The following is a 57671-nucleotide window of genomic DNA, read 5'->3' on the forward strand; positions in this document are numbered from 1 at the left end:
AATTAGTTTAGGGGTAAAAAAAGAAGATATCCTTATCGAGGGACAATCTCGAAGTACATATCATAATTTGATGTATAGCCGCGATATAATGCAGATAAATGGATTGAAAAATGCTCTAGTTGTTACAAATAGCTGGCATTTACGAAAGGCAGATCATTATGCTCGGAAATTCAAATTAGATTATGCCATGGTCAGTGCTTCAGCACCGAAATCATACTGTTGGATTAAAGTCGTGGTTCTGCATCTAGGAACTAATATAAAAATGTATTACAATTTATTCAAAGGATATTATTAATTATTTATTCAGATATTTATTATTTTCAAAAACGAGTGGCAAACCGTCATTTTCATCTCCTTTGAGATCGTTTCGAGTTAATAAATACGTTTTTAATTCACTTCGGCTATTAAATTTTGTCACCTGATAAGGATAAAAACAACCGTATTTTTCAATAAAATATAAACCGTCATTGCTATCAATTAAAACACCACAGTGGCTAACAAAGCGACGGTTATCTGCGGAAGAGTGAAGCCACAAGGTAATCAATGATGCTTTTTGGTTTTGTTTTACGCTAAAGTCACGATCACTAAATGTTTTTTCAATTTGATTGATATGAGAAATTTCATTATTTTTTATGCCGGTAACAGAAATGCTGTTAAAAGTAGTAATGAATTTTAAACGATCTTCTTGGCTCATTGAATACTGATCAATAGTATCAATTAAATTTAAATTAAACATAATATATGAGTCATCTGCGTGACCGCTATTATTAGTATAAATTAGGTTTTTTATTAAGATAAATGAAGGAATTAGTGAATTAGAATCGTTTTGATCACTTATTTCAACTGGGCTATTATATTTAAAATATTGGTAATCTGGTTGTTCTCTTTCTAAAGTTTCAAAATCACCAATTAAGGGTGTAGCGTGCTGATTAAAGGTATTAACATAGGAAAAGAATTGTTTAATATTCTCTTTGGGGAGGTCAGCTTCATTTAAAATATTAGTAAGTTTATTTTGACTGGCTTGATTACCAAGATTGCTATATAAAATTGGCTTGTCTTTAGAGCATCCTGTTATCATAAGCAGGCATAGTAAAATTATTGATAGTTTTTTACACATAAACAGCCCTCCTTTTATCTAAATTATATAGAGTATTTTTCTTAAAAACAATTATCTATATCTTAATATTCATTAAGTCTGTGATATAATATCCTTATAAAAAGGGGGATAGTATAATGAATGAAACAATCAATAATTTAATTACACGTCGAAGTGTTCGAAGCTTCCAAAAAGAGCAAATTAGCGAAGAACAATTGAATGAAATTTTGACGGCTGGAACATATGCAGCCTCAGGAATGGGACGTCAATCTGCAATTATGGTAGTTATTCAAAATCCTGAGATAATTAAGCGGCTATCAAAATTGAATGCGGCAATAATGGATAGTGAAAACGATCCTTTTTATGGAGCACCAACAGTGGTAGTCGTTTTAGGGGATTCAACGATTGGAACATATTTAGAAGATGGTGCGTTAGTAATGGGGAATCTTTTAAATGCAGCCAATGCAGTTGGCGTAGATTCTTGTTGGATTCATCGTGCCAAAGAAGTTTTTATGAGTACTGAGGGAAAAGAATTGTTAAAGCAGTGGGGCATTGATGAAAAGTATGTAGGAATCGGTAATTGTATTTTAGGTTATGGTAAAGAACCGAAACCAGAAGCTAAACCGCGAAAAGATAATTATATTTATCATGTCTAGGAATCGCAAAGATTCCTTTTTTTAAAAGAGAGTGAATGCAATGAAGTATGTATTAACTCATGCAACTGTTTTTGATGGTTATCATGATTATGTGTTGAAACATGATCTTAATATCTATCTTGATGAATCATCAATAAAAGCTTTTAGTGTCATCAGGCTAGTTTAATTTGCACTTTATTACCAGCGGTGTTACTCGCTAATTTTTCGCTAGAACAGATGTTTGTGGTAAGATGATAGATCATCCAAAAATAAAAAACGTGGGAGAGCAATTAGATACTTTGCTATAAAGATATAAGAGTTAATCGACTCTTTTATTTTATCTTGTAGATGTGGTAGAATAGAAACAAATTGGAGATGATGATGGTGTATATTGTACAAGTATTAGTAGAACATCCAACCCATGCTCTTGACACTACTTTTGATTATTTAGCAAATACTGAAATTGCTAGTGGGGTTAGAGTGACAATTGCGTTTGGATATCAACGAATAATCGGATATGTAACGGGATGTCGTTATAGCAATTCAACAAAAGAGGAATTAGAAGCAGCAGCAGGATTTAAATATCGCTATATTAGTGAAGTTATTGATGAGCGCCCCTTATTAAATCAAGAATTACAAGAGCTGTCTTTGACATTAGCAAAATTAACTTTGTCACCACGAATTAGCTGTCTTCAAGCAATGTTGCCACCTCAATTAAAACCAAGTACAAATAAAAGTGTTGGAATTAAGTATCAAAAAGTAATTAAAGTTATTAATGAAGATGCTACTCTTAAAACTGTTAAACAACAAGAAGCGTATCAATATTTAAAAACACATCCCGACACGCCACTAAAAGCATTTCCTTATAGCCGTGGACTGCTTGACAAGCTAATTGAACAGAGGGTAACGGTAATAATCGAACAGGAATTATATCGTGACCCTTATTTAGATGATCAAAAAGAGGAACATGAGTTTTCTTTAACTGTTGATCAACAAAAAGTAGTCAATGGAATCATGAGCAAAATTGATACTTATCATACTGCTTTAATTCATGGTGTGACTGGTTCTGGAAAAACCGAAGTGTATCTACATTTATCTAAATATGTGATTAGAAATAATAAAACTGTCTTAATGTTAGTACCGGAGATTTCTTTAACACCGATGATGGTCAATGCTTTTAAACACAAATTTGGGAAAGAGGTAGCAATTTTACATTCAAAATTATCTGCTGGTGAGCGTTATGATGAGTATCGGCGAATTTTGAATAGTGAAGTTAAGATTGTTGTTGGTGCTCGAAGTGCGGTATTTGCGCCTTTGGAAAAAATAGGATTGATTATTTTAGATGAAGAACATGATCCTAGTTATAAACAGGAAAGCAAGCCACGGTATCAAACGACTCAGATTGCTCGAATTCGGGGGCAATACCATAACTGTCCCGTTATTCTTGGTAGTGCTACACCGTCACTAGAATCTTATAGTCGAGGACAAAAAGGAATTTATGATCTATACGAGCTACCAAAGCGGATCAATCAGTTTCCCTTACCAAAGATTGAATTGATCGATATGGCTGATGAAATTAGAAATAAAAATTATTCACTTTTTTCAAAAGCGATGAAGGAACAAATTCAAACCTGCCTGGATCATGATGAACAAGTAATTCTTCTATTAAATAAACGTGGTTATGCAACATATGTTCGTTGCCTTGATTGTGGTGAAGTAATTAAATGTCCTCATTGTGATGTAACCTTAACATATCATAAGGCGGATCACAAATTACGTTGTCATTATTGTGAACATCAAATTGAAATGCCGCGTCTTTGTCCACATTGTTCAAGTGAACGATTAAAATTAGTTGGAGCAGGAACACAAAAAGTAGAGGAACAGCTGGAGACTATATTTGATGGTGCAAAAGTGATTCGTTATGACGTTGATACAACTAAACAAAAGGATGGGCATCAAAAATTATTAGATAAGTTTGCTCGCAAAGAGGGTAATATTCTATTAGGAACACAGATGATAGCAAAAGGATTAGATTTTGAAAATGTTACTTTTGTTGGTGTTTTAAATGCTGATATAAGTTTAAATATCCCTGATTTTCGTGCTAATGAGCGAACTTTTCAACTGCTTGAACAGGTTTCAGGACGAAGTGGACGTGGTCAAAAAGAAGGTACAGTAATGATTCAGACATACAATCCTGAGCATTTTGTGTTACAATGTGTCAAGAATCACGACTATCTTCGTTTTTATCAGGAAGAAATGAAAACACGAAAATTAGCAGCTTACCCTCCATATGTTCATTTAGTGAGCATTTTAATACAAGGAAAAGATGAAGAAGTTGTTAATCAAAGTGCGGTGCAAATAAAAGAGTATTTACAAAAACAACTTGATAAAATGGCAATTCTTGGTCCGGCAAATAGTTTGATCTATCGGATGCAGGATATTTATCGTAAACGTATTATGATTAAATTTACAAATAGTAAACAATTATATCCAGTATTAGAAAAGATGAGTGATTTTTATAATAAAAAAGGAAATAAAGTTCATGTGGTTTGTGACTTTAATCCATATAATCAAATATAGGAAGGACTATTTATGGCAAGAACGACTGCATTAGATGTATTAATAAAATACCAAAATGAGCAAAGTTATTTAAATATTACTTTAAATGACTATTTAGAAAAAAGCTTATTATCTAGAAATGATAAAGATTTGGCTACACGAATTGTATATGGAACGATTCAAAATAAGTTATATCTTGAATATCAATTGGCGCCATATATTCAAGGGAAAAAAATTAAAAATCGTGAGAAAATGATTTTATTGATGTCATTGTATCAATTAATTTTCTTAGATAAGGTTCCGGATTATGCTGTAATTGATGAAGCTGTCCGTTTAGCAAAGAAACGTGATAATTTTGCGGGGAAATTTGTTAATGCTATTTTAAGAAATTTTTTACGTAATGGAAAATGTGAGATTGATGAGAAGGATGAATTGAAAAGAATTTCTATTGAAACAAGCCATCCCTTATGGATAGTTAAGATGTTAAGTAAACAGTATGATTTAAATATAGCCAAAAAGATTTGTCAGCATGATAATACACCACCAACCAGAGCAGCGAGGGTCAATATTTTAAAGACTACAAAGGCTCAATTATTAACTGATGAAAATTTTGAAGCAGGGAATCTTTCTCCCGATGGACTCTTGTACAGAGCAGGAAATATTGCTAACACTGATTATTTTAAAAACGGGTTAGTCACTATTCAAGACGAGTCAAGTCAGTTGATTGCTCCGTTGCTGGATCCTCAGCCAACGGATCTCGTTCTTGATATGTGTTGTGCTCCAGGAAGTAAAACTACACATTTAGCAGCTATTATGAATAATCAGGGTAAAATAATTGCATATGATTTATTTGAACATAAAATCAAGCTAGTTGAAGCTAATCTAAAACGCTTAGGTGTTAATAATGTAGAACTGCATGTTGGGGATGCCACTTTGTTGAAAGAAAAATATTCAGAAGAATCATTTGATAAAATTTTGCTTGATGCACCTTGCAGCGGTTTAGGAGTAATGAAACGTAAACCGGAGATTAAATATCATGATTCTGGTGCAATGGATACAATCATTCCTTTACAAGCAAAATTGTTAGACAATGCCTACTATTTATTGAAGAAAAATGGTAAAATGGTCTATAGTACGTGTACAATCAATAAAAAAGAAAATGAACAAATGATAAAACAATTTCTTGATAAATATCCAGATATGAAGATAATTGAAGAAAAGAAGATTTTACCGTATGTTTATGACAGTGATGGATTTTATATGTGTAAATTAGAAAAAGGAAAATAAGATGAAAAATATTTATGATTACTCACTAGAACAACTAACTGAATATTTTGCTTCAATCAAACAAAAGCCATTCCGTGCTAAACAAGTTTTTAGCTGGCTTTACCAGAAAGATGCTCGTAGTTTTGATGATATGTCGGATTTATCAAAAGATCTACGAAATCAATTGAAAGTAGAATTTTCTTTAGATGTTTTAAAAATTAAAGAAAAACAAGTATCAAGAGATGGGACAATTAAATATCTGTTCGAATTATTAGATGGAAGTTTGATTGAATCTGTCTTAATGATTCATGACTATGGTAAGTCACTATGTGTAACTAGCCAAATTGGCTGCAACATGAAATGTACATTTTGTGCTAGTGGTTTATTACGCAAACAACGTGATTTAACACCAGGTGAAATTGTTGCACAAATTATTAAAGTACAACAAGATATTGATCAACGAGTTAGTCATGTAGTCGTAATGGGGACGGGTGAACCATTTGATAATTATGATAATGTGATGGAATTTGTACGGATCATTAACCATCCACATGGTCTAGCTATCGGCGCTCGGCACATCACTATTTCAACTTGTGGATTGATCAAAGGGATCAAGCGATATAGTGAAGAAGGAATTCAAACTAATTTGGCGATTTCGTTACATGCTGCTAATGATGAAATTCGCGATGAATTGATGCCGATCAATAAGGTGCATCCAATGGATGATTTACGTGAAGCTATCAGTGAATATATTGATAAAACAAATCGGCGTGTTACTTTTGAATATATCATGTTAAAAGGTGTTAATGATGATATTGTTTACGCTCGTCAATTGGCACACTATCTACGTGGATTAAATGCATATGTTAATTTAATACCATATAATAGTGTTGATGAGCATGGTTATCAACCTAGTGATAAAGAAACAGTAGAAATATTTAAAAATGAGCTATTAAGATTACATATTAATGTAACTTTAAGAAAAGAACATGGGCGCGATATTGATGGTGCTTGTGGACAATTAAGGGCTAAAAGAAGTGGGGTGAAATAATGAACTATTATGCATTGACTGATATCGGTAAAGTACGAAATAAAAATCAGGATCAGGCTACTGTTATTGCAAATGTAAAAGATCAAGTTATTGCAATTGTCTGTGATGGTATGGGTGGTCATCGTGCTGGTGAAATTGCTTCTCGGGTGGTGATGGATCAATTTGTTAATTGTTTTGACAGTATCCCCCCATTTGATAATGTTGATGAGTTGAAAAAATGGGTAAATGAAACAATTTATGAAGCTGATGCGATTGTAAAAAGAATGGCTAAGCAAAATGTTGAGCATCATGGTATGGGTACGACAATTGTCGTGGCAATTTTAATGGATAATGTGATATATATTTCTCATGTCGGTGATAGCCGTGCTTATGTTTTGAAAAATGATCAATTAATGCAATTGACTAAAGATCATACTTTAGTTAATGCTTTAGTTGATCGTGGAGCAATCAGTGAAGAAGAAGCTGTTAATCATAGCCAAAAAAATGTTTTGACTCAGGCAATTGGTGCAGATACTGAATTAACCCCATCTTTTATCGAATTAGAATTTGCAGATAGTTTATTGTTGCTTTGCAGTGATGGATTATATAATTGCTTAAATGATGAAATAATTAAAGAAATTTTAAAAAAGAATATAAAAGTATCTCAAAAAGTTACTGAATTAATTGATCGAGCTAATGAAAATGGTGGACGTGATAATATCGGAGTAGCTATCATTGATAATCGGGAGGAAAAATAGGATGGCAAAAATAATTGCAGAACGTTATGAATTGTTAGAACTAATTGGTCAAGGCGGAATGGCAGATGTTTATTTAGCTCAAGATATTATCTTAAATCGTACTATTGCGATTAAGATTCTTCGAACTAGCCTTGCTAAAGATCCAATATATGTAACTAGATTTCAACGTGAAGCTAGTGCAGCAGCTGCACTTTCTCATAAAAATATTGTTGAAATATATGATGTTGGTGAGGATGAAGATAAATATTATATTGTCATGGAATATGTGCCGGGTATGACGTTAAAAGAGTTGATTTTAAAGCGTGGTGCTGTTCATGTAGTTGAAGCAATTGATATTATGAAACAAGTAATTAGTGGAATTTCTAAAGCTCATCAGCTAGGGATTATCCATCGTGATTTAAAACCGCAAAATATTTTGGTTACTGATAGTGGAGTGGCTAAAATTGCCGATTTTGGAATTGCTTCAATGCAATCTCTAGCGCAGGTAACCCAGACAGATGTTATTATGGGCTCATTGCATTATTTAGCTCCAGAATTAGCACGTGGTGAAAAAGCGACTGCCCAAAGTGACGTATATGCTTTAGGAATTGTTTTTTATGAGTTGTTACGGGGAGAAGTACCATTTAATGGTGAATCACCAGTTAATATTGCATTAAAGCATATGCAGGAAGATCTACCATCATTGTTGGAGTTTAATCCTTCAATTCCCCAGTCTGTTGAGAATATTGTAATTAAAGCTACTGCTAAAAATCTTAATGATCGTTATAAAAGTGCAACAGAAATGTTGGATGATATAAAGACTTGTATGGAGCGTCAGGATGAAGAAAAATTAGTTTTTTCACATGACCAAGATACTGATCCAACAATTGTTATTGATCCTCGTTCCGCATTTACTAGTGGCAATACTGCACCAATCGTAGATCCAGTTGAAGAAAAAGAAGTGGCAGCCCCTAAAAAAGAAGGTTTTTTCAGTAAATTAGTTAATAAATTTAAAGGTTTAGATACAAAAGCTAAGGTGGGAGTTGGTGTGGTTACTGCTTTAGTTATCGCGGGAATTGCTTTTGCGATTTATCTTGGAGTGAAGCCAGATACTAGTCTAATGCCTGATTTAACAGAAAAAACAGTTGAACAAGCAAAAGAAATTTTAAAAGAATATAATGTTACTATTAGCGATGATATTACTGAAGAACTATCTGATGAATATGAAAAAGGTGAAATCATTGCAACAGACCCTAAAAAAGGAACGACGATCAAAGAAGGTGATGTCGTTAAAGTAACAGTATCGAAAGGCAAATATATTGTTCTTGAAGATTACACTGGAAAAAAAGAAGATGTTGCTAAAAAGGCATTAGAAAAATTGAAATTTGAAGTAGAGATTGAATATGAGATATCTTCTAAAACTAAAGGAACTGTAATTGATCAAAGTATTGAAAAAGGAACTAAAGTAGATCCAACTGAAAAAGATCGTAAAATTATTTTAACAGTATCAAAAGGTGATTATGTAGTTCTTGGTAATTATGTAGGAATGGATCAAAATAAGGCCAAAGAAGCACTGACAAAACTTGGGTTTGATGTTACGATCAAAGAAACTAGTTCAGAACAAGCAGTTGGAACAGTTGTTGAACAGAGTTTAAAAGAAGGGCATAAGGTTGATCCTGATGAAAAAGATCGGACAATTACATTGACTGTTTCTTCGGGAATTAAAATTGAAGTACCAAATGTTAAAGGAATGGATATTGATGCTGCTGCGACCTTACTAACAAATAAAGGTTTTTCAGTTAAACGGGAAACATTGCCAACACCTACAGATCCAAATGAAATTGAAAAGATTACTGTAAATCAAGTAGTCCGTCAAAGTTTAGATGCCTTTACTACGGTAACTAAGAAGAATGAATCTATTACACTTTATTATTATAATTATAAACCTGAAATACCTACAGATGATTAGGAGGTAGAGATGTCACAAGGAAGAATTATTAAAGCATTAGCAGGGTTTTATTATGTCGAAGATGATCATCAAATAATTCAATGTCGTGCTAGGGGGAAATTTCGTAAGGATGAGATTAAGCCCCTGGTTGGTGACTTTGTTGAATATGAAGTCGAAGGTGATAATGATGGCTATGTAATGAATGTATTGCCTCGTCATAATTGTTTAGTTCGACCACCTATTTGTAATGTTGATCAAGCTCTGATTGTTAGTTCTTGTAAGGAACCTGATTTTTCATCAATATTATTAGATAAATTTCTTTTAGTAATTGAGCATTTAGGAATTGAACCAATTATTATTATTTCTAAAATGGATTTAGATGAAGATGAAAGCGTTAAACAATATGTTAAAGATTATCGTCAGGCTGGATATCGGGTATATGAAATAAGCTCAAAAGATAATCATGGGCTTGAGGAATTAAAAACAGTCTTTAAAGATAAAGTATCAGTGATTACTGGACAAAGTGGGGTAGGCAAAAGTAGTTTTTTGAATGCCTTAGATATTAATTTAAAATTGGAAACAAATGAGATATCAAAATCTCTTGGGCGAGGAAAACATACAACTCGTCATGTTGAACTGCTCAAGATGTATGGTGGATATCTTGGAGATACACCTGGTTTTTCTTCATTAGAATTGGAAATGACACCGGAAGAACTAGCTGTAGCCTATCATGATTTTGCTCAATTTAGTCATGAATGCAAGTTTAGAGGATGTTTACACGATAGTGAACCTAATTGTGGGGTAAAAAAAGCCGTTGAAGATGGAAAAATATCTAAAGAACGCTATGAGCATTATTTAATGAATTTACAAGATGTAAAAAAGAAAGAGGAACGGAAGTATGGTTAAAGTAGCACCTTCATTATTATCAGCTAATTTTGCTTATTTGAAAGAAGAGATTAACGCAATCAAAGCGGCAGATTGGATTCATTATGATGTAATGGATGGACATTTTGTTCCAAACATATCATTTGGATATAGTATTTTAAAAGATGTTAGTAAAGTAACGGATATGTATCTTGATGTACATTTAATGATTACTGATCCAGCTAAATATGTGGATAATTTTATTAATAGTAATGCGTCATTAATTGTTTTTCATTATGAAGCAGTTGCTGAAGATAAGATTAATGAATTAATCGCTCATATTAAGGAGCATGATGTGGAGGTCGGGCTATCAATTAAGCCGGATACACCAGTAGAAGTACTAAAACCATTTTTGAATGAGTTAGATGTTGTTTTAGTAATGTCAGTTGAGCCCGGTTTTGGTGGGCAAAAATTTAATTCGGCAGCTGTTGATAAAATTGCACAGCTGGCAACACTCAGAAAAGAAAATAATTATCATTATTTAATTGAAGTAGATGGAGGAATCAATGAATCGACTTCCAAGTTATGTAATGATGCTGGAGTTGACGTTTTAGTGGCCGGCAGCTATGTTTTTGGTAGTGATGATTATACGAAAGCAATAGAGTCACTAAAATGAAGATAGGTATTTGTAGTGCACTGGCTTGTAAACTCGATGACAGTTTAAAATATATTGGTGTTGATCATGGTGTTGAAATATTACTTAAACAGGGGATTAAGCCTGTCTTTGCAATTGGTGATTTTGATTCGATTGAAAACGAGAATGTTTTAAGTGAGTTAGATATAGAAAGATTGCCAACTCGTAAAGATGTGACCGATACACATGCAGCTTTAGAATATGCTTTGGAGAATGGTTATGATGAAGTAGATATTTATGGTGTGACGGGCGGTCGCTTAGATCATTTTCTTAGCGTTATGTGTCTTTTGGAAAAATATGCAGATAAAAAAATTAGAATTATTGATCAGCAAAATGTTATTCAATTATTATTGCCGGGAACACATAAGGTGTATCAAGATGAATATAAGTATTTTTCATTATATGCACTAGATGATGCTTATATTGATATTGATGGTGCTGAGTACCCATTGAATCAGTATTTTTTACAACGACAGGATCCATTATGTGTATCCAATCAAGTAAGTTGTGAAATTGCAACTATCACAAATAGTAAACCAATCCTTCTGGTTAAATCAAAAGATGCTTGATAAATCCATTTTTTGTAATCGCTTTCTTGACAGGGGATAATTGTCATGATATACTCGTGAAGTAAATGGATTGTTACTATTAGATTAGGCAAGACCGATGTACAGATTATTTTCTGTATATCGGTCTTTTATTTTTCTAATCCATTTGACTAAATCTTAGGGAGGAAAAAGATGGCAAGATTTTGGGACAAAGCTTTAAAATCTTCATTAGCAATGTTGGTTGTATTTAGTACACTATTTTTTATGTCACCAAATATAAAAGTAGAAGCTAAAGAAACAAATTATGAAATTTATCCAACACCACATGAAATTACTTATCAAGATAAGGATTATGTTATTCGTTCACAAGTTAATGTGGTATATGAAGATGGAATTGATGCTGCTACTAAAAAGAGAATGACTGAAGTATTAGAGTCAAAAAATAAACAAATTAGCACATCTAAGCAGAAAGTAGACGGAAAAACAAATATTTTAGTTGGTACATATAAATCTGGAGGGTATGTTGATGGCTATGTTAAATCCAACTATAGCGTTGAAGAGAGTCTATTTAGTAAATTTGGGGCGCATTTTGTTGCTTCAAATAATGGTGAAATTGTTATTTTAGGAAAAGATACTGATGGGGCATTTTATGGAATTACCTCATTAAAACATATTTTTAATCAAATGGATGGATCAACAATCCGTAACTTTGTAATTAAAGATTATGCTGATACCGATATTCGTGGTTTTATCGAAGGGTACTATGGGATTCCTTGGTCAAATGAAGATAGAATGTCATTAATGAAATTCGGTGGTGATTTCAAAATGACTTCTTATGTATTTGCACCTAAAGATGATCCATATCATAAAAATTTATGGCGTGAATTATATCCTGAAGAGGAACTCGCAGCCATTAAGGAAATGGTTCAAGTAGGAAATGATTCTAAATGTAGATTTGTATGGACAGCCCATCCATTTATGGGTGGTTTCAATGCATCTAAAGTAGATGAAGAAATTGCTTCATTACTTAAAAAGTTTGATCAATTGTACGATGCTGGGGTACGCCAATTTGGTGTTCTTGGTGATGATGTTGGTAGCCTAGACCGTAGTGTTGTAATTAAAATGATGAATAGTGTATCAGCTTGGGCAAAAGAAAAAGGAGATGTTTATGATTCTGTTTTCTGTCCAGCAGGATATAATCATTCATGGCAAGGGGATTATTCTGAATTAAGTGATTATGATGCTGGATTCCCTGAAGATGTGAAAATTTTCTGGACTGGTGAAGCAGTGTGTCAACCAGTTGAACAAAAAACATTAGATCATTTTAAAAGAAACAGATTACCAGAAGGGGCTGACGAAAGAAGAAGTCCACTGTTCTGGTTGAACTGGCCTGTCAATGATATTAACGGTTCACGTTTAATGATGGGGAAAGGAAGTTTATTACACACTGATATTAATATTGATGATTTAAGTGGGGTAGTAACTAATCCAATGCAAGAAGCTGAAGCTTCTAAAGTGGCTATTTTTGCGGTAGCTGATTATGCATGGAATGTTAAAAGCTTTAATGATGATCAAAGTTGGGCTGATTCATTTAAATATATTGATCAAGAGGCAAGTGAGGAATTACATACATTAGCTAAGCATATGTCTAATCCTCAACCTAATGGTCATGGCTTAGTTTTAGCTGAATCTGAAGAATTACAACCATTAATTAATGAGTTTAAAACTAAGTTAGCTAATGGTGATTCAATTATTGAAAGTGGAAAACAATTAATTGCAGAAATGAATGTGATTATTGATGCTTGTGATGGTTTCCATGCAAATAGTAAAAATGAAAACCTGAAAAAAGAATTATTATCTTTTACCGGTTCTTTAAAAGATTTAACGACAGCAATTAAACATTTTACAGAATCAGCAATTGCAATTGAAGAAAATGATATGGTTACAGCTTTTAATCAATTCTCAAATGCATCATCAGAATTAATTAATAGTCAAAATCATATCCGTAAATTATTAAATGGAACAGCTAAAGTTAGTCCTGGATCAACACATTTGATTCCTTTGGCAAAAGCTTTACAAGATAAACTTTCAGGACCAATTAATGACTATATTGCTAGTGGAGAAACAGAACAACCATTAGAAATTAGTGCTTCATCAAGCTTTACTACTTGGCATTCAGGTAAAATAGCTGATATTGTTGATGGTAATAATGATACTGCAGCATGGCATAATGGATATGAAAAAGCTGGTCAATATTTCCAAGTGGATCTAAGTAAACCAACGACTATTTATGGTGTTCATATTTTAAATGGTGCTAATAATAGTGATAAAAAAGAAGATACTTTTGGTTATGCAAAATTACAATATTCTACTGATGGAACAACTTTTAAAGATTTAAATAAAGAAGTATATGGTGAATATGCATCACAAGTAGATGTTACTAATATTGAAATTGAAGATGTTGTTGCCGTACGTTATGTATGTAGCGAAGTTGGTGGCGGAAACAAATGGCCGGCAATGCGTGAATTTACTGTTGTTACACAACCGGCAGAAGAGGAACAATTTACTAAAGAAGTGATCCGTACTACGGATGGATGGAGTATTTATGGTGGTAGTGATGCTAATCTTATTGATGGTGATTTAACTACTAAAGTACATTATAATGTTAGACAAAAAGGGGAACCTGCAAATACAACTATTCCAGGTGATTATGTAGGGGTTAAATTATCTAAACCAATTACTTTAGGTAAGATTAATATTCTTCAAGGTAACACTGATAGCGATGGTGATTATTTTAAAGATGCTGATTTACAATATTCATTAGATGGTAAAACTTGGACAACAGTTGAAACATATAAAAATACAATTAATATTGTGACTGATTTGTCAGATCAAAATATTACTGCTCAATATGTCCGATTGGTTAATAAGGTTAATCAAAACACTTGGATTGCTATGCGTGAATTTGATGTAGCAGCTAAGGTATATCATAATGGTAAAGTATTTACTAATGTTAGTGAATATAAGAGTTTAACTGCTGATTATTTAGATGAAAGTGCTAAAATCACGCCAGCTAAAGGGATTACTTTAGCTAATGGTGATTATGTAGGTTTAAAACTAGATCGAATTCATGAATTAAAAGATATTGTTAGTGAATTAACAAATGATAGTTTGACCATTCAAGTTTCTAAAAATAGTTATGAGTGGCAAAACGTAAATGCTGGTAATGTAAGTGCTGATGCTCGTTATGTTCGTATTATTAATAATAATGAGGCTGAAGTAACTTTTGATCTTAATAAATTTATTGTAAATACAGTTGAGATTAAAGAGAAATCAATTACAAGTAGTAATTTTTCAATCGATAAACCATTGAATGTATTTGATGGTGATCTTACTACGGCTACTGCTTATCAGGGATCACAAAATGTTGGCAAGTATTTCACATATGATTTAGGTCAAGAAATAACTTTAAATTCATTTAAAGCTATATGTACTGATAGCGAATGGGATTATCCACGTCATGGAAAGTTCTCAGTTTCTACTGATGGTGAAACTTGGACAGAAATCATGCTTTTAGGTAATCAAAATGAAAATAACCCAGGTGAAGCTGAAAATACTGATGAAATTGGTTTTGTTTTACCAAGTCATGAAATTTCATATAATGCAAAAAAAGTAGATGGTTTAAATCTGCAAGCTCGTTATTTAAAATTTGAAATTACTAGAACTAAAGTTGGAGCTGATAAATGGGTTAGATTCCAAGAATTAGAAATAAATAATGGGGAATTTATACCTTCACAAAACAATCCAACCTTCACATCTAGTAGTCAAGAAACAAGAGATGGATTATTTAGTTATATGGTTGATGGGGATATTTCAACAATGTTTATTCCTAAAGATGCTAATGGTTATGTGAACTATAGTTTATCATCTAATAACCAAGTAAACACAATTAAAATTATTCAAAATAGTGCTGTAATTTCTAATGCAGTTGTTAAAGCAAGATTATTTACAAATGCAAGTGCAGAACAATGGGTAACTTTAGGAACATTATCACAAGCAATTAATGAATTTGTTTTACCTGAAAATACAATCTTATTAGATATTAAGGTTGAGTGGGGTGATGTGATTCCTAATATTACAGAATTATCAACATACAAATCTGAGGTCACTACACTTAATGTTGATGCGCTTAAAGCTTTAATTGATAACAAGGAAGATTTATCTTCATGGACAGCTGCAGCAGCTGCAACATATGGAGATGCTTATAATGCAGGTAAGCAAGTACTTGAAAGTGAGTATGCTTCACAAACAACTGTTGATAATGCCGTTAGAGCAATTAACAAGGCAATTGAAAATAAAGTATTAAAAGGTGATTTAAGTAAATTGGAAATAATTATCGCTAATGCACATACTGATCAAAATAATTACACTGCGCCTTCATGGTTAGCATATAGTAAAGCTATTGAGGCAATTAATAAGTCAATTGCTAATGGTGATAATACTTCAGTTGCAGATGTTGATAAATTAATTGCTAATTATGATCTAGCAAATACTAATTTAGTATTTAATCCTTCAAATCAAGAAGAAGCAATTATTACAATTGAAGGAGAAAATGATTTTGTAGCTTCGGTTACAAATCCAGAAAAACTTTACACAATCAACTCATGGAAAATGTATCTAGAAGCTAAGGCAAAAGTTGAACAGTTGATTATAGATAATCAAAGCACTCCTGTACACCCTGATGAATTTGCGAAAGCTATTAGTGAATTAGCTGCTGCTAAAGAAAAATTAGTAGTTGTTGGTGATCTAAAAGATATTTTAGATACAGCTAATAAAGTTAATCAAGAATTATATACAACTAGCAGTTACAAAGGATTAGCTGATGCAATTGCTGAAGCAACTGCAAGATTAGAAAATGGAACTGCTGAAGAAATTGATGCTAGTATCAAAGCACTTGATAATGCACTTAAAGCTCTTGTAGTTCGTGCTAAAGCTGATGAAGTAAAAGAATATATTAACAGTATTACATTAGTGGATTTAAGCAAATACACTGAAAGTTCTGCTAAAATATATCAAGAGGCATATAATGTTTTAAAAGCTATGCTTGATAACTTAAGTGATATTTCTGCTAAAGAATTTATTGAGGCTAAAAACAATTTTGAAACAGCGGTTGCTAAATTAGAAGAAAAAGCAACAGTAGCCCCAATACCAACACCGACTCCAAACGAACTTCCTGCTAGTGATTCTGCGAAAACAGGTGATGATGTAAATATTTTTGCCTATGTAACAGGATTAGGCGTTGTTGCTATTGTTGGTATATACTGGCTGTTAAGAAAAAAAGAGGAATAATTTAATAGATGTTAAAAAGCGAAATTTAAATTTCGCTTTTTATACTGTAAATAAAAAAACGAGCCTAATTTTTGAAATGAGGCCCCTTATTTGGTTATCCAAATAAGGGGCTTCATTTAATTTAGACTCAATCATTTATAAGTAAAAATGGTTTTACCAGTTTCAACAGATGAAGCAGTAGTAAATGTTTTAATAGGGTGAGATTCATAGTTGCAAACAATAATAGGGGTAATAACCTTATTATTTAGGACTTTTAATAAATTATCGCTTAGTGTAACAATATCTGCTCCTAAAGAAACATAGTCACCGGCTTTTACATGATACTGAAAATTATTAGCATCTGGCTTTGCTCTATTGATACCAATATGTACTAGTAAATGAAGACCATTAGGAAGGGTCATAACAAATGCGTGTTTAGTATTAGCAATAACACTAATTATTCCCTCACATGGTGCAACAAGTTTATTATCGGTAATTTCAATTGCAAGACCATCACCGACCATTTTGTTAGCAAATGCTTTGTCGGGGATATTTTCCAGACGAATAACTTTGCCACAGGCAGGAGCACATACTGTATTTTTTTTATTTTTTAATAGTCTAGTAAAAAAATTCATTCATTATCTCCTTTTAAATATAGAAAAAGGCATTAGTGATATCAAAAAATAATCACTAATGCCTAATTTAATAGTAACATCGTTATATTTATAATATCGACTAAATAATTATATGTCAAGAATATCTTTAAATATTCTTATATTATACCAATTATTTTATAAAATGATAATATGTAGTTATGATTTAATGTATATAGCCACAGATATATCTATTGACATGATTTGATAATAAAAGGTATAATTTCTTACATAGTGCGAACTTAGTTCGTTGTATTTTTTTTAACACAAAGTAAGCGCTTTAGTGATACAATAGGTTTGGATATATTATTCTGCACGAAAAATAGTACATTTTCGTTCGGACAAAAAAAACACATTAATTTACTAATAATCAATGTGTTTAGAAACATAAATATATTGAATGGAAAGGTACAGTTAAATCCTATATTGATTGGGGGGATGGGAATGATGAAATACATGCAAAGATTGGGAAAATCATTGATGTTGCCTGTATCAGTGATGCCAATTGCTGCATTATTAAAGGGAATTGGTTATTGGATCGACCCAACAGGATGGGGAAGTAATAATGCTATTGCTGCTTTTTTGATTGAATCTGGGGGAGCGATTATTGATAATTTACCAATTTTATTTGCTGTAGGAATTGCTATTGGAATGTCTCAGGAACGAGAGTTAACGGTAGCTCTAAGTGCGGTTGTTTCTTATATGATTGTTTCTAGGCTGCTTTCACCACCGGCTGTAGCATTGATAAAAGGAATTCCCGAAGCAGAAGTTTCTGCTGCTTTTGAAAATTCTGCAAATGCATTTGTTGGAATAATTTCAGGTCTTGTAGTGGCATATAATTATAAAAAGTTTTCGAAAGTAAAGTTACCTGATGCGTTATCTTTTTTTGGTGGAAAGCGTTTTGTCCCAATAATATCGACTGCTTCAATGCTAGTTATTTCTTTATTATTACTAATTGTTTGGCCGTTTTTTTATGAATGTTTTGTATCATTTGGAGAAATGATTTCGAAATTAGGACCAGTTGGAGCTGGATTATATGGATTTTTTAATCGATTATTAATTCCTACTGGATTACATCATGCACTCAATTCTGTCTTTTGGTTTGATGTGGCAGGAATTAATGATATTGGCAAATTTTGGGGAACAGTGTCTGGAGGCATTAAAGGAGTAACTGGTATGTATCAGGCTGGTTTTTTTCCAGTAATGATGTTTGGATTACCAGCAGCTGCAATCGCTATTTACCAAAGTGCTAGACCTGAACGAAAAAAACAAGTTGGAACGATTTTATTGTCTGCTGCTTTTGCTTCATTTGTTACTGGGGTTACAGAACCATTGGAGTTCTCTTTTATGTTTGTTGCACCAGTATTATATTTTATTCATGCTCTATTAACAGGAATAATGCTATTTGTGGCTGCGGTATTTAAATGGCTTGCGGGCTTTGGCTTTTCGGCAGGATTGATTGATTATATTTTGAGTATTAAAGCCCCGTTCTCTAACGATATATTTATGCTGATTCCACTTGGATTGATTTGTGCTTTTATATATTATTGCATTTTTAGATTTATGATAGTTCGTTATAATTTAATGACACCTGGTCGGGAGACTGATGAAGATATAATTGAAATTGAGGAAGAGGAATACAATATTACATTAGAAAATCAAGACTATGATGAGATTGCAATTGTTTTGATAGAAGCTTTGGGGGGGCGAAATAATGTGCAGTTTGCAGATAGCTGTATTACACGATTACGTGTGGAATTAGGTAATCCTGATTTAGTTGATGAACAAGCTATATTAGCTACTGGAGCAACAGGAATTATAAAAATTGGAAAAAATAATTTACAAATTATCATAGGCACCGAAGTACAATTTATTGTCGATGCCATGAATGACATATTAATGTAAATGGATGGAGGCAATAACATTGAAGATACTCAAGGTTTTTAATAATAATAGTGTTGCAGCAATATCAGATGAGTTAGGTGATATAATTTTAACTGGTTCGGGGATCGGTTTTCAAAAGAGAATTGGTGATGAAGTTGACGAAAGCAGGATTGAAAAGACATATTTTTTTAAAGATGATCAGCAGAAACGATTTGAGCAATCGATTGAAACAGTACCTGCTATATATTTTGAAATAACTAATAAAATTGTTAATCAAGCTAATAAGGAATTAGATACAGATTTTAGTGGTGAAATATTTTTAGCGATAAGTGATCATATTTCATTTGCAGTAAAAAGAAAAAAGGAAGAGATTTATCTTCCTAATGTTGTTTTGAGTGAAACAAAAGTATTATATAAAAAAGAATATAAAGTTGGTTTATGGGCACTTGATTATATAGAAGAAAAAACGGGGATACGGTTAGATGACGACGAAGCAGGTTATATTGCTTTACATTTAGTAAACTTTTCACTCGATAATAAGGCAAATAATGCAACGAAAATTGTTACTTTGACAAAAGAAGTACTAAATGTGATTAAATTATCAATGAAAGTTGACTTAGAGGAGGATTCTCTAGGTTATGCGCGAATTTCAACTCATTTAAAGTATTTAGCGGAAAGAATTTTTAGGGATGAAATTGATGAATTGCAAGATACTACAGCGGATATCCGGGAAATGTTGAAAGAAGATTTACGATTGTCTCTGTGTATTAATCGGATTGTTAAATTAATTCGTGATCGTTATGATTATGAATTATCACCAGACGAGCAAACTTATTTATGTATACATATAAAAAAGAACGCAAAATTATAATGGAAGCGCTTGACGTTTACTAAATATTTTGCTAATATTTACTTGTAAATACGGATTGTTACTCTAAGCAGGCAAGACCAAATATGTATTATGTTTTTTAGCATAATTATATTTGGTCTTTATTTTTGTTTAAAATCTGTATTGATTTATTTATATAATGTATAACTAATATTGATAATTTTTGGGAATGGGACTCGATATTAACTATACGGGAAAGGAAAAGGAGATAATGAGAAAAATTAAAAAAAATACTCATAAACTGATGTCTATGTTTTTGGCAGTACTAATGGTTTTCGGTTGTTTTAGTGCATGGCCAACACAAGTTAGTGCTGCTGAGTCAGATTATGAAATTTATCCTAAACCACATTTGATGGAATATCAAAGTGGTGATTACGTTATTCATCAAAATATTAATATTGTATATGAAGATGGTATTGATGAATATACTAAAGCTAGAATGAATGAGGTATTGGCAATCAAGAAGATAAATGCTACTATCTCAAATGAAATTAAAGAAGATCAAACTAATATCTTAGTAGGTATTAAAGGATCAGATGGATACGTTGATAAACATGTATCTAAAAATTACACATTAAAAACAAGTGGATTATATGATAAATTAGATTCATATTTATTAGCCTCAGATAATGGGACAATTACTGTATTAGGTAAAGATACTGATGCTGCATTTTATGGAATCACTAGTTTATATCATATCTTTAACCAGATGGATAGTTATTCAATCCGTAACTTTGTAATGGAAGATTACGCTGATGTAGCTAGTCGAGGATTCATTGAAGGATATTATGGAAACCCTTGGTCAACAGAAGATCGCTCTGAATTGATGAAATGGGGAGGATATTATAAATTAAATTCATATTTTTATGCTCCAAAAGATGACCCTAAACATAATTCTAAATGGCGTGAATTATACAGTGATGAAGAAATTGAAACAAAAATAAAACCGTTAGCACAAGCTGGTAATGAATCAAAATGTCGTTTTGTTTTTGCATTGCATCCGTATATGAATAATGCAATTAGATATAACAGTGAAGAAAATTATCAAGCTGATTTAAAAGTAATGCAGGCTAAATTTGCTCAAGTAATTGAAGCAGGTGTTCGTCAAATTGCAATTCTTGCTGATGATGCTGGAAATGTTGGTGGAGATAACTACATTAAAACTTTGAAAGATATGACTGCATGGATCAAGGAAATGCAAAAAACATATCCAGATTTAAAATTAACATTACCATTTTGTACTCAAGAATATATGGGTAATGGCCAAGGTTACTATACGAATTTCCCAGAAAACGTTCAAATTGTTATGACTGGTGGACGTGTTTGGGGTGAAGTTTCAAATAATTTTACAACAACTTTTACTAATAATGTAGGTCGTGGACCATATATGTGGATCAATTGGCCTTGTACTGATAATTCTAAAAAGCACTTGATTATGGGTGGATATAGTACATTCTTACATCCGGGGGTTGATCCAAATAAGATCCAAGGTATTGTTCTAAATCCAATGCAACAATCTGAACCAAGTAAAGTGGCAATTTTTGGAAATGCATGTTATTCATGGAATATTTGGGAAACTAGTGAAGAAGCAGATGAAATTTGGGAAGATTCATTTAAATATGTTGATCATAATAGCGCAGAAGTAACAGCTGCTTCGGATGCCTTAAAAGAACTATCAAAACATATGATAAATCAAAATATGGATAGTCGTGTAACGCCATTACAAGAGTCAGTAGAATTAAAAGATCGTTTGAATCAATTTAAAACTGCTTTAAATAGTGGTAATACAATCAGTGATGATTTATTTACCGATTTAATTAACGAGTTCACAAAATTACAAACAGCTGCAAAAACTTATCGTAATGAAGCAGGTGACACTCGTATAAAAGATCAAATAATTTATTGGTTAGATTGCTGGGATGATACTACTGAGGCAGCGATTGCTTTAATTAATGGTGTCAAAGCAGTGCAAGATGGTGCTGAAAATGACCAAATTTGGGACTTGTATGCTCAAGGTCAAGCTGCTTTTGAAAGATCAAAAACACATAATTTCCATTATGTTGATCATGATGAATATGCGGAAGTAGGGGTACAACATATTGTACCGTTTATAAAAACAATGGAACAATACTTATCTGATGTTGCATCATCAATTATTGATCCATCAAAACAGGTAACAAAATTTATTACAAATCGTGATGATACACCTACTGGAGCTATTTCAAATGTTTTTGATAATAAAGCCAATACGGAAATTGTTTATAAAAATCCAAATTCTATAAATGAAGGTACATATGTTGGTGTTAGTTACACAAAAGCTATTGATGTAGATAAAGTGATATTTAGATTAGGTACAAATAGTAATTCTAAAGATACTTTTGCAAAATCTAAAGTGCAATTTACTAATGATGGCAAAGAATGGAAAGATTTGGATGGAACTATTTATAATCTACCAAATGAAGTTGTTTTAGAAGATTTAGAATTACAAAATGTAAAAGGAATTAGAATGATTGCCACAGAAGCGAAATCTAATACTTGGTTAGGAATTCGTGATATTGTTGTAAATCCAACAGATGAACCTATTGTAGATAATGATATGGGAACATTATCTATAGATAAATTGTCATTACAAGGCGGTACTCTTGCAAAAGTAACAGATGGAGATAACTCTACATTTGCTCACTTTGCTGAAGATCCGTATAAAGGTGGCACAATTAAAGATTATATACCTATTGATGCCTCATTGATTTTAACATTCAAAAATCCTAAAAAATTAGGAACAATTAATTTTGTTCAAGATAGTAAAACTGATAAAATTACAAAATATGCGCTTGAATATACAATTGATGGTAAAAATTGGCAAGAAATTGCAAAATATGATGGTCAAGCAGCAGTTAATGAGGATGTTTCAGCATTAAACTTAACGGTTAAAGCAGTTAGAATTAGAAATTTAGAATTAAATTTACAAAATGATAGTGCTGGTTTTTGGTGGAAAGTTTATGATTTTAGTGTAAGCAATCCTGCAGCTATAGAAAAGACATTTATGTATACTGATACATGGGAAGTCTACAAAGGAACAGAGTCAAATCTAACGGATGGAGATAACACTACAGCTTTAGATTTTAATACTAAGCCTGGTGATACTAGCCGCGTTGGTGATTTTATTGGTTGGGATTTTGGAAAAACAATTCAGATAGGAAAAGTTCATGCTGTTATTGGTGGAGATCGTAATGCGGGTGACAAGTGGCTTAAATACAGTTTACAATACTCTACTGATGGTCAAGATTGGACAACATATAAATCATATGAAGGTGTTACTAACGGCAAAGATGTTATTGATGAGAATTTACGTGGAGTAGAGGCAAGATATGTTCGTTTAGTAAATAATGAACAGAAAAATTCTTGGGTAATTTTCTCAGAATTTGATGTTGCTCAATTTGATCCTATTAAAGATTATGATGATACAAATGTATACACAAATACAGAATATAGATTGATAACAGAAAGTAAAGAAGATTTAACTAAATTGATGTATGATGAGGTAATCACATTAACTCAAGGTCAATATATTGGTGTTGATTTATTAAGAATTAAAGATATTAGTGAAATTGTTGTTGATATGAATAAAGATAATTTGACTATAGAAACATCTAAAAATGCACTTGAGTGGACTACTGTAAAAACTAAAACTAGTGAATTACCTGATGCTCGTTATGTAAGAATAATTAATAATACTGATTCTGCCATTACTTTTGATCTTAATAGATTTGAAGTACATTCAAATGAATTATACGCTCCTTCATTATATGAAACAACAATGGGAATTAATAGTTCATGGGGAGTAGCAGAAGATAGTCGTAATAATGGTGCGGCTTTTGATGGTAATATTGATACAACAACAGAATTTGCAGATCTGCCACAAAAAGGACAATACATTATTTATGATTTAGGACAAGAAAGAAATATTTCTAAAATTCAAATGTTCTGCCAAGATTCTGCAGTAAATTATATTCGGGATGCTGATATTCTTATTTCTAATGATTTAGAAAATTGGACAAAGGTTATAACAATTGGTGATGGAGTAGAAAATAAAAATGATGCCTCTGTTACTTGTATAAATTCTGATGCAGGTTATAAAGCATCAAGTACTTATCCTAATAAGGTATTGGTTGAAGGGACTGCTGATAATGTTAAGGCTCGTTATTTAAAAATTTTAATGACAGCAACAAATAATAATCGTGCAGTTTTATTCAATGAAATTGTAATTAATGATGGTGAGTATGTTCCGGTATCAAATGATCCTACTTTTGAATCAAATGCAGTGGAAGTACAAGGATTTGTACCACAAAATATGTTTGACGGTGATTTAACTACAGCATATAAACCAAATACTACTGATGCAGGGTATATTACATATACACTTTCTGATAATTTAGATGTTAAGAAAATAAATATCGTTCAAAAAGGGACAGTAAGTAATGCTAAGGTAATGGCTTTAGTAATGGTTGGTGAAGAAAAACAGTGGGTACAAGTAGGCACTTTAAGCAAATCACTAAATGAGATATATTTACCATTTGATATGACTTATGAATTGAAGATTGTATGGGAAGCAAATAATATCCCAACAATTTCTGAAATTGTAAGATTAAATGATGATGAATTTTTACCAGAATTAGAAGCATTACAAAAATATGTTAACTCATTAAATGTTGATGAAAATAATTATACTGCGTCTTCTTATGCTAAGTATGTTAGCAAATTGAATCAGGCAAATGAAGTTTTATCAACTGCTTCAGGAGATAAGAAATTAATAATCAAAGCATATAGTGAATTACAAATTGCTTATACTAATTTAGTTACTCGTGGTAATGTCCAATTAATTAAAGATGAATTAAATAAAATTGGTGCATTAGTTGCTGATGATTATACTGATTCAACATGGGAGGCATTACAAGATAAAGTTAATGAGGCTAATACTTTATTAGCTAAAGGTGAAGAAGAATTGAGCGTTAAAGAAGTTGCTGATATGGTCAACATATTACAAGTAGCTAAATCAAACTTAATTACAAAAGTTTCAGTGAGTAAAGAAGTATTACAAAATTATATAGATACAAATGAGTTGGATAATTTAGATACTAGTAAATATCTAACATCTACTGCAACACCATTTGTAGATGCATTAAAGGTGGCACATGACCTAATTGCCAGTGATGATGCGACAGTTAAACAATTGGAAGATGCTTTAACAGCATTACAAGAAACACGTGCGGCATTGGTTTTAAAAGCAACTGCTGATGAAATTAATGCTATAAATGGATTAATTGATAGTTATAAAGAAAATAATTATACTGCTTCTACATGGAAAGAATTTGTTAAAGTACTAACAGAAGTTAAAGATGCTTTAAATGATGAAAACAGCAGTGAAGATATAGCTGAATTAACAAAAACTTTGAAAGCTGCTGCTGAAAAACTTGTAGAACGAGGAGATTTAACAGATCTTAATATTTTATTAGAAACTGCTGAAGCACTTGATGCTAATAGATATACTGAAGAATCTTATAATAAATTATTGGATATTATTAAAACTATCAAAGTAGAGTTAAAAGATAGTTCAGAAATGCTACAAACTGATGTAGATAAACTACAGGCTAAGTTGCAAGCAGCAATTGATGCATTAGAAATAAAACCATCAGTTACCCCTAATGAAGATGGTATAATTAATGGAAACACTGCATCAGATACAACAACTAGTTCAAAAACTGGTGACGATGTAGTTATTGGATCATTCTTAGTATTAGGAATGTTAAGTATTGCTGGATTATGGCTATACCGTAAAAAAGAAAATTGTTAATAGCGATATATTTCTCTCTCTCTTTTAGAAGAAGGCTGAATAAAAATTCAGCTTTTTTTCTATTTAGGTGAGTATATATATTGACAAAAAATTAAAATATGATATATTAATATCAGTAATCATTACTGTTAATTATAGGTGATGATGAAATAAATAATATAAAAAGGAGATAATTATAATGGCTAAATTTGTATGTTCTGTATGTGGATATGTTTATGAAGGAGATGCAGCTCCAGAACAATGTCCAGTATGTAAAGTTGGGGCTGACAAGTTCGTTGAACAAACAGGTGAAATGACTTGGGCAGCAGAACACGTTGTAGGTGTTGCTAAAGACGTAGATGAAGAGATCAAAAAAGAATTAAGAGCAAACTTTGAAGGAGAATGCTCAGAAGTAGGAATGTATTTAGCAATGGCAAGAGTTGCACATCGTGAAGGATATCCAGAAATTGGATTATATTGGGAAAAAGCAGCTTATGAAGAAGCTGAACATGCAGCAAAATTTGCAGAATTATTAGGAGAAGTAGTAACTGATTCAACAAAAAAGAACCTAGAGATGCGTGTTGAAGCTGAAAATGGAGCAACTATGGGTAAAACAGAATTAGCTAAGAAAGCTAAAGCATTAAACTTAGATGCAATTCATGATACAGTGCATGAAATGGCACGTGATGAAGCACGTCATGGAAAAGCGTTTGAAGGATTGTTAAACAGATATTTTGGTAAATAATAATTGGATATTAGATTAAACTAGGGTGACAAACCCTAGTTTTTTACATCTAGACAGAAGTAGATTTAAAAATAAATATTTTAATTTTTTAGCACTTTAACCTTGACAGTGCTAAAAAGAGATGTATAATATAATTAGCACTTAGGGATATAGAGTGCTAAAGGAGTGATAGACATGAATATTGAAAAATGGACTGCCAAGATGCAAGAAGCAATTCAAAAAGCAATAACAATGGCTAGTGAAATGGGTCATCAAGTAGTTGATGTAGAGCATTTTCTATTAGCTTTGCTGGAAGACAATGCAGGTATATTATATCGAGTCTTAAGTAAGGCAAATGTCAATATTGCCGATCTACAAAATAAATTGAACGTAAGGTTGCAAGGTAAGCCGATTGTAAGTAATGTGGATATAAATAGTATTCGAATCTCATATGATTTGAATCAACTGCTTAGTTTAGCGGATAAGCAAATGCATAATTTTAAAGATGAATATCTAAGTGTAGAACATTTAATTATGGCATTATTTGAATTAAATAGTAGCTGGTTAAAAGAAATATTAAATGGTTATAATTTAAATAAGAAAAACGTAAAGAAAATTATTGATGAAATGCGAGGTGGAAATATGGTCGATAATCAAAATCCTGAAAACCAATACGAAGTATTGGAAAAATATGGACGTGATTTAACAAAAGATGTTGCCGATGGAAAACTTGATCCAGTTATTGGGCGAGATGAAGAAATTCGTCGTGTGATTCAGATCTTATCACGAAAAACAAAAAATAACCCAATTTTAATTGGTGAACCTGGTGTGGGTAAAACAGCAATAGTTGAAGGATTAGCTTGGCGTATCTTTAAAAATGACGTGCCAGTTTCTCTGCAAAATAAAACACTATATGAATTAGATCTAGGAGCACTAGTTGCAGGAGCTAAATATCGTGGTGAATTTGAAGAAAGATTGAAAGCCGTTTTAAATGAAATTAAGAAGGCTGAAGGAGATATTATCTTATTTATCGATGAAATCCACCAATTAGTTGGTGCTGGTAAAACTGATGGGGCAATGGATGCTGCAAACTTATTAAAGCCAATGTTGGCTCGTGGTGAGTTGCATTGTATTGGAGCAACAACATTAGATGAATATCGGATGTATATTGAAAAAGATGCTGCCCTTGAAAGACGTTTCCAAAAAGTTCAAGTTGATGAACCAGATCAAGATGATACAATTGCCATTCTTCGTGGTTTGAAAGATTCATTTGAATCACATCATGGAGTACAAATTACTGATAGTGCAATTATTGGTGCTGTTAATATGTCACAACGATATATAACTGACCGTTTCTTACCTGATAAAGCAATTGATCTAATCGATGAAGCTTGTGCTTCTATTCGTATGGAAATAGATTCATTACCAGAAGAGTTAGATGTTATAACACGTGAGAAAAATCGATTAGAAATGGAACGAATTTCAATTGAAAAAGAAGACAAAAATGAAGATAATGAAAAACGTTTAAATGAGATTAAAAGTCGGATTGCTTCTTTAGACGAACAAGTAAAAGGTTTAACTGACAAATGGCAAGAAGAAAAGAAATCATTGGATCATATTAAAGAATTAAAAGACCAAAAAGTAAGATTAGAAGCTTTAACGGATAAATATCAGACAGAGGGTAATTTGGAAGAAGCATCAAGAATCAAATATCAAACATTACCACAAATCGAAAAAGAAATTAAAGAATTTGAAGCTTCTAAAAAAGAAGATGACTTATTACAAGAAAAGGTCACTGTAGATACAGTTAGCGAAGTAATTGCTCGCTGGACAGGAATTCCAATGAATAAATTAATGGAATCTGAACGTGAAAAATTATTAAAGTTAGATACTGCGTTAAAGGTACGGGTAATCGGTCAAGATGAAGCAATTGAAAAAGTTAGTGATGCAATTTTAAGATCAAGAGCAGGAATCAATGATGAAAATCGTCCAATTGGAAGTTTCCTATTCTTAGGTCCAACTGGAGTTGGTAAAACAGAAGTAGCTAAGTCATTAGCTGAGCAATTATTTGATACAGAGCGAAATATAGTTAGAATTGATATGTCAGAATACATGGAAAAATTCAGTGTTTCTCGTTTAGTCGGAGCGCCACCAGGATATGTTGGATATGAAGAAGGTGGACAATTAACAGAAGCTGTGCGTCGTCATCCTTATAGTATTGTTTTATTGGATGAAATTGAAAAAGCACATCCCGAAGTATTTAATATCTTGTTGCAAGTGTTAGATGATGGTCGAATTACTGACTCTAAAGGAAATCTAGTCAGCTTTAAAAATACGATTATCATTATGACTTCAAATATCGGTTCAAATTACTTATTAGAAGGTAATAATAGTGATACAAGAGCAGCGGTTGATAATGAATTGAAAGCACATTTCAAACCAGAATTCTTAAATCGTATTGATGAGATTGTTTATTTTAACTCATTAGATCAAGCGGTTGTTAATAAAATTATTGATAAATTTATTAAACAACTATCTGATCGTTTAAGTGATAAAAAGATCACTATTACAGTAAGTGATAGAGCTAAAGCTGTAATTAGTGAACAAGGTTATGATGTAACATTTGGTGCACGACCACTAAAACGTTTTATTCAGTCACGAATCGAAACATTGGTTGCTCGTGAAATGATTAAAGGTGATATTAAAAATGGAAGTCATGTATTAGTTGACTTTGATGATGATTTTAAATTAGCGATTCAATAAGTTAAAGGTGTTCTTTGAACACCTTTAACTATTTTTTTGTATGCATTTTTGTGATATAGTTAACAATAAAGAGGGATGGTGGATTATGGAAAGATTTCAAAGAGTTGTAATGAAATTTATTTCGCCCCAGGGAAACTTGTTTCGTTATTCGTTAAGTTTTTGTGTTTTGTTAGCTTTATTGCCGGCACTGATTATTTTTTTAAAGGTTTTTCAAACGGATATTTTAAGTGCGCCTAATTTAATTAATTTACTATATGATTATGTTCCTGAAACAATTTTAGCACCTTTTGTTGAGTATGTAATGTCACAAGAATATACAACATTTGTATCATTGATTATTTCAATGGGATTTTCTATTTATTTAGCGAGTAATGCCTTTTATTCTTTTATGTTGATTTCAATGACTGATGAAGGTTTTGATACTTATGCGATTTTAGTGCGAATTAAAGCTATCGTAGTTTTTGTTTTGTTAGTAATTGGTTTAGTAGGATTAACATTATTTAATTATTTAGTACCAATTAACAGCACAATTGTTATGTTGGCTGGTTTATTTATTGTATTTTACTGTTTTTATCGATATTTATCATTTGAAAAAAAACCATTATCATATGGCTTGATTGGAGCTGCTTTTACTAGTGCATGCATTGTTTTAATTGGAGTATTCTTTTTCTATATTGTCAATCATTATACACGATATAATGCTTTGTATGGGCCGCTTGCCAGCTTAGTAATCATGCTGATTTCAATTTATTTAATTTCTAGTGTAATATATTTTGGTTATTGTTTAAATCATGAGTATGGTAAGTCTTTTTCTAAAAGAACTTACAAACATCAAAAGTTTTATGATTATGGAAATAATTTTTTGGATAAAATCGTAGAAAAATTTGGAAAATTAATTTGAAATTTTACTGAAATTGGATTATATTTTTATTAATGGTTTCACTAAAAATATTGATAATATTCATTTCCGTGTTATATTTATACCATAGAAGGATTGTTGCTTTGAGGAGGTAAGACCAGATATATTTTTGTGTTTTTAGGCAAAATTATATTTGGTTTTTTTATTGGGAGGGAGTGATAAGAGAGCTGTGATATCATTAGATGGCAAAGGGTAACTCCACACTCAGACAGTTAAATTATTATCTAAAGTAACGAATGAAACAGTAGGTCATCATTTATGACGGAAAAGAATGCAATGATAAAAATTTCTGCTAAAGAAACAGAAATAACTGGTAAAAATGCCAAACCACAAATAATTCCAGAGTTACGTGAATAGGTAGCGAGTGACTATCGAGTTTTAACAAGTTGTGAAATTGTAATAGGGGACAATAATAATTTAAAAAAGGTGATATTTGTAGTGAACTGAATAAGTTGTGGTCCAACTTATTCAGTTCACTACATTTTGCTTATGGAAATCAACTTTTTAATTTACTAAATTAATACTGATAAAAATAGAAGAAAAAAGTAAAAAAAGTGATGTCGTTTATTGCTTTTCTCTGTCGATAATTCGTGTTAGAATGTTAGCGGAGGTCTATTATGCAACGATATTTTATAAATGAAGATTTAACAAGTAAACAACAACTAATTTTACCGGATGATGATTTGCATCATGTTAAAAAGGTAATGCGAAATATAAATGGTGATGAAATTATCTGTATAGATAATGCTGGACAAGTATATTATGGCGTAATTGAAGATATTGAGATAGGTTTAGTTAAAATTGATAAGCGGCTTGAAGAAAATAATGAATTAGATGTCGAGATAACTTTAGTTTATGCTCTACCCAAAGGGGATAAATTTGAATTAGTATTACAAAAAGCTACAGAACTTGGTGTCAAGCGTATTGTTCCAATTCAAACAAAGCGTTGTGTAGTAAAGATGGATGAGCAAAAGTTTGCTAAAAAAATCACTCGTTATCGAAAAATATTAAAAGAGGCTGCAGAACAGTCATGGCGTAATTTTATTCCAGAAATTACTAATGTAATCAAACTAGAACAGCTTGATCAATATTTAGGTGATCATAATCTAGTAGCTTTTGAAGAACTTGCTAAACAAGGTGAACATATGGTGCTAAAACAAACATTAGACCAATTATCTTCAGGTGATAAAATTACTATTGTAGTTGGAAGTGAAGGCGGCTTTGAACTTGATGAAATTGAGATGATGAATAAATTAGGAATTAAAGCTTGTTCACTAGGAAAAAGAATTTTGAGAAGTGAAACAGCTCCATTATATTTTTTAAGTGTAATTGGTTATGCTAGGGAGATTGGATAATGAGTATATTGGATTTATTAAATAAATATCGTTATGAAATAAAATTAAATAAGACAGGATTATATAATTTTGTGACTGGTGGTAATAAAGAGCTGGCAGGAGAAGGCTTTAATTATAAACTAAAGACACCGGAAGATTTATTTACATATGAAGTTATTTTAAATGGAATTAGGACAAAAATAGCGATTGATGAGTGTTATAATAAATTTATGGCAGCTAATTATGATATTTTTGAATATGTGAATTATGAAGAAAAAAGAAAAATGTTTAATCATGATGAAGAAAAGATAATTAATAATTTCCCAAGTTTTCAAGATCATCAAAGTGGAGAAATAATTTATATTCCTTATTTAGAACCGTTTATAAACAGATATTATGCTAATGATTATCAATTAGTAACACTAAAACAACATCAAGTTTATTTAAATAGTTATGCTAAAACAATAGATAAAGTTATTGAATTATATGGAATACAACCATACAATTCACAATTTTCATCGTTGCAGCTGGTTGGTCAAGATGATGAAAGTTATTATTTTTATCATGATGATTTTAAAACGGTATATCAATTTAATGGACAAAATTATCGTATTGCAAATGAAATTAATTTAATTGATCGATATACAAAAGAATATCCTAATCTTAATTTGATTAAGGAAGCAATGGTTAAATTAGCTAATAGTCAGGATGATGAAGAAATATTAGAGTTTTTATATGAGAATAAATTTGTTGGTGATAAGACCTACAAAAAATTAATAAAGAAATTAAAAAAGGTGAGTAAATGAAGACAGTAGCATTTCATACATTAGGATGTAAAGTAAATACATATGAATCCAACGCAATGTTGAAGATTTTTAATGAAGCAGGATATCAAGAAGTTGACTTTAAACAAGTTGCTGATGTTTATGTTATCAATACTTGTACAGTTACAAATACGGGTGATAGTAAATCACGTCAAATGATTCGCAAGGCAATTCGTAAGAACCCTAAAGCGACTATTTGTGTAGTTGGGTGTTATAGTCAGACAGCCCCGGAGGAAATTGAAAAAATCGAAGGTGTTGGTGTTGTTCTTGGAACTCAATACCGTAGTGATATAGTCAAATATGTTGATGAGCATTTGGGAACTGGAGAAATGGTCATTAAAGTTGATAATGTAATGAATCTAAGGAAGTTTGAAGATCTAAATATTGATCGATTTAAAAATACACGGGCATTTTTAAAAATTCAAGATGGATGTAATAATTTTTGTACTTATTGTATTATTCCTTATGCTAGAGGAAGAGTGCGTTCAAGACAAAAAGAAAGTGTGTTAAACCAAGCCCAAAAGCTAGTTGACAATGGATATGTTGAAATTGTCTTAACTGGAATTCATACAGCTGGTTATGGTGAGGATCTAGATGACTATAGTTTTTATGAACTGCTAGTAGATTTAGTGAAGATCAAAGGCTTAAAGCGATTAAGAATCTCATCGATTGAAACAAGTCAAATTAGTGATGAAATTATTGATTTAATCGGCTCAAATGAGATTATCGTAGATCATTTACATGTTCCTTTACAAGCTGGAAGTGATGCTACTTTGAAGCGGATGAATCGTAAATATACAACAGCTGAATATTTAGAAAAAATTAATAAGATTCGCAGTTATTTACCAAATATTGCTTTTACGACAGATGTAATAGTTGGTTTTCCTGGAGAAACGGACGAGGAGTTTGAAGAAACATATAACTTTATTAAACAAGTTAATTATAGTGAATTACATGTTTTTCCATATTCACCACGAAAAAATACGCCAGCAGCTAAAATGAAAGATCAGGTAAATGATCAAATTAAGCATGAACGAGCTAATCGTTTATTGCAGTTATCGAAAGAGCTAAATCATGAGTTTGCTTTAAAACAGATTGGAAAAACTTTAAAAGTTTTATTTGAAAAAAGAGATGGAGAATATTTAATTGGTCATGCTGGTGATTATTTAAAAGTTAAAGTTAAAACAGCTGATAATTTAATTGGTGAGATCGTAACGATCAAAATTGATAAATATGATGAAATTTTGGAAGGAAGGGTTGTTTAATGAAACGCTTAAATGAATTGTTTGATACTGACAACGATATGAAAATCTATTCAATTCATAGTGATTCAAGATATGTAAAACCTTATTCGATTTTCTTTTGCATTGAAGGTTTAAGTGTTGATGGACATCGTTATGTTGAAGATGCTGTTTTTCAGGGTGCAAAAGTAATCGTTCATTCCAAAGATCTTAATTATTACCATGATAAGATTATTTATTTTCGGGTTGAGAATACTTTAGTAGAACTTAATCGTGTTTCAAATCTTTTTTATGATTGTCCAAGTAATAAAATGAAAATTATCGGAGTTACTGGCAGCAGTGGTAAGACGGTAGTTGCTTCAATGATTAAAGATGCTATGGCAAAATATTGTAGTAGTGGATATATAGGAACGATTTCATTAGAATATAATGGCCGTAAAGAGGAATGTCCTTATACCACTCCAGAAGCTCTGTATTTGCAACGAAAATTGTTTGAAATGAATAGAGCTGGGGTCAAAGTTGTTGCAATGGAGGCATCAAGTCATGGTTTGGCTTTAGGACGTGTTGACGGGATTAATTTTAATATTGCTGTAATGACTAATATTGGGGCTGAACATTTAGATTTCCATGGAACAAAGGAACAATATGTTTTAGCTAAACAAAAATTATTTGAAATGATTAAACCGACGGGATGGGCGATTTTAAATAGTGATGATTTAAATTTTATGACTTTAAAAAATAATACCCAAGGACGCATTTTGACTTACGGAATTGAAATTGAAAGTGATATTATGGCTAAAAATATTCAATTACATTTAGATCATAGTGAGTTTGATATTTCATTTAAAGGAAATACTTTTCATGTTAATTCCCCAGTAATCGCAATGTTCAATATTTATAATGTCTTGGCTTTAACCGGTGTGTTGATTGCTATGGGATGTGATGATAAGATGGTCATTGATGCAGTTGAAAATGTAAAACCGATCGAAGGGCGAATGGAACTGATTCAAACAGAACAACAGTTTGCAGTTATTATTGATTATTGTCAACACATTAGTAATTATGAAGCTATTTTTGAATATGTTGATGGAGTTCGACAAGGGCATGGGCGAATTATTGCGGTTTTAGGGGCTCCTGGGAAGCGTAATTACAAATTACGTAAGGAACTTGGGCAATTAGCGAATCGATACTTAGATCATGTTATTTTGACACAATTGGATGATCGTGGTGAAGATGTTTATGAAATTTGTAAAACGATTCAAAAAGAAATTGTCGATATTAATAGTGTAATTATCGAGTCACGTCAAATTGCAATTGAACAGGCAATCGAGATAGCTTGTAAAGATGACATCATTTTGATTCTTGGTAAGGGACATGAAAAGTTCATTTCACTCGATGTAGGACAAGTAGATTATCCTGGTGATAGCCAAATTGTTAAAGAGGCACTTGAAAGAATATATTATAAAGGAGAAGATGAAGATGAATTATAATAAAATGATTGACCACACTGTATTAAAAGCTGATGCAACTAAAGCAATGGTTGCTAAAATTATTGATGAAGCAAAAGAGTATAACTTTGCTTCAGTATGTGTTAATCCAACCTGGGTAGCTTATTGCGCTCAAGCTCTAGCTGATAGTGATGTTAAAGTATGTACTGTGATTGGATTTCCTTTAGGAGCTAATACAAGTGCCGTTAAAGCGTTTGAAACAAAGGATGCTATTGCTAATGGTGCTGATGAAATTGATATGGTTATTAACATTGGAGCACTAAAAGATGGGAATACCGATCTAGTCTTTAATGACATTAAGGCAGTTGTTGATGCTGCTGCGGGTAAATGTGTAAAAGTGATTATTGAAACCTGTCTTCTTACCGATGAAGAAATTGTTACAGTATGTAAATTAGCTAAGGAAGCTCAAGCAACATTTGTTAAAACATCGACTGGTTTTTCAACAAGAGGGGCTACACCTGAAGCTGTTTCTTTGATGAAACAAACTGTTGGAGATGATTTAGAAGTAAAGGCATCTGGTGGAGTGCGGACAATTGAAGACATGGAAAAAGTTGTAGCTGCAGGAGCTACAAGAATTGGAACTAGTGCGGGATGTAAATTGGTTAAAAATAATAATTCATAACACGAATAAGTGAGTTGGTTATTTTAAATAAATAAAAAATATCTTCATTTATTACTGTTTAGTTAGAAAACTGACTAAGCACAACGAAATGAAGATATTTTTATTTAGATATTTATTTTATTCATCGATGCGATTATTAGCAACAACAAAATGTAATGCGATAAAAGCTAATTCATCATCATCGAATGATAGATTTAAATCATGTCTAACAACATCATTTAAAATCTTACTATAATTAAATTCCTCTTGATGACGTTCGATTATTTTTTCTTTTAAAGGATTTTCAACAAGTTGACCATTTGCAAGACGTTCTAAAGCTGGTTCTAAATGTAAACCGATAGCAACGAATAATTTATCATCATTTCTAAAGTCTTTATGATAGTCTTGATAAATTGTATACATTGTTTCTCTTAAAATCTTAAAAACTTGATCGTCAAGTAAATCAAAACCAGAATTTATTTCTAAATCTAATTTTTGATTTTTTGATAGATACATGGAAACCAATGAAATCTCAGCTTCAGGAAAATCAATTTCAAATTCACGTGCTAAACGGTCGCATAACATTTTTGCATATGGATAACTATGATCTTGTTTATATGAAGCGATTTGACTGTTACTCATGGGAATATAATTATTTGATTTGATCCGGATAATTGCAATGGTTAAATGTACTGAGAGATTATTGATTGAATTTTCTGAAAGAAATAAATCATAGTCATCAGCAGTATTTTTAATGATATTAGTAATTAGTACTTTTGTTTGATCAAAATCAGTATTGGTGTTGAATGTTAAATCCATTTTGTACCCTCCTAACAACTAGATATTACTATATAATAAATTGAAAAAAAAATCTACTATTTAATAGATTTAATTTTTAATGTAAAAATATTTTTATTTTATTAAATAGATAATAAAATCGTGGTAATATAATATATTCGTTTATTTTAAATTTATTAATAAAAATCTTTAAAAGTTAAAAAAAAGTATTTGTAAGCGCTAACAAAACAACTGTTTCATTATATCTTAAAAAATGATTAAAATTTGTTGAAAATAATTTGTTTTTTTGGTGCAAATGACTTGAATTATAAAAACAATTTATAATATAATGCAGTCGTGGATAACAAAGGAAAATAAAGTTATTTTCCAAAATATAGTGTGTGTTATTCTTATTATGTAAGTGCATTACGATAGTAGTAGAATATTAGTCTTGATGACATCCCTTGCAAATCCATCAGATTATTATTTAAAACTTAAGTAAGAAACTTAACTAACAGTTATTAAATTTCAAGGAGGAAGAAAGAAACATGTTAGAAAAAGATCAATGGAATGGCTTTAAAGGTAGACTTTGGAAAGAGGAAGTGAACGTACGTGACTTCATCCAAAATAACTACAAGCCATATGATGGTGATGAATCATTCTTGGCTGGACCTACTGAAGCTACAGATAAATTATGGGGTAAATTACAAGAACTTCAAAAAGAAGAACGCGCTAAAGGTGGAGTATTAGATATGGAAACTCATGTGGTTTCTGGATTAACTGCTTATGGTGCTGGATATATTGACGAAGAACTTAAAGATTTAGAAGCAGTTGTAGGGTTACAAACTGATAAACCTTTAAAAAGAGCATTTATGCCTTATGGTGGTATCAAGATGGCACAACAAGCTTGTGAAACTTATGGATATACACCAGATCCTGAATTAGGAAGAATCTTTACAGAATATCATAAAACTCATAACCAAGGGGTTTTCGATGTATATACACCAGAAATCAGATTAGCTCGTCGTAATAAAATCATCACAGGTTTACCAGATACTTATGGACGTGGACGTATCGTTGGTGATTATCGTCGTGTTGCTTTATATGGTATTGATTTCTTAATTGAAGAAAAACAAAATGATTTAGCACATTGCGGAAGTGGATCAATGAGAGATGATACTATCCGTCAACGTGAAGAATTAGCTGAACAAATTAAAGCATTAAATGGTATGAAGAAAATGGCTGAAGCTTATGGTTTCGATATTTCTGAACCAGCTAAAAATGCTAAAGAAGCAGTTCAATGGTTATATTTCGGATATTTAGCTGCTATCAAAACTCAAAATGGTGCTGCTATGTCAGTTGGACGTGTATCAACATTCTTAGACATCTATCTTGAAAGAGATTTAGAAGCTGGAATTATCACAGAAGCTGAAGCTCAAGAATTAATTGATCATTTAGTAATGAAATGTAGAATGGTTAAATTCGCTCGTATTCCTTCTTACAACCAATTATTCTCTGGTGACCCAGTATGGGCTACACTAGAAGTTGCAGGACTTGGAACTGACGGACGTTCTATGGTTACTAAAAATGATTTCCGTTTCTTACACACATTAGAAAACATGGGGCCTTCACCAGAACCAAACTTAACAGTATTATATACTGCTGCATTACCAGAAAATTTCAAAAAATATGCAGCTAAGATTTCAATTGATACTAGCTCAGTACAATATGAAAATGATGATGTAATGCGTCCTGTATGGGGTGATGATTATTCAATTTGCTGTTGTGTATCTGCAACTCAAACTGGTAAAGAAATGCAATTCTTCGGAGCTCGTGCTAACTTAGCTAAATGTTTATTATACGCTATCAATGGTGGTATCGATGAAAAAACAAAAACTCAAGTAGCTCCAAAATATCGTCCAATCACTTCTGAATATTTAGATTACGAAGAAGTAATGGAAAGATATGACCAAATGATGGAATGGTTAGCTGATATTTATGTAAATACACTTAACTTAATCCAATATATGCATGATAAATATTATTATGAAGCAGCTGAAATGGCTTTAATTGATACAGATGTAAGACGTACATTTGCAACTGGTATTGCTGGATTCTCTCATGTAGTAGATTCATTAAGTGCAATTAAATATGCGAAAGTTAAAACAGTTCGTGATGAAGATGGTATTGCAATTGATTACGAAATTGAAGGAGACTTCCCTCGTTATGGTAACGATGATGATCGTGCTGATGATATTGCAGTATGGTTATTAAAAGAATTCTTAAATAAACTTAAAAAACATCACACTTACCGTGATTCAGAACCAACTACTTCTATCTTAACAATTACTTCTAATGTTGTTTATGGTAAAGCTACTGGTTCATTACCTGATGGACGTAAAGCTGGTGAACCATTATCACCAGGTGCTAACCCTTCTTACGGTGCAGAACAATCTGGTTTATTAGCTTCATTAAATTCTGTTGCTAAATTACCATACGAATGGGCATTAGATGGTATTTCTAATACTCAAACAATCAGCCCTGATACTTTAGGTCATGATGAAGAAGAACGTAAAACTAATTTAGTTCAAGTAATGGATGGATACTTTGCACAAGGTGCTCATCACTTAAATGTAAACGTATTTGGAACTGAAAAATTAATTGATGCTATGGAACATCCAGAAAAAGAAGAATATGCAAACTTCACAATCCGTGTATCTGGATATGCAGTTAAATTCATTGATTTAACTCGTGAACAACAAATGGATGTTATTTCAAGAACTTGCCATAAATCTATGTAATAGTTATTGAAAAATAAGCATAACAACAGCCTCTTAATTAAAAGAGGCTGTTTTAATGAAAAAGGAGATTAACATGGAAACAGCAATCAAGGGTTTTGTACATTCTATTGAAAGTTTCGGTTCAGTTGATGGTCCGGGAATACGCTATATAATCTTTCTACATGGATGCCCGTTACGCTGTAAATTCTGTCATAATCCAGATACTTGGGCTAATGCTAAGTCGACAATGGAAATGACACCTCAAGAAGCAATTGCTAAAGCACTTAAATACAAGAGCTATTGGGGAAATGATGGTGGAATTACAGTTAGTGGTGGTGAACCATTATTACAAATTGATTTTTTAATTGAATTATTTAAATTAGCGAAAAAAGAAGGAATCAATACTTGTATTGATACTAGTGGTGGTAATTTTACTAGAGAAGAACCGTTTTTTTCTAAATTTAATGAATTAATGAAATATACAGATTTATTATTAGTAGACCTTAAACATATTGATAGTACACAGCATCAAGAGTTAACAGGAAAAGGTAATGATAATATTTTAGATATGGCAAAATATTTAAGTACGATAAATAAACCTGTTTGGATTCGTCATGTTTTAGTACCGGGTATCAGTGATAAAGATGAATATTTAACAGAATTAGATAAATTTATTAGTACTTTGAATAATGTTAAGAAAGTGGAAGTTTTACCTTATCATACACTAGGAGTATTTAAATGGGAAGAACTAGGGATTCCTTATCAATTAGACGGAATTAACCCACCAAATCAAGAGCGTATTGATAACGCTAATAAATTATTACATACGGATAAATATAGATAGTTTAATACTATCTATATTTTTTTAGATGAAACGTAGTTTCATGAATTTGATGATTTTACGAAAACTTATGAAACATCTTGTCAAAAGTTTCTGTTTTTGCACTTAAACTATTCATTTGTATAGTAAATTAAGCTATAATGGAAATGTAAAAATGAGGAGGAAGAATAGATGAAATTAGGTGCAATTGAAGCTGGAGGAACTAAATTCGTAGTTTGTATTGGTGATGAATTTGGAAATGTAATAGAAAGAGATTCTTTCCCAACTGAAACTCCAGAAGAAACAATGGCGAATATTTTTAAATTTTTTGATGGAAAAGATATTGAGGCACTTGGAGTCGGATGTTTTGGACCAATCGATCCAGATTTAAACAGTCCAACTTATGGATATATTACAACAACACCAAAACCAGGATGGGGTAACTTTAATATCATGGGTGCTTTAAAGGAACGTTATGATATTCCTATGGGATTCGATACTGATGTTAATGGTGCTGCTTTAGGTGAAGCTTATTTTGGTGCAGCCAAAGGTTTAGACAGTGCTTTGTATATGACAATTGGTACAGGAATTGGATGTGGTGCTATTGTTGAAGGAAATTTAGTTCATGGGTTATTACATCCAGAAATGGGACACATGAATATGATTGTTCGTGAAGACGATACTTATGCAGGTAAATGTCCTTTCCACGGTACGTGTTTTGAAGGTTTAGCAGCAGGACCGGCAATTGAAGCACGTTGGGGTAAAAAAGGTTTTGAATTACCGGCTGACCATCCTGCTTGGGATTTAGAAGCTTACTATATCGGTCAGGCTCTAGCAACTTATGTTTTAGTTATTTCACCAAAGAAAATCATCTTAGGTGGTGGGGTCTCAAAACAAAAACAAATGTTCCCATTAATTCATAAATATTTAAGAGAATTCTTAAATGGATATATTCAAAAAGATGAAATTTTAACGGATAAGATTGATGATTATATTGTATCACCTGCTTTAGGTGATAATGCTGGTGTGTGTGGTGCTCTAGCATTAGCAAAACAGGCATTAGAAAAATAAATAAAAAGAGCTTAGGCTCTTTTTATTTAAATTAATTAGTATATTAAATATGATAAATATCTATACATAGATTAAAAAATGACTATTGGGTTATTGAAACCAATAGTCATTATAATCATATTTAAAGACACGATAAACGAATTTGCCCCCGGTTGTTGTGAATTTTTTGATCAAAGTACCAAATTGATCATATTCGCCCCATGACATTGCCATTCCGCTATCAATAATAATATTGTTATCAAGTTCTTGGACACTGCTTACATAACCAGAGTAATCAACGGGGATTGTATTAACCAAAGAAACAGTACGGTTATTTTCATCAATTAAATATTTATAATAATAAGAAATACCGTTTTTAGTATCGTAAGAAACATTTTGATAATTATTATCTTCTTTCCAATTATAATCGCTGCGAGTTGTACTGACTGCTAGATTATTATTATATAGATATAAATAATATTGTCCGCTGGCAAGAGTGGCATCTTCAACATAGGTAACACAGTGCTGTCCTGCCTGCAATGAAAAGTCACTTGTCTTAGTCAAAAGTAAATCATCGTAACCACTTTCTTGCCAGAAATTATTAGAACCGATCATATAGTCAACTGTTGGATTACTATAAATATTATCTAACTTCATAATTGTTGAAGTTTCTCGTGAACTAATGATCAAACTATCTTTTCCAACTAGTTCAAGTGAGTTGATATGCATCCAATCTAAATCATTTGCAGAATCTGGCTTGGCGGTAGTTTTATAGTAATCTGGAAAGAGTTCAATTAAATCAACAAGTTCTGTGATAGCTTTAGTATTATGATCAATCATAATGATTTTATCTTCACTAGTTACCGCATTCTTTTTACTGGCTAAAACAATTAAGTTATTTTGACTGTCGAAAATATAGTCATGATGCAATTTGTAATCACCAGTAGAATAAATTGTCGAAACATAACCAGTTTGATCAACTCCTACGATCTTTGTGCTTGAAACACTTAAATACATAGTATTATCTTCGAATAAAATTCGATGACTGCGGTATGAAATGATAGGAATTTCACTTCTAATCACGCCATCGTTATCATATAATCGCATATAGGTCTGTTCATCATTTTCTTCGGTTACATCATTACCTAAAACGGTGTATAAACCGTTGCTTAGCGCTGATGTAGTATCATAACTTTCAGTTGCAACGCTGAGATATTGATCACCGCCTGATAATTTAGGTGCTTGATAGCTCCACGTAATAGAATCAACTTGTTTGCCATTGGTATCCGTTAATGTAACAGTAATAGTGTTTTTAGCATCGGGAATAGATCCGATTAGCAAATATTCATGTTCTTTAGAAAAGCCGCTTAAACTATTAGTATTAAGTGTTCTGGTGAAGTCTTCGTATCCTTCGCAACTGATGGTATATGTCGCAACGCATTGATAATCAGTTGTAAAATACATATAGATTCCTGTGGTGTTTGTTCCATAAGGATTTTCAATTAACAAGGGATTGTTAAAAGTGTAATTATTTATTTGTTTAATCTTTTTAATTTGCTGATAAATATTTTTTTGATATTTATCACTGTAAATAGTTTCCGGATCACTAGTGGTATTTTTTAATTGTGTATAGGGACGACTATTTTCATCATCACTAGAGGCCTCGGTAACTAAGGGACCGTTAAAGATAAAGCATAACGCAATAATGCTAAATACTAATAGTCCAATCAATATATTTTTAACCTTCTTCATTATTACCTCCTTGAAAATATTATTAAAAATGAATATGTGAAAAATATCTTAAAAAAAACAATAATTAACAAAGTGATAAAATTTTATTTATGTTAATAGCCTATGGGAAAACGTTGATGAAAATTGCAATGTCATAATTTTAAAATTTGATGATTGTAAATCATGAAAAGGAATTATTCAGTTACGATGAAATACATCTTATTTTAAATAAGCGGAATATTATCAGATGGGCAGTGAAATTAAATTTTGAGAATGGATAAGATATTAGTGCTTTTATTTGTTATAATCTAAAATTCTCCAGAATTTTCAAATGGCTTCATATACAAGCAGCTTAATTATAGTAATCGCTTGGGATGTGATAAATATTGGATAGCGTTATTAAAAGTTTGGGCAATTGAGAATCAATGCGATGTTTTGGAGGTGAATCGTGTTGGTTATAGCGTTTTATTTGAGCTATGAGACATTTAGAACAATGAAATTACTGATAGAGGAAAAATTATTTATACATATATTGGATATGTATGTTAGAAATAACAAAAACTTTAAAGAAATTTAAGGAAGGAGTACATACCTGTAACTAATGAGAAACATCAAATGATGTTTCTTTTTTTATAATATATAATAATTATATATTATTAGTTGACAGATAATACTATATAGAATATAATATTATTGAAAGATAAATATGAAAGGAGCTGGGCTTATGATATTTAATACAGGAGCTGCATTGCTAGATGCAATTGTTCTTTCAGTAGTTTCCAAGGAGGCCGAGGGAACTTATGGTTACAAAATTACACAAGATGTTAGAATTGCTCTTGATGTTTCAGAATCGACCTTGTATCCTGTTTTAAGAAGATTATTAAAGGATAATTGTTTAGAAACATATGATCAAGAGTATGGTGGGAGAAATCGACGTTATTATAAAATAACGTCACAAGGACAAGCTCAACTTGAGATGTATAAAGGGGAATGGCATGAGTATGTGCGTAAGATCAATAAAATTATTGAAGGGGGGAAATAATTATGAATCGTAAAAAGTTTATTGAAGAACTAGCATTTTTACTTCAAGATATTGAAGATGCTGAACGAGAAGAAGCTATGCAATATTATGAAGATTATTTTGATGAAGCTGGTCCAGAAAATGAACAGCAGGTTATAAATGATTTAGGCTCTCCTGAACGGGTTGCAGCGATCATTAAAGCTGGTTTAGATAATCAGTTTGATCAGGATATTGAGTATAGTGAAAAAGGGATGGATAATTCAAATTATAAACAATCTCGTGAAATTATTGATGCTAAAATTATTAGTGAAGAGGAGACAGCTGCTGATGATAATAATGATTATCAAAATAATAAACGTCACAAGAATAATTTTAGAGGAAATTCCGACCGAAATCGAATCTTATTAATATTTATCATTATTGGGGCTGTTTTTCTAGCTTTACCAGTAGGTGGTGGGATTCTTGGTTTAGGATTAGGTTTTTTTGGAGCTGTATTTGGCCTTGGAGTTGGTATTTTGTGTGGTGGAGCCGCTTGTTTGATTGGTGCGATAGTCTGCTTTGTCAAAGCATTTATGATTATTGCAGCGTATCCAGGCGCAGGATTGATTACCATGGCGGCAGGATGTGCTTTAATTGCTTTAGCATTCGTCTTTTTCTGGTTAGCTAAAGGTTTGATTAAAATAATCCCTGCTGTTATTAGAGGAATCGTTGATTTTTGTCAAAATATATTTAATAGGGTAGGTGATCGGCGATGAAAAAAATAGGGTATGTGGCATTAGGAGCGTTGTTGCTTGCAATTGTATTGTTCATCAGCGGTACGATGATTGGTGGTTTTTCAGAACTGGAAACTCTTTATGATAAGGGTGATTTTACAATCAGTCTACCTATTACTAAAACGATGGATGTAACAAAAGAATTTACAGACATTAAAAATTTGGAAATTCAAGCAGAAGCTGGAACTGTTGAATTAATTGAATATGAAGGTAGTACAATTAAAGTTGAAGCAAAAAATGTGAGCAAAAAAATTAAATTATATCAAGAACAAAACACTTTGATTGTAAAGGATAGTTTTAGATTTTGGCATCTTATAAATGTTACCGATATAACAACTAGAATTAAAATTTATATACCGAATAGCTATGAATTTAATAAAGTTGAATTAGAAGTAGATGCTGGAGAATTGATTGTTCCTAATTTGAAGGCTAATGATGTTGAAATTGATGTGGATGCTGGAAGTTTTAAGGCCGAAAATATTATTGCATCATATACTAAAGTAGACGTTGATGCCGGGGATGCACGGATTAACTTGTTGAATAGTTATCGAAGTGAATTTAACTGCGATGCTGGAGATATTGATGCAACAATGGTAGGTAGTGAATCAGATTACAGTTATGAAGTCGATAGTGATGTTGGTGATATTAGTATTGGAAGTTATCGAAGTGACGGACTGAGTGATGAATATAGTCATAGTGGCGGTCAACGTAAAATAGAAGCTGATTGTAATGTTGGAAGTATTAGAATTAAGATGGAGGTGTAAGAAATGAAAAGAATTTATCGATCACGACAAGATCGGATGGTTTGTGGAGTATGTGGTGGAATTGCAGAATACTTTGATCTTGATCCTTCATTGGTAAGATTAGGTTGGATTATTTTCTCTGCTATGGGAGGCAGTGGCTTTATTGCTTATATTATTGCCGCAATAGTAATTCCCAGCAGATAAAGGCAAAAGCGAGTTCTCAAGAGAATTCGCTTTTATTATTTTGGTAAAAAGAATAATTTTTTAATCAAAGTTGTCTTCATAAAATATTGAAATGATTATAATAATATACCTACCTTAAATGACTGATTTTGTTGAATTTGAGGAGTTTTTCTGAAAATTTAATAAATTGGGGTCACAGAAGTATAAAACGGTTTTAAATCAGCAATATTTGCCATAATAAGTTATTTTTAAACTAAAAGAACCTGTTTAAAACAAGTTCTAGTCAGTAAAGATTTCAAAACCAGTATTACTCTTAATCGTATCTGCCATTTCATAGACGATATTTGATAAAACATATTGACCATTATTAATATAAATTTCAATAATATCCTGGTCATAGTAGATGTTTAAATTACAGTGATCGATTTTTGGTGAACGTAGCTCTTTTAATGCCGTATCAGATTTAAACACATTAGAACGATCGATACAAAGACAATCGTCATACTTGATAAGATAACCTCCAATATTTATGAAATCACCTGTTTTTAAATTAGTCACGATCTTGCATGCCTGCGTAGCTTTAAACTCAGTTGCAGGCTTTTTAAAGAGACTATCGACAGATGGATGAATATTCGTAAATATAGCATCATTTTGATATGTGATTACACGTGGATAAGTAATTAATCCAATCCAGTTAGCTTCATCGGCAACAGGCATACGCATCCAGCCTACATAAATTCTTCGTCCGGCTTCGTCAATCGTTGTTTGGGGAGCATAAATATCTAAACCATAGTCAAGATAATTTAGTTCACCAGTAATCTCTAATTGACAGTTTTGATGATCAAAATTAGCTGTTGTAATACGTGCGTGAGATGGATAGCCGCTATCATTAGTCCGTTCTGGAGACATGATCAATATATCCTGATGGGCAACTGTAAAAATATCTGGGCATTCCCACATATCACCGCATTTAATGCCGCGATAATTATTAGCATAATGCCATTCAGTTGCATTTTTAGAAGTATAAAATAATAATTGACCATTATAATCATTGTTATCATCTAAATACTTACTTGCTAAAACCATATAGTAAGTATCTTGGAATTTCCATACTTTTGGATCACGTGTATGAACAGGATGACCGACTTCGCCATCTTTAAATACTGGAATGATCAATTGTTTTTGATTAAGATTATCGAAGTTAAATCCATCATCGCTTATAATCATACTTTGGCTAGAATAAAAATCATAACCTGGGGCAGTTTTATGAATATTTTCGGGATTGACTTTTTGATAAACAACAGACGTATAATATAGATACATTTTTTTATCAACTTCTAATGCTGAACCAGAAAAACAACCATTTGCATCAAAGTCTTTACTAGGGTATAATGCAATTCCCTGGTCAACCCAGTTTACTAGGTCTTTACTAGTAGCATGACCCCAGTGCATTGTTCCCCACTTATTTTCATAAGGAAAATGCTGATAAAATAAATGATAATTATTTTGGTAATAAATAAACCCGATAGGATCATTGATCCAATGTTTAGGGGCTGTTAAATGATATTTTGGGTGCATGTAATTTCCTCCTTGATGTACAGATAGATTATAATATAAATTAAATAATCAAACAATAAAAAAGGAGTCTGTTTAACAAACTCCTATGGTACTAAAATATTGATAGCTTGGCTTATTGCTTCAATTGTCACTGGCAATGGTGACCCCTCTTCACCATCAATATCAATTACAACTTTTTGTTGGCTGTAAATCTCAATTTTTTTTGCTTGAACATAAGAAATAAATGGGCTATTAGCATGTTTTTTCAACAAATAATCTTTTGATAGAGCAACTAAATCAGTAACAGAACATTTTTTTATTACGATTAAATCAAGCATTCCATCTTGAATATCTGCATAAGGGATAATATTTTCAAATCCGCCAACACGATTTGTATTTGTAACCATAAACATTTTTGCTTCTGTTTCTAAAATATTAGCATCATCTAAAACAATTTTTAAATTAATATTAGTATTTAATTGACTAGGAAGATTAGCAATACCGTTTAGATAGTAAGCTAAGGGACCTAATCTTTTTTTATCAGCTTTGCTAACGGTGAATGATACATCACTGAACATTCCCCCGGCAGCCACATTCATAAAATAGCGTTCGTTGATTTTACCTACATCGCAACAGACAGTCTTAAAATTATTGATTAAATTACAAACTCCTTCGATATTGCTAGGTAGGTTCAAATAATTTGCGAAGTCATTGACAGTTCCCGCTGCCAGTATACATAGTGGAATTTTTTTATCGCTGGCAACCATCCCGCTAACTACTTCATTGATCGTTCCATCACCGCCAACTACTGTAATGAAATCATAGTCTTGTTCGTCAGCATTTAGTGCTTTAAAATAAGCATCATCTTTTTTTAAGGTGTAGAAAACATCAATATGATTAATTAATTGACGCAAAGTAAGCTGCCCAATTAATTTATCTAAAGTGTTTTGAATAGTCCGTTGTCCCGAAGACGGATTAATAATGAATAAACAGCGTTTCATAAAACTACTCTTTAATCAGCTCTTTTAAAATTTCAACTGATTGTTTCATCATCGTGAGTGAAACAAATTCAAATGGACCATGGAAATTATCACCGCCGGTGCCGATGTTTGGGCAAGGAAGCCCCATAAATGTTAAGCGAGCACCATCGGTACCACCACGGATAGGACTAGCAAAACCTTGGATTCCAACACTATTCATTGCTTTTTCTAATCTTTCAATTATATAATAATTTTCTTTGATAACTTCTGCCATATTTAAATATGATTCTTTAATATCTAGTTTGATCAATTCATATCCATATTTTTCATCTAAATATTTTTTAATACGTTTAAAATCATTGATTTGTTTTTTGGCTAATGTAAGATCGTGATTTCTAATGATGTATTCTAAAGTAGCTTTTTCACAACCACCTTCTAAATGGTGAAGATGATTGAAACCATCATAACCATCAGTAAAATATGCTTTTTGCTGAGCTGGCAGCATGTTTTCAAATTCAATTGCAACATTGATTGCACTAACCATTTTATCTTTGGCATTTCCTGGGTGGATTGATTTTCCGGTTATTTCAACTTGAGCACTATATGCATTAAAGTTTTCATAATTATATTCTTCAATATCCCCACCATCTAAAGTATAGGCATATTTGGCTCCAAATTTATTAACATCGAAATTATCAGCTCCACGCCCGACTTCTTCATCAGGAGTAAAAGCAATTTTAATATCATTATGTTTGACTTCAGGATGTTCATACAAATAATTTGCTAAATCCATAATGATAGCAACACCAGCTTTATCATCAGCTCCTAATAAAGTAGTACCGTCAGTAGTGATTAAATCATGACCAACCATTTTCTTTAGACTAACAAATTCTTCAGGGTCTAAAGAAAGTCCTAATTCTTTATTGATTTCGATGATAGAACCATCATAATTATTGATTTTTTGAGGTTTAATATTAGTTCCGCTAGCATCTGGAGAAGTATCCATATGAGCAATAAAGCCGATGATATCCCCGGTACCACCATTCCCTTTAATTGTTCCATAAACAATACCGTATTCATCCAAATGTGCATCTGTGATTCCTAATTCCAACATTTCTTTAACTAATTCTTTTCCTAAATCTAGTTGTTTCAGCGTTGAAGGGGTAGTATCTGAGTATTCATCTGATTGTGTATCAATGCTTACATATTTTAAAAATCTTTCTTCAATATCCATATTATTTCTCCTTTAACCTAATACATTAATTATACTCATTATTGATAAATAGACAACTGTTGAGGGCTAAGGAAATTAATTTTTCTTACTTTAGTACCCTTTAAGTTTCTTTACTAAATAGAATTTCTAGTTTAAAATCATTTTATCAATTATTAAAGGAGAAGTTATGGCTAAATATTATGCAGTAAAAAATGGTCGCAAACCAGGAATTTATTCATCTTGGGATGAATGTAAGAAACAAGTTGAGAAATTTAAAGGAGCAATATATAAATCATTTACTTCATTAGAGGATGCAAAAGTATTTATTAAAGAAGAAAAGATAGAATTTGATGGGGGTTTAATTGCTTATGTTGATGGCAGCTACAATATTAAGACACATGAATATGGTTTTGGATGTGTGATTATTGAGGAACAAAAAGTAATCAAAGAAATGTATGGTAAAGGTGCTGATGAAAATTATGCTTCGATGCGTAATGTTGCGGGTGAAATTTTAGGCAGTATTTGTGCAATGGAATTTGCTAAAAACAATGGTTATAAACAAATTTGTATTTATTTTGATTACGAGGGAATTGAAAAATGGGCAAATGGTATGTGGAAAGCAAACAAACCAGGAACACAAGAATATCAGCGTAAAGTAAAAGAGTATCGTCAAGATTTAAAAATTGCATTTGTCAAAGTATTAGCCCATAGTGGTGATTTTTATAATGAAAGAGCTGATGTATTAGCGAAAAAGGCGGTTGGAATTAATGGCTAAGAAGATTAAACTAACAAAAACACAACAAAAGAAATTATTAAGATCATGGCTTGGAATCATAGTTATCTTGGCGGTAATTGGTTACAATTTTTATCAGCAGAACAAATCAATTCCCACAGGCGAACGATTTGAAGTAACTTTAGATAGATGTGTTGATGGTGACACAGCATGGTTCAATGTAGATGGTGAGAGTACAAAAGTTCGTTTTTTATATATTGATACACCTGAATCAACTAAAGAGATAGAGCCGTATGGTAAAGAAGCGAGCGATTATACAAAAACACAATTGACGAATGCTGCGAAAATCGAATTGGAATTAAATGTAGATGGTGATAGTAAAGATAAGTATGGGCGTTTATTAGCATGGGTCTTTGTAGATGGTGAATTACTTCAAGAACAAATTGCTCGTGAAGGTTTAGTTGAAAAGTTCTATGATTACGGATATGACTACACTTATAAAAATGAAATTATTGAGGCAGCAAATAGTGCTAAAAGTATGAGAAAAGGGATTTATTCTGAAAATTAAATTGTATGCGCTTTAATACAAAATTAAATAAATTATTGACTTGATAATAAATTATTGGTATAATTATCGCAGAAATCAATTAAAGTATGGTATTTATAAAAAAATTTTAATACCAACAAATTGTGTATAATCGTATACAATTTGCGGTTTTTGGGCGGAATCCCTAGGGGCTCATGGGGTTAGCGTGTAAAAAAATGTTTGAAATTTGATACATATTAAGGTATCCTAGTAGATATATAGTAAAGGAATAGGTGATTAAATGTTTAGGTATGTTTTAAAGCGGGTGCTCATTGGTATCGTAACACTGTTCTTACTTTCATCAGCAACATTCTTTTTGATGAAGGCAACACCAGGGTCGCCAATTAGTGGTGAAAAATATAAAAATGAAGCGGCACGCGAAATTGCGATTAAAAAGTACAATTTAGATAAGCCAGTATTTGAGCAATATACTCTATACATGAATGATTTGATTCATGGTGATTTAGGGGAAAGTATTGTTCGTCCTGGACGTGATGTAGGTACAACAATCTCACAAAGTTTCCCAGTTACAGCGAGACTAGGTGCAATTGCTTTTGCCTCAGCACTAGTGATTGGAGTTGCACTAGGTACTGCAGCTGCATTATCAAAACGTAAATGGCTTAACAATCTTTGTATGTTTATTGCAACAATCGGGGTATCTGTACCATCATTTTTGATCGGGGTACTTTTAATGATTGTTCTGGGGGTTAAATTGAAGCTGTTCCCATTTGTGGGGCTGACTTCACCGGCTCATTATGTTTTACCAGCCTTGTCATTGGCGTTTTATCCAATTGCCATGGTATGTCGTTTAACTAGAAGTAGTATGCTTGAAGTTATGCGTCAAGATTATATTATCTTAGCGCGGTCAAAAGGAACACCTTATAAAAAGGTCGTTATTAAGCATGCGTTAAAAAATGCATTGATTCCAGTTATTACATATGCAGGTCCTGCGTTTGCCTACATGTTAACAGGAAGTTTCGTTATTGAAACTCTATTCTCAGTACCAGGAATTGGACGAGAAATGGTTTCAAGTATTCAAACTCGTGATTATTCAATGATTATGGGATTAACAATATTCTTAGGATTCTTGGTAATTTCATTTAATATTATTACTGATTTACTATCAGCAGTAGTAGATCCACGAATCAAATTAAAATAGGAGGAAGCAAGATGGAAGAAAATAAGGTAATGAACATCGAACTTACTCCAGAAATGTTTGAGAAGTTAGATGATTCGAAAAAGAATAGCGAAAAAATCGCTTACGAAAGTAAAACATATATTGCAGATGCTTGGAATCGTTTCAAGAAAAATAAATTAGCATTGATTGGGTTATGCTTTTTATTGGTAATGGCAATTGGATGTATCTTTGTGCCAATTTTCTCATCATACACTTATGATGGACAAAATATGGCTAATACTTTCGCTGGTCCATCAATGGATCATATCTTTGGTACTGACCGCTTTGGTCGTGATGTACTGGTTAGGATTATGTACGGTGGGCGGATCTCACTTGCAGTTGGATTCTCAGCCGCAATTATTTCTTTATGTGTTGGGGTTACTTATGGGGCTATCGCTGGATATGCTGGCGGAAAAGTCGATATGATTATGATGCGTATCGTTGATGCCTTATATTCTATCCCAGATATGTTATACTTAATTATGATTACAGTTGTATTGGGTTCAAATTTCCAGTCGATCATAATTGGGATCTGTATTTCCTCATGGATGGGGATGGCTCGACAAGTACGGGCTCAAGTAATGACTTTAAAAGAACAAGAATTCTCATTAGCAGCCTTTGTTTTAGGAGCTAGCAAAAAAAGAATTTTATTAAAACACTTGATTATAAATAGTATGGGACCAATTATTGTTTCATTTACAATGTTAGTTCCAAGTGCAATTTTCTATGAAGCAACATTAGGATTCTTAGGTATCGGTTTATCAGCTCCACAAGCCAGCTGGGGGACTTTAGCTAATGATGCACGGGCGATGATCAGTTCACAGCCATTACAGGTTGTATGGCCAATTTTAGCAATCTGTTTAACTATGTTAGCTTTAAACTTTATTGGTGATGGTTTAGGGGATGCCCTTGACCCTAAGAAGAAGTAGGAGGGGAATTATAGAATGAAGATGTTAGAAGTAAATGACCTTACTACTGAATTTAGTACCGAAAATGGAACAGTTAAAGCTGTTCGTGATGTATCATTTTATGTAGATAAGGGCGAAGTGTTAGGTGTTGTTGGTGAATCTGGTTCAGGTAAATCACAAACAATGTTCTCAATTATGGGATTACTAGCTGGAAATGGTAGTGTAACTAATGGGTCAATTAAAATTGATGGTGAAGAAATAGCACCGACTCATTTTGATAGTCGTAAAAAATATGAAGAAACAATGGATCGAATTCGTGGTAATGATATGGCAATGATCTTCCAAGATCCAATGACTTTCTTAAATCCGACATTAAGAATTGAGACTCAATTAATTGAACCGATTATTAATCATAATCCAAAAATTTCAAAAAAAGAAGCACGTGATAAAGCGATTGATTTAATGCGTAAAGTAGGAATTCCTTCACCAGAAGATCGAATTCGTCAATATCCTCATCAATTCTCTGGTGGGATGCGTCAAAGAATCATCATTGCAATCGCTTTAGCGTGTGATCCAAAAGTAATCATTGCTGATGAACCTACAACAGCGTTAGATGTTACAATCCAGGCGCAAGTATTAGATTTGATTGGAAGTTTAAAAGATGAAATCGATTCAAGTATTATCATGATTACTCATGATTTAGGAGTAGTTGCTAGTATTTGTGATCGTATTGCTATTATGTATGGTGGTAAAATTGTAGAAACTGGAACTACTGATGAAATTTTCTATAATCCACAACATCCATATACAAAAGGATTACTTTCATGTATTGCCAATCCTGAAGATTTAGAGAAAAAAGAATTACATCCGATCCCTGGATCACCACCTGATTTATTAAATATTTCAGAAGGATGTCCATTCCTTGATCGTTGTGAAAACGCAATGAATATTTGTGTTGATCACATGGATGAGTATCGTAATTTTTCAAGTACTCACTGCAGCTCATGCTGGTTAAATAATCCATATTTGAAAAGGAAAGGGGAATAGACAATGAGTGAACCAATTTTAAAAGTAAAAGGACTTAAAGTTCATTTCCCAGTATCTGGTGGATTCTTAGCTAAAAAACAAGTTGTAAAAGCAGTTGATGGAGTGGATTTTGAGATTGCTCCTGGTGAAACTTTTGGCTTAGTTGGAGAATCTGGATGTGGTAAAAGTACTACTGGACGTGCTTTGGTTAAAATTTATGATCCAACAGAAGGGCAAGTCATTTTTGAAGGTGAAGATATTACAAAAATTAAAGGAGCTAAATTAAAAGAGTTCCGTCGTGATATGCAGATGATTTTTCAAGATCCATATGCAAGTTTAAATCCACGAATGACTGTTGGGGAAATTATTCGTGAACCAATGGATATTCATGGGGTTTATGATACAAAAGAAGAACGCGAAAAAAGAGTTCGTGAATTATTAGAGATCGTTGGTTTGAAACCAGATCACATTCGTCGTTATCCTCATGAGTTCTCAGGAGGACAAAGACAAAGAATTGGAATTGCGAGAACCCTTGCATTAAATCCAAAGTTTATTGTATGTGATGAACCGATTTCAGCTTTGGATGTTTCGATTCAAGCACAGGTTATCAATTTACTTGAAAAGATTCAAAATGAAATGGGAATTGCATATTTATTTATCGCCCACGATTTAAGTATGGTTAAACATATTTCTGATCGTATTGGGGTAATGTATTTGGGAAATATGGTTGAAATTGGGGATGCTGATGATATTTATCATGAGCCACTTCATCCATATACTCAAGCGCTGTTATCTTCGGTACCTATTCCGGATCCTAAGGTAGCACGCAACAAAAAACGTATCGTATTGGAAGGTGAGCTTCCAAGTCCGATAAATCCGCCTAGTGGATGCGTCTTCAGGACACGCTGTCCAAAGGCAACTGAGAGATGTGCACAAGAGAAACCAGCTTTAAAAACAGTTGGAAATCGTCAAGTGGCATGTTTCTTATATGAGAAATAGTTGAAAGGGGAAAAAACATGAAAAAACTATTAGCTTATGGTCTTAGCTTCTTAATGGCTCTAACTTGTTTAACAGGTTGTGGTGGCGGAAGTGAAGCCGATTTACGAGTTGCAGTAGGAAAAGACACTGCTGACTTAGATCCTGCAATCGTTGATGATTCAGTAACTGCTAACATTTTAGCGCAAGTTTATCAAGGTTTATATACACTTGATACTGATGGTAATGTAATTACTAATTTAGCAACTGATATGCCTGAAATCAGTGAAGATGGTCTTACTTACACAATTAAGATTTCTGGGGATACTAAATGGAGCGATGGAGAAAAAGTAAAAGCTTCTGACTTCGTATATGCTTGGAAACGTGCGGTAACTACTGGTGGTTACTACACACAATTTATTTGGCAATATATTGATGGTACTTCTCATATGGTAAAGGATAAGAAAACAGGTAAAGAAACTGACACTCCTTATACTACTATGGATGAATTAAAAGACTTTGGAGCAACTGCTTTAGATGATACAACTATTCAAATTAAGTTAAAATCTAAATGTGCTTACTTTACTTCTTTATTAACTAACACTGTATTCTATCCAGTTAGAGAAGATTATTTGAAAGAAAATGCTGAAGATATTACAAAATCTTCTTGGGGTAACAATTCTGATGTTCCTTACAATGGAGCATTCAAAGTAACTTCTGTAAACACTAAAGATGAAGTGTTATTAGAAAAAAATGATGAATATTATGATGCTAAAAATGTTACTTTAAATTCTATTTCTTTTAAAGTAATGTCAGATATGGATGCACAAACTAGTGCGTTTGAAAAAGGTGATTTAGATTTCGCTACTTCTTGTAACATTGATACTATCAATAGCAAGGATGAATTAAAGAAACAATCTTGGAAAATCGATCCTTTTGTATGTAACTACTACGTATTAATCAATGCTGGTGATGAAAATACAAGAGAAGAATTAAAAGATGCTGATATCCGTAATGCAATCGGATTATCAATTAACCGTGCTAATGTTTTAAAAGCATTAGGATATGGTGACAATGCTTATGAATTAAATGGATTAATTCCAAAAGGTATTCCTGGAGCAACTGGTGACTTCCGTGAAGAACAAGATGCTGTAGAAAAATTAGCTACTTATAACTTAGATGAAGCAAAAGCTATCATGACTTCTAAAGGTTATAGTGAAAGTAATATGTTAAAATTAACATATACTTACAATGATAACACTATGCATAAAAACGTTGCTCAAGCAATGCAAGCATCTATGAAAGAAGCTTATATTGATCTTACTTTAAGTGCAACTGAAGGTGAAGCATTCTTTGATGCTCGTGACAAAGGTGATTTCGAAATCTGTCGTCATGCCATGACTGCTGACTTCATCGATCCAATGGCTTATTTATCAATGTATGTTGGTTCAACTACTCCAGGTAACACAGTAGATGATGCTAAATACGAAGAATTAGTAGCTGCTGCTAATGCAATTGATGATAAAACTGAACGTATGAATGCTTTACATGCTGCAGAAAACTATTTAGTTGGTGAACAACATTATGTAATTCCATTATTTGGATATGCTGAACCATACTTAATGTCTTCTAAAGTAACAGGTGTAACTCATTCACCAGAAGGACATTATCAATTAGCTTATGCTAAAGTTGAAAAATAAGAAATAAAATAGGGTACACTTTGTGTACCTTATTTTTCTAGGAGGAAACTATGAAAGAGATTAGATCAGTAAAAGAACAATATCAAATTAAAGATGCTTGTTTGAAAGAACGATTAGAACTTATTTTACCTAAAGTAATGAAAAAATATGATGTTGATATGTGGATCAGTGCTTCTAAAGAATATAATGAAGATCCATTATTTCATGCAATTACACCAGCTAATTATCCAACTGCACGAAGAATTTCATTGTTTGCTTTTGTTAAAGAGGGGGATAATATACATCGTTTTTCTCTCTGTATGCCAAGTGAGGAATTAGCGCCATATTATACAAGTTATTGGACTGATTTTAATAATGAAGATCAAATGGCTTGTTTAAATCGTTTATGCAAAGAATATGATCCACAAACAATTGCAGTCAATGTTTCAAATAATTTTGCTTTTAGTGATGGATTGACACAGGGGTTATATGAAATGATTACAGCAAAAATGGCTCCAGAATATGCTGAACGAATCGTACGTAATGATATGTTGGCAATTAAGCTGATGGAGTTGCGTACTCCATTAGAATTAGAATTACATCCAGAAGTTATGGAGGTTGCTTTTTCTGTGATTGAAGAAGCTTTTAGTTCAAAAAGTATTATTCCAGGGGTTACTACTTGTGAGGACTTACAATGGTTGATGATGCAGCGTGTTAAAGATCTAGGATTAGATTATTGGTTTGAACCAACTGTTGATTTACAACGACCTGGTTTAGATAATCCCCGATATTTTGGTGTAATTGAAAAAGGTGATTTATTACATTGTGATTTTGGAATTAAATATTTGAATATTTGTACGGATACTCAAAGATTGGCTTATATTGCTAAAGATGATGAAGAGAGTATTCCACAGGAATTGCTTGATGGAATGAAGGTTAATGATCGTTTTCAAGACATTGTGGCTGAAAACATGGCTGATGGTAAAAGTGGTAATGATGTTTTGATAGATTCTTTGAAACAAGGTAAAGATGAAGGAATTGAAGCTGTATTATATTCTCATCCATGTAATATTTATGGTCATGG

The 57671-nt window shown here is 32.1% G+C and carries 45 protein-coding genes (2 of these 45 only partly in view); 38 read left to right on the forward strand and 7 right to left on the reverse strand.

Annotated features, from left to right (window positions below; translation table 11 throughout):
- Positions 1–295, forward strand: partial view of a YdcF family protein gene (locus EYR00_RS03885; RefSeq protein WP_003538461.1) — the 3' portion only. It extends 278 nt beyond the left edge of the window; the window shows 295 of its 573 coding nt (coding positions 279–573); its start codon lies off the left edge, out of view; its stop codon occupies positions 293–295.
- Here EYR00_RS03885 and EYR00_RS03890 read toward each other — a convergent pair whose 3' ends face one another.
- On the reverse strand, positions 296–1117 hold the full coding sequence (locus EYR00_RS03890; RefSeq protein WP_003538459.1) for a DUF4300 family protein: 822 nt from the start codon (positions 1115–1117) through the stop codon (positions 296–298).
- 116 nt (positions 1118–1233) lie between these two features.
- Between EYR00_RS03890 and EYR00_RS03895 the strand changes: the two genes are divergently transcribed.
- The 11 genes from EYR00_RS03895 (at position 1234) to EYR00_RS03940 (ending at position 16726) form a co-directional block, all read left to right on the forward strand.
- On the forward strand, positions 1234–1752 hold the full coding sequence (locus EYR00_RS03895; protein ID WP_003538457.1) for a nitroreductase family protein: 519 nt from the start codon (positions 1234–1236) through the stop codon (positions 1750–1752).
- A 40-nt stretch (positions 1753–1792) separates the two neighbouring features.
- Positions 1793–1918 (forward strand): hypothetical protein, encoded by a 126-nt coding sequence (locus EYR00_RS15765; RefSeq protein WP_003538456.1) that lies wholly within the window; start codon positions 1793–1795, stop codon positions 1916–1918.
- A gap of 194 nt (positions 1919–2112) precedes the next feature.
- The gene (priA, locus tag EYR00_RS03900) at positions 2113–4311 is read left to right on the forward strand and encodes a replication restart helicase PriA (RefSeq protein WP_040434405.1); all 2199 of its coding nucleotides are present in this window, start codon (positions 2113–2115) and stop codon (positions 4309–4311) included.
- A gap of 12 nt (positions 4312–4323) precedes the next feature.
- Positions 4324–5577, forward strand: coding sequence for a 16S rRNA (cytosine(967)-C(5))-methyltransferase RsmB (rsmB, locus tag EYR00_RS03905; RefSeq protein WP_003538453.1), 1254 nt, complete (start codon positions 4324–4326; stop codon positions 5575–5577).
- 1 nt (position 5578) lies between these two features.
- Entirely contained in the window at positions 5579–6607 is a 1029-nt protein-coding gene (gene rlmN, locus EYR00_RS03910) for a dual-specificity RNA methyltransferase RlmN (RefSeq protein WP_003538451.1), read from the forward strand.
- Positions 6607–7344, forward strand: coding sequence for a Stp1/IreP family PP2C-type Ser/Thr phosphatase (locus EYR00_RS03915; RefSeq protein WP_003538450.1), 738 nt, complete (start codon positions 6607–6609; stop codon positions 7342–7344). Before rlmN ends, EYR00_RS03915 begins: the two co-directional genes overlap by 1 nt.
- 1 nt (position 7345) lies before the next feature.
- Positions 7346–9292, forward strand: a complete 1947-nt coding sequence (gene pknB, locus EYR00_RS03920) for a Stk1 family PASTA domain-containing Ser/Thr kinase (RefSeq protein ID WP_003538449.1) — start codon at positions 7346–7348, stop codon at positions 9290–9292.
- Between the two features lie 9 nt (positions 9293–9301).
- On the forward strand, positions 9302–10177 hold the full coding sequence (rsgA, locus tag EYR00_RS03925; RefSeq protein WP_003538448.1) for a ribosome small subunit-dependent GTPase A: 876 nt from the start codon (positions 9302–9304) through the stop codon (positions 10175–10177).
- Positions 10170–10811 (forward strand): ribulose-phosphate 3-epimerase, encoded by a 642-nt coding sequence (rpe, locus tag EYR00_RS03930; RefSeq protein ID WP_003538443.1) that lies wholly within the window; start codon positions 10170–10172, stop codon positions 10809–10811. The genes rsgA and rpe overlap by 8 nt, the downstream gene beginning before the upstream one ends.
- Entirely contained in the window at positions 10808–11398 is a 591-nt protein-coding gene (locus EYR00_RS03935) for a thiamine diphosphokinase (RefSeq protein WP_003538441.1), read from the forward strand. Before rpe ends, EYR00_RS03935 begins: the two co-directional genes overlap by 4 nt.
- Before the next feature lie 171 nt (positions 11399–11569).
- Positions 11570–16726 carry a beta-N-acetylglucosaminidase domain-containing protein gene (locus tag EYR00_RS03940; protein WP_003538439.1) on the forward strand — a complete coding sequence of 1719 codons (5157 nt, stop codon included), beginning with the start codon at positions 11570–11572 and terminating at the stop codon, positions 16724–16726.
- Positions 16727–16857: 131 nt separating this feature from the next.
- Here EYR00_RS03940 and EYR00_RS03945 read toward each other — a convergent pair whose 3' ends face one another.
- Positions 16858–17340, reverse strand: a complete 483-nt coding sequence (locus EYR00_RS03945) for a PTS sugar transporter subunit IIA (RefSeq protein ID WP_003538437.1) — start codon at positions 17338–17340, stop codon at positions 16858–16860.
- Between the two features lie 462 nt (positions 17341–17802).
- Between EYR00_RS03945 and nagE the strand changes: the two genes are divergently transcribed.
- The 11 genes from nagE (at position 17803) to deoC (ending at position 35896) form a co-directional block, all read left to right on the forward strand.
- Complete coding sequence (gene nagE / locus EYR00_RS03950; RefSeq protein WP_008792068.1) at positions 17803–19263, forward strand: N-acetylglucosamine-specific PTS transporter subunit IIBC; 1461 nt, start codon at positions 17803–17805, stop codon at positions 19261–19263.
- A gap of 19 nt (positions 19264–19282) precedes the next feature.
- Entirely contained in the window at positions 19283–20113 is an 831-nt protein-coding gene (locus tag EYR00_RS03955) for a PRD domain-containing protein (RefSeq protein ID WP_008792067.1), read from the forward strand.
- A gap of 187 nt (positions 20114–20300) precedes the next feature.
- Positions 20301–25982 (forward strand): beta-N-acetylglucosaminidase domain-containing protein, encoded by a 5682-nt coding sequence (locus EYR00_RS03960; protein WP_003538432.1) that lies wholly within the window; start codon positions 20301–20303, stop codon positions 25980–25982.
- Between the two features lie 178 nt (positions 25983–26160).
- Positions 26161–26706, forward strand: a complete 546-nt coding sequence (locus EYR00_RS03965; protein WP_008792065.1) for a rubredoxin-like domain-containing protein — start codon at positions 26161–26163, stop codon at positions 26704–26706.
- Between the two features lie 174 nt (positions 26707–26880).
- A complete protein-coding gene (gene clpB / locus EYR00_RS03970) occupies positions 26881–29448 on the forward strand; it encodes an ATP-dependent chaperone ClpB (RefSeq protein WP_003534873.1) in 2568 nt (855 codons plus the stop codon).
- 85 nt (positions 29449–29533) lie between these two features.
- Entirely contained in the window at positions 29534–30349 is an 816-nt protein-coding gene (locus EYR00_RS03975) for a YihY/virulence factor BrkB family protein (protein ID WP_008792063.1), read from the forward strand.
- 635 nt (positions 30350–30984) lie between these two features.
- Positions 30985–31722, forward strand: coding sequence for a 16S rRNA (uracil(1498)-N(3))-methyltransferase (locus EYR00_RS03980; RefSeq protein WP_003534869.1), 738 nt, complete (start codon positions 30985–30987; stop codon positions 31720–31722).
- On the forward strand, positions 31722–32507 hold the full coding sequence (locus EYR00_RS03985) for a hypothetical protein (RefSeq protein ID WP_003534867.1): 786 nt from the start codon (positions 31722–31724) through the stop codon (positions 32505–32507). The genes EYR00_RS03980 and EYR00_RS03985 overlap by 1 nt, the downstream gene beginning before the upstream one ends.
- The gene (gene mtaB, locus EYR00_RS03990) at positions 32504–33790 is read left to right on the forward strand and encodes a tRNA (N(6)-L-threonylcarbamoyladenosine(37)-C(2))-methylthiotransferase MtaB (RefSeq protein ID WP_003534865.1); all 1287 of its coding nucleotides are present in this window, start codon (positions 32504–32506) and stop codon (positions 33788–33790) included. Before EYR00_RS03985 ends, mtaB begins: the two co-directional genes overlap by 4 nt.
- A complete protein-coding gene (locus EYR00_RS03995; protein WP_003534863.1) occupies positions 33790–35256 on the forward strand; it encodes a UDP-N-acetylmuramoyl-L-alanyl-D-glutamate--2,6-diaminopimelate ligase in 1467 nt (488 codons plus the stop codon). The genes mtaB and EYR00_RS03995 overlap by 1 nt, the downstream gene beginning before the upstream one ends.
- Positions 35246–35896 carry a deoxyribose-phosphate aldolase gene (deoC, locus tag EYR00_RS04000; protein ID WP_008792059.1) on the forward strand — a complete coding sequence of 217 codons (651 nt, stop codon included), beginning with the start codon at positions 35246–35248 and terminating at the stop codon, positions 35894–35896. Before EYR00_RS03995 ends, deoC begins: the two co-directional genes overlap by 11 nt.
- A 117-nt stretch (positions 35897–36013) precedes the next feature.
- Here deoC and EYR00_RS04005 read toward each other — a convergent pair whose 3' ends face one another.
- Positions 36014–36694, reverse strand: a complete 681-nt coding sequence (locus EYR00_RS04005) for a BglG family transcription antiterminator (RefSeq protein ID WP_003534861.1) — start codon at positions 36692–36694, stop codon at positions 36014–36016.
- A 506-nt stretch (positions 36695–37200) separates the two neighbouring features.
- Here EYR00_RS04005 and pflB point away from each other — a divergent pair.
- From pflB to EYR00_RS04020, 3 genes are all read left to right on the forward strand, one after another.
- Positions 37201–39453 carry a formate C-acetyltransferase gene (gene pflB, locus EYR00_RS04010; protein WP_003534860.1) on the forward strand — a complete coding sequence of 751 codons (2253 nt, stop codon included), beginning with the start codon at positions 37201–37203 and terminating at the stop codon, positions 39451–39453.
- A 55-nt stretch (positions 39454–39508) separates the two neighbouring features.
- Positions 39509–40276 (forward strand): pyruvate formate-lyase-activating protein, encoded by a 768-nt coding sequence (pflA, locus tag EYR00_RS04015; protein WP_003534859.1) that lies wholly within the window; start codon positions 39509–39511, stop codon positions 40274–40276.
- A gap of 168 nt (positions 40277–40444) precedes the next feature.
- Positions 40445–41323: an ROK family protein gene (locus EYR00_RS04020; protein ID WP_003534857.1), complete on the forward strand. Its 879-nt coding sequence runs from the start codon at positions 40445–40447 to the stop codon at positions 41321–41323.
- A gap of 90 nt (positions 41324–41413) precedes the next feature.
- Here the strand turns inward: EYR00_RS04020 and EYR00_RS04025 are convergent, their stop codons facing one another.
- Entirely contained in the window at positions 41414–43054 is a 1641-nt protein-coding gene (locus tag EYR00_RS04025) for an aryl-sulfate sulfotransferase (protein ID WP_003534854.1), read from the reverse strand.
- A 703-nt stretch (positions 43055–43757) separates the two neighbouring features.
- Between EYR00_RS04025 and EYR00_RS04030 the strand changes: the two genes are divergently transcribed.
- Genes EYR00_RS04030 through EYR00_RS04045 form a run of 4 tightly spaced genes read left to right on the forward strand, consistent with a single transcriptional unit; the run spans position 43758 to position 45774 of the window.
- Positions 43758–44075 (forward strand): PadR family transcriptional regulator, encoded by a 318-nt coding sequence (locus EYR00_RS04030; protein WP_008792057.1) that lies wholly within the window; start codon positions 43758–43760, stop codon positions 44073–44075.
- A gap of 2 nt (positions 44076–44077) precedes the next feature.
- Positions 44078–44809 (forward strand): DUF1700 domain-containing protein, encoded by a 732-nt coding sequence (locus EYR00_RS04035; RefSeq protein ID WP_003534851.1) that lies wholly within the window; start codon positions 44078–44080, stop codon positions 44807–44809.
- Complete coding sequence (locus EYR00_RS04040; RefSeq protein ID WP_003534849.1) at positions 44806–45591, forward strand: DUF4097 family beta strand repeat-containing protein; 786 nt, start codon at positions 44806–44808, stop codon at positions 45589–45591. The genes EYR00_RS04035 and EYR00_RS04040 overlap by 4 nt, the downstream gene beginning before the upstream one ends.
- Positions 45592–45594: 3 nt before the next feature.
- Positions 45595–45774: a PspC domain-containing protein gene (locus EYR00_RS04045; protein WP_003534847.1), complete on the forward strand. Its 180-nt coding sequence runs from the start codon at positions 45595–45597 to the stop codon at positions 45772–45774.
- Between the two features lie 258 nt (positions 45775–46032).
- Here the strand turns inward: EYR00_RS04045 and EYR00_RS04050 are convergent, their stop codons facing one another.
- The 3 genes from EYR00_RS04050 to pepT all read right to left on the reverse strand — a co-directional run bounded on the left by EYR00_RS04050 (position 46033) and on the right by pepT (position 49524).
- A complete protein-coding gene (locus EYR00_RS04050; RefSeq protein WP_003534846.1) occupies positions 46033–47331 on the reverse strand; it encodes a glycoside hydrolase family 32 protein in 1299 nt (432 codons plus the stop codon).
- Between the two features lie 83 nt (positions 47332–47414).
- Positions 47415–48311: a diacylglycerol/lipid kinase family protein gene (locus EYR00_RS04055; RefSeq protein WP_003534844.1), complete on the reverse strand. Its 897-nt coding sequence runs from the start codon at positions 48309–48311 to the stop codon at positions 47415–47417.
- A gap of 4 nt (positions 48312–48315) precedes the next feature.
- A complete protein-coding gene (gene pepT / locus EYR00_RS04060; protein ID WP_003534841.1) occupies positions 48316–49524 on the reverse strand; it encodes a peptidase T in 1209 nt (402 codons plus the stop codon).
- Between the two features lie 166 nt (positions 49525–49690).
- On the opposite strand from pepT, the gene EYR00_RS04065 reads away from it, so the two are divergent.
- The 8 genes from EYR00_RS04065 to EYR00_RS04100 form a co-directional block, all read left to right on the forward strand.
- Positions 49691–50278, forward strand: a complete 588-nt coding sequence (locus EYR00_RS04065) for a ribonuclease H1 domain-containing protein (protein WP_003534839.1) — start codon at positions 49691–49693, stop codon at positions 50276–50278.
- Positions 50271–50804 carry a thermonuclease family protein gene (locus tag EYR00_RS04070; RefSeq protein ID WP_003534837.1) on the forward strand — a complete coding sequence of 178 codons (534 nt, stop codon included), beginning with the start codon at positions 50271–50273 and terminating at the stop codon, positions 50802–50804. Before EYR00_RS04065 ends, EYR00_RS04070 begins: the two co-directional genes overlap by 8 nt.
- 259 nt (positions 50805–51063) lie before the next feature.
- On the forward strand, positions 51064–51981 hold the full coding sequence (locus EYR00_RS04075) for an ABC transporter permease (protein ID WP_008792052.1): 918 nt from the start codon (positions 51064–51066) through the stop codon (positions 51979–51981).
- Between the two features lie 11 nt (positions 51982–51992).
- Entirely contained in the window at positions 51993–52928 is a 936-nt protein-coding gene (locus EYR00_RS04080) for an ABC transporter permease (protein WP_003534835.1), read from the forward strand.
- 15 nt (positions 52929–52943) lie between these two features.
- Positions 52944–53954, forward strand: coding sequence for an ABC transporter ATP-binding protein (locus EYR00_RS04085; protein ID WP_003534834.1), 1011 nt, complete (start codon positions 52944–52946; stop codon positions 53952–53954).
- Positions 53955–53957: 3 nt separating this feature from the next.
- A complete protein-coding gene (locus tag EYR00_RS04090; RefSeq protein ID WP_003534833.1) occupies positions 53958–54932 on the forward strand; it encodes an ABC transporter ATP-binding protein in 975 nt (324 codons plus the stop codon).
- Between the two features lie 17 nt (positions 54933–54949).
- Positions 54950–56608, forward strand: a complete 1659-nt coding sequence (locus EYR00_RS04095) for a peptide ABC transporter substrate-binding protein (RefSeq protein ID WP_003534831.1) — start codon at positions 54950–54952, stop codon at positions 56606–56608.
- A gap of 50 nt (positions 56609–56658) precedes the next feature.
- On the forward strand, positions 56659–57671 hold the 5' portion of the coding sequence (locus EYR00_RS04100; protein ID WP_003534828.1) for a M24 family metallopeptidase. It continues 220 nt past the right edge of the window; 1013 of the gene's 1233 nt are visible here — the first part of the coding sequence; its start codon is at positions 56659–56661; its stop codon lies beyond the right edge, outside the window.

It is taken from the genome of Thomasclavelia ramosa DSM 1402 (assembly GCF_014131695.1).
GTDB classification, from domain to species: domain Bacteria; phylum Bacillota_I; class Bacilli_A; order Erysipelotrichales; family Coprobacillaceae; genus Thomasclavelia; species Thomasclavelia ramosa.

Excerpts from the sequence above, each read along its gene's own strand:
- EYR00_RS03890 (WP_003538459.1), bottom strand. The coding sequence starts at position 1,117 with ATGTGTAAAAAACTATCAATAATTTTACTATGCCTGCTTATGATAACA.
- EYR00_RS03895 (WP_003538457.1), top strand. The coding sequence starts at position 1,234 with ATGAATGAAACAATCAATAATTTAATTACACGTCGAAGTGTTCGAAGC.
- EYR00_RS15765 (WP_003538456.1), top strand. The coding sequence starts at position 1,793 with ATGAAGTATGTATTAACTCATGCAACTGTTTTTGATGGTTATCATGAT.
- priA (WP_040434405.1), top strand. The coding sequence starts at position 2,113 with ATGGTGTATATTGTACAAGTATTAGTAGAACATCCAACCCATGCTCTT.
- rsmB (WP_003538453.1), top strand. The coding sequence starts at position 4,324 with ATGGCAAGAACGACTGCATTAGATGTATTAATAAAATACCAAAATGAG.
- rlmN (WP_003538451.1), top strand. The coding sequence starts at position 5,579 with ATGAAAAATATTTATGATTACTCACTAGAACAACTAACTGAATATTTT.
- EYR00_RS03915 (WP_003538450.1), top strand. The coding sequence starts at position 6,607 with ATGAACTATTATGCATTGACTGATATCGGTAAAGTACGAAATAAAAAT.
- pknB (WP_003538449.1), top strand. The coding sequence starts at position 7,346 with ATGGCAAAAATAATTGCAGAACGTTATGAATTGTTAGAACTAATTGGT.
- rsgA (WP_003538448.1), top strand. The coding sequence starts at position 9,302 with ATGTCACAAGGAAGAATTATTAAAGCATTAGCAGGGTTTTATTATGTC.
- rpe (WP_003538443.1), top strand. The coding sequence starts at position 10,170 with ATGGTTAAAGTAGCACCTTCATTATTATCAGCTAATTTTGCTTATTTG.
- EYR00_RS03935 (WP_003538441.1), top strand. The coding sequence starts at position 10,808 with ATGAAGATAGGTATTTGTAGTGCACTGGCTTGTAAACTCGATGACAGT.
- EYR00_RS03940 (WP_003538439.1), top strand. The coding sequence starts at position 11,570 with ATGGCAAGATTTTGGGACAAAGCTTTAAAATCTTCATTAGCAATGTTG.
- EYR00_RS03945 (WP_003538437.1), bottom strand. The coding sequence starts at position 17,340 with ATGAATTTTTTTACTAGACTATTAAAAAATAAAAAAAATACAGTATGT.
- nagE (WP_008792068.1), top strand. The coding sequence starts at position 17,803 with ATGATGAAATACATGCAAAGATTGGGAAAATCATTGATGTTGCCTGTA.
- EYR00_RS03960 (WP_003538432.1), top strand. The coding sequence starts at position 20,301 with ATGGGACTCGATATTAACTATACGGGAAAGGAAAAGGAGATAATGAGA.
- EYR00_RS03965 (WP_008792065.1), top strand. The coding sequence starts at position 26,161 with ATGGCTAAATTTGTATGTTCTGTATGTGGATATGTTTATGAAGGAGAT.
- clpB (WP_003534873.1), top strand. The coding sequence starts at position 26,881 with ATGAATATTGAAAAATGGACTGCCAAGATGCAAGAAGCAATTCAAAAA.
- EYR00_RS03975 (WP_008792063.1), top strand. The coding sequence starts at position 29,534 with ATGGAAAGATTTCAAAGAGTTGTAATGAAATTTATTTCGCCCCAGGGA.
- EYR00_RS03980 (WP_003534869.1), top strand. The coding sequence starts at position 30,985 with ATGCAACGATATTTTATAAATGAAGATTTAACAAGTAAACAACAACTA.
- EYR00_RS03985 (WP_003534867.1), top strand. The coding sequence starts at position 31,722 with ATGAGTATATTGGATTTATTAAATAAATATCGTTATGAAATAAAATTA.
- mtaB (WP_003534865.1), top strand. The coding sequence starts at position 32,504 with ATGAAGACAGTAGCATTTCATACATTAGGATGTAAAGTAAATACATAT.
- EYR00_RS03995 (WP_003534863.1), top strand. The coding sequence starts at position 33,790 with ATGAAACGCTTAAATGAATTGTTTGATACTGACAACGATATGAAAATC.
- deoC (WP_008792059.1), top strand. The coding sequence starts at position 35,246 with ATGAATTATAATAAAATGATTGACCACACTGTATTAAAAGCTGATGCA.
- EYR00_RS04005 (WP_003534861.1), bottom strand. The coding sequence starts at position 36,694 with ATGGATTTAACATTCAACACCAATACTGATTTTGATCAAACAAAAGTA.
- pflB (WP_003534860.1), top strand. The coding sequence starts at position 37,201 with ATGTTAGAAAAAGATCAATGGAATGGCTTTAAAGGTAGACTTTGGAAA.
- pflA (WP_003534859.1), top strand. The coding sequence starts at position 39,509 with ATGAAAAAGGAGATTAACATGGAAACAGCAATCAAGGGTTTTGTACAT.
- EYR00_RS04020 (WP_003534857.1), top strand. The coding sequence starts at position 40,445 with ATGAAATTAGGTGCAATTGAAGCTGGAGGAACTAAATTCGTAGTTTGT.
- EYR00_RS04025 (WP_003534854.1), bottom strand. The coding sequence starts at position 43,054 with ATGAAGAAGGTTAAAAATATATTGATTGGACTATTAGTATTTAGCATT.
- EYR00_RS04030 (WP_008792057.1), top strand. The coding sequence starts at position 43,758 with ATGATATTTAATACAGGAGCTGCATTGCTAGATGCAATTGTTCTTTCA.
- EYR00_RS04035 (WP_003534851.1), top strand. The coding sequence starts at position 44,078 with ATGAATCGTAAAAAGTTTATTGAAGAACTAGCATTTTTACTTCAAGAT.
- EYR00_RS04040 (WP_003534849.1), top strand. The coding sequence starts at position 44,806 with ATGAAAAAAATAGGGTATGTGGCATTAGGAGCGTTGTTGCTTGCAATT.
- EYR00_RS04045 (WP_003534847.1), top strand. The coding sequence starts at position 45,595 with ATGAAAAGAATTTATCGATCACGACAAGATCGGATGGTTTGTGGAGTA.
- EYR00_RS04050 (WP_003534846.1), bottom strand. The coding sequence starts at position 47,331 with ATGCACCCAAAATATCATTTAACAGCCCCTAAACATTGGATCAATGAT.
- EYR00_RS04055 (WP_003534844.1), bottom strand. The coding sequence starts at position 48,311 with ATGAAACGCTGTTTATTCATTATTAATCCGTCTTCGGGACAACGGACT.
- pepT (WP_003534841.1), bottom strand. The coding sequence starts at position 49,524 with ATGGATATTGAAGAAAGATTTTTAAAATATGTAAGCATTGATACACAA.
- EYR00_RS04065 (WP_003534839.1), top strand. The coding sequence starts at position 49,691 with ATGGCTAAATATTATGCAGTAAAAAATGGTCGCAAACCAGGAATTTAT.
- EYR00_RS04070 (WP_003534837.1), top strand. The coding sequence starts at position 50,271 with ATGGCTAAGAAGATTAAACTAACAAAAACACAACAAAAGAAATTATTA.
- EYR00_RS04075 (WP_008792052.1), top strand. The coding sequence starts at position 51,064 with ATGTTTAGGTATGTTTTAAAGCGGGTGCTCATTGGTATCGTAACACTG.
- EYR00_RS04080 (WP_003534835.1), top strand. The coding sequence starts at position 51,993 with ATGGAAGAAAATAAGGTAATGAACATCGAACTTACTCCAGAAATGTTT.
- EYR00_RS04085 (WP_003534834.1), top strand. The coding sequence starts at position 52,944 with ATGAAGATGTTAGAAGTAAATGACCTTACTACTGAATTTAGTACCGAA.
- EYR00_RS04090 (WP_003534833.1), top strand. The coding sequence starts at position 53,958 with ATGAGTGAACCAATTTTAAAAGTAAAAGGACTTAAAGTTCATTTCCCA.
- EYR00_RS04095 (WP_003534831.1), top strand. The coding sequence starts at position 54,950 with ATGAAAAAACTATTAGCTTATGGTCTTAGCTTCTTAATGGCTCTAACT.